Source organism: Pseudomonas sp. 7SR1 (genome assembly GCF_900156465.1).
Classification (GTDB): Bacteria; Pseudomonadota; Gammaproteobacteria; order Pseudomonadales; family Pseudomonadaceae; genus Aquipseudomonas.
In genome coordinates, this window is sequence record NZ_LT707064.1 from 5,084,005 (window position 1) to 5,141,675 (window position 57,671).

At 63.2% G+C, this 57,671-nt stretch carries 46 protein-coding genes (2 of these 46 only partly in view); 20 read left to right on the forward strand and 26 right to left on the reverse strand.

Going from position 1 to position 57,671, the window contains the following annotated elements; genetic code table 11:
- The 11 genes from BW992_RS22370 to BW992_RS22420 form a co-directional block, all read left to right on the forward strand.
- Positions 1-869 carry the 3' portion of an MFS transporter gene (locus tag BW992_RS22370; protein ID WP_076407123.1) on the forward strand. It extends 430 nt beyond the left edge of the window, so only the last 869 of its 1,299 coding nucleotides appear in the window; its start codon lies beyond the left edge, outside the window; the stop codon is at positions 867-869.
- A gap of 16 nt (positions 870-885) precedes the next feature.
- Complete coding sequence (locus tag BW992_RS22375) at positions 886-1,863, forward strand: NAD(P)-dependent oxidoreductase (protein ID WP_076407124.1); 978 nt, start codon at positions 886-888, stop codon at positions 1,861-1,863.
- A gap of 274 nt (positions 1,864-2,137) precedes the next feature.
- Positions 2,138-3,097 carry an AAA family ATPase gene (locus BW992_RS22380; RefSeq protein WP_072398924.1) on the forward strand — a complete coding sequence of 320 codons (960 nt, stop codon included), beginning with the start codon at positions 2,138-2,140 and terminating at the stop codon, positions 3,095-3,097.
- Positions 3,098-3,106: 9 nt separating this feature from the next.
- On the forward strand, positions 3,107-4,051 hold the full coding sequence (locus tag BW992_RS22385) for a DUF58 domain-containing protein (protein ID WP_072398923.1): 945 nt from the start codon (positions 3,107-3,109) through the stop codon (positions 4,049-4,051).
- Positions 4,048-4,542, forward strand: coding sequence for a DUF4381 domain-containing protein (locus BW992_RS22390; RefSeq protein WP_072398922.1), 495 nt, complete (start codon positions 4,048-4,050; stop codon positions 4,540-4,542). The genes BW992_RS22385 and BW992_RS22390 overlap by 4 nt, the downstream gene beginning before the upstream one ends.
- Positions 4,535-5,614, forward strand: coding sequence for a vWA domain-containing protein (locus tag BW992_RS22395; protein ID WP_072430541.1), 1,080 nt, complete (start codon positions 4,535-4,537; stop codon positions 5,612-5,614). Before BW992_RS22390 ends, BW992_RS22395 begins: the two co-directional genes overlap by 8 nt.
- Positions 5,611-7,341 carry a tetratricopeptide repeat protein gene (locus BW992_RS22400; RefSeq protein WP_076407125.1) on the forward strand — a complete coding sequence of 577 codons (1,731 nt, stop codon included), beginning with the start codon at positions 5,611-5,613 and terminating at the stop codon, positions 7,339-7,341. The genes BW992_RS22395 and BW992_RS22400 overlap by 4 nt, the downstream gene beginning before the upstream one ends.
- Positions 7,338-8,975 carry a BatD family protein gene (locus BW992_RS22405; RefSeq protein WP_072398919.1) on the forward strand — a complete coding sequence of 546 codons (1,638 nt, stop codon included), beginning with the start codon at positions 7,338-7,340 and terminating at the stop codon, positions 8,973-8,975. Before BW992_RS22400 ends, BW992_RS22405 begins: the two co-directional genes overlap by 4 nt.
- Before the next feature lie 203 nt (positions 8,976-9,178).
- Positions 9,179-10,420, forward strand: a complete 1,242-nt coding sequence (locus BW992_RS22410) for an exonuclease SbcCD subunit D C-terminal domain-containing protein (protein ID WP_072398918.1) — start codon at positions 9,179-9,181, stop codon at positions 10,418-10,420.
- Positions 10,417-14,058, forward strand: coding sequence for an AAA family ATPase (locus BW992_RS22415; protein ID WP_072459545.1), 3,642 nt, complete (start codon positions 10,417-10,419; stop codon positions 14,056-14,058). The genes BW992_RS22410 and BW992_RS22415 overlap by 4 nt, the downstream gene beginning before the upstream one ends.
- Entirely contained in the window at positions 14,055-14,657 is a 603-nt protein-coding gene (locus tag BW992_RS22420) for a glutathione S-transferase (protein WP_072398916.1), read from the forward strand. The genes BW992_RS22415 and BW992_RS22420 overlap by 4 nt, the downstream gene beginning before the upstream one ends.
- 12 nt (positions 14,658-14,669) lie before the next feature.
- On the opposite strand, the gene BW992_RS27370 is transcribed toward BW992_RS22420, so the two are convergent.
- From BW992_RS27370 to BW992_RS22450, 7 genes are all read right to left on the reverse strand, one after another.
- Positions 14,670-14,795, reverse strand: coding sequence for a hypothetical protein (locus BW992_RS27370; RefSeq protein ID WP_256327602.1), 126 nt, complete (start codon positions 14,793-14,795; stop codon positions 14,670-14,672).
- Between the two features lie 161 nt (positions 14,796-14,956).
- Complete coding sequence (locus tag BW992_RS22425; RefSeq protein ID WP_072459544.1) at positions 14,957-15,136, reverse strand: hypothetical protein; 180 nt, start codon at positions 15,134-15,136, stop codon at positions 14,957-14,959.
- Between the two features lie 155 nt (positions 15,137-15,291).
- Positions 15,292-16,467, reverse strand: a complete 1,176-nt coding sequence (locus BW992_RS22430) for a lactonase family protein (protein ID WP_072398914.1) — start codon at positions 16,465-16,467, stop codon at positions 15,292-15,294.
- On the reverse strand, positions 16,454-16,750 hold the full coding sequence (locus tag BW992_RS22435; protein WP_072398948.1) for a DUF5629 family protein: 297 nt from the start codon (positions 16,748-16,750) through the stop codon (positions 16,454-16,456). The genes BW992_RS22430 and BW992_RS22435 overlap by 14 nt, the downstream gene beginning before the upstream one ends.
- Before the next feature lie 237 nt (positions 16,751-16,987).
- Entirely contained in the window at positions 16,988-18,568 is a 1,581-nt protein-coding gene (locus BW992_RS22440) for an aldehyde dehydrogenase (NADP(+)) (RefSeq protein WP_076407126.1), read from the reverse strand.
- A gap of 13 nt (positions 18,569-18,581) precedes the next feature.
- Positions 18,582-19,574 (reverse strand): AraD1 family protein, encoded by a 993-nt coding sequence (gene araD1, locus BW992_RS22445; protein ID WP_076407127.1) that lies wholly within the window; start codon positions 19,572-19,574, stop codon positions 18,582-18,584.
- A gap of 88 nt (positions 19,575-19,662) precedes the next feature.
- On the reverse strand, positions 19,663-20,985 hold the full coding sequence (locus tag BW992_RS22450; protein WP_072398911.1) for an MFS transporter: 1,323 nt from the start codon (positions 20,983-20,985) through the stop codon (positions 19,663-19,665).
- Positions 20,986-21,177: 192 nt separating this feature from the next.
- Between BW992_RS22450 and BW992_RS22455 the strand changes: the two genes are divergently transcribed.
- From BW992_RS22455 to BW992_RS22465, 3 genes are all read left to right on the forward strand, one after another.
- Entirely contained in the window at positions 21,178-22,914 is a 1,737-nt protein-coding gene (locus BW992_RS22455; RefSeq protein WP_072398910.1) for an IlvD/Edd family dehydratase, read from the forward strand.
- Between the two features lie 139 nt (positions 22,915-23,053).
- Complete coding sequence (locus BW992_RS22460) at positions 23,054-23,773, forward strand: FadR/GntR family transcriptional regulator (protein WP_072398909.1); 720 nt, start codon at positions 23,054-23,056, stop codon at positions 23,771-23,773.
- A gap of 135 nt (positions 23,774-23,908) precedes the next feature.
- Positions 23,909-28,621, forward strand: a complete 4,713-nt coding sequence (locus BW992_RS22465) for a dermonecrotic toxin domain-containing protein (RefSeq protein WP_076407128.1) — start codon at positions 23,909-23,911, stop codon at positions 28,619-28,621.
- Between the two features lie 109 nt (positions 28,622-28,730).
- Here BW992_RS22465 and BW992_RS22470 read toward each other — a convergent pair whose 3' ends face one another.
- The 8 genes from BW992_RS22470 to BW992_RS22505 form a co-directional block, all read right to left on the reverse strand.
- A complete protein-coding gene (locus tag BW992_RS22470) occupies positions 28,731-31,106 on the reverse strand; it encodes an efflux RND transporter permease subunit (RefSeq protein ID WP_072398907.1) in 2,376 nt (791 codons plus the stop codon).
- Between the two features lie 43 nt (positions 31,107-31,149).
- Complete coding sequence (locus tag BW992_RS22475) at positions 31,150-32,202, reverse strand: WD40/YVTN/BNR-like repeat-containing protein (RefSeq protein ID WP_072398906.1); 1,053 nt, start codon at positions 32,200-32,202, stop codon at positions 31,150-31,152.
- Positions 32,203-32,601: 399 nt separating this feature from the next.
- On the reverse strand, positions 32,602-35,259 hold the full coding sequence (pepN, locus tag BW992_RS22480) for an aminopeptidase N (RefSeq protein ID WP_076407129.1): 2,658 nt from the start codon (positions 35,257-35,259) through the stop codon (positions 32,602-32,604).
- Positions 35,260-35,272: 13 nt separating this feature from the next.
- Positions 35,273-36,103 carry a DUF2797 domain-containing protein gene (locus BW992_RS22485; protein ID WP_072398904.1) on the reverse strand — a complete coding sequence of 277 codons (831 nt, stop codon included), beginning with the start codon at positions 36,101-36,103 and terminating at the stop codon, positions 35,273-35,275.
- On the reverse strand, positions 36,100-36,360 hold the full coding sequence (locus BW992_RS22490) for a YeaC family protein (protein WP_053153794.1): 261 nt from the start codon (positions 36,358-36,360) through the stop codon (positions 36,100-36,102). Before BW992_RS22490 ends, BW992_RS22485 begins: the two co-directional genes overlap by 4 nt.
- A gap of 45 nt (positions 36,361-36,405) precedes the next feature.
- On the reverse strand, positions 36,406-37,278 hold the full coding sequence (locus BW992_RS22495) for a rhomboid family intramembrane serine protease (protein WP_076407130.1): 873 nt from the start codon (positions 37,276-37,278) through the stop codon (positions 36,406-36,408).
- Positions 37,275-38,249 (reverse strand): metallophosphoesterase, encoded by a 975-nt coding sequence (locus BW992_RS22500; protein ID WP_172834665.1) that lies wholly within the window; start codon positions 38,247-38,249, stop codon positions 37,275-37,277. Before BW992_RS22500 ends, BW992_RS22495 begins: the two co-directional genes overlap by 4 nt.
- Positions 38,246-39,136 (reverse strand): NAD(+) kinase, encoded by an 891-nt coding sequence (locus BW992_RS22505; protein WP_024776985.1) that lies wholly within the window; start codon positions 39,134-39,136, stop codon positions 38,246-38,248. The genes BW992_RS22500 and BW992_RS22505 overlap by 4 nt, the downstream gene beginning before the upstream one ends.
- Positions 39,137-39,318: 182 nt before the next feature.
- Here BW992_RS22505 and BW992_RS22510 point away from each other — a divergent pair, with 182 nt between their 5' ends.
- Entirely contained in the window at positions 39,319-40,284 is a 966-nt protein-coding gene (locus BW992_RS22510; protein ID WP_076407131.1) for a DUF1853 family protein, read from the forward strand.
- Positions 40,285-40,414: 130 nt separating this feature from the next.
- On the opposite strand, the gene BW992_RS22515 is transcribed toward BW992_RS22510, so the two are convergent.
- From BW992_RS22515 to BW992_RS22545, 7 genes are all read right to left on the reverse strand, one after another.
- Entirely contained in the window at positions 40,415-41,698 is a 1,284-nt protein-coding gene (locus BW992_RS22515; protein ID WP_072430530.1) for an arsenic transporter, read from the reverse strand.
- A gap of 34 nt (positions 41,699-41,732) precedes the next feature.
- Complete coding sequence (locus BW992_RS22520) at positions 41,733-42,080, reverse strand: metalloregulator ArsR/SmtB family transcription factor (RefSeq protein WP_072430529.1); 348 nt, start codon at positions 42,078-42,080, stop codon at positions 41,733-41,735.
- A gap of 209 nt (positions 42,081-42,289) precedes the next feature.
- On the reverse strand, positions 42,290-42,619 hold the full coding sequence (locus BW992_RS22525) for a DUF6124 family protein (RefSeq protein WP_076407132.1): 330 nt from the start codon (positions 42,617-42,619) through the stop codon (positions 42,290-42,292).
- A gap of 431 nt (positions 42,620-43,050) precedes the next feature.
- The gene (locus BW992_RS22530; RefSeq protein ID WP_076407133.1) at positions 43,051-45,978 is read right to left on the reverse strand and encodes a hypothetical protein; all 2,928 of its coding nucleotides are present in this window, start codon (positions 45,976-45,978) and stop codon (positions 43,051-43,053) included.
- A gap of 170 nt (positions 45,979-46,148) precedes the next feature.
- A complete protein-coding gene (locus tag BW992_RS22535; RefSeq protein WP_072459535.1) occupies positions 46,149-46,478 on the reverse strand; it encodes a DUF6124 family protein in 330 nt (109 codons plus the stop codon).
- Positions 46,479-46,917: 439 nt separating this feature from the next.
- Entirely contained in the window at positions 46,918-49,269 is a 2,352-nt protein-coding gene (locus tag BW992_RS22540; RefSeq protein WP_076407134.1) for a hypothetical protein, read from the reverse strand.
- A gap of 176 nt (positions 49,270-49,445) precedes the next feature.
- Positions 49,446-50,003, reverse strand: a complete 558-nt coding sequence (locus BW992_RS22545; RefSeq protein ID WP_072394790.1) for an NADPH-dependent FMN reductase — start codon at positions 50,001-50,003, stop codon at positions 49,446-49,448.
- 185 nt (positions 50,004-50,188) lie between these two features.
- Here BW992_RS22545 and BW992_RS22550 point away from each other — a divergent pair, with 185 nt between their 5' ends.
- Together BW992_RS22550 and BW992_RS22555 are read left to right on the forward strand one after the other, a co-directional pair.
- Positions 50,189-50,422 carry a hypothetical protein gene (locus BW992_RS22550; RefSeq protein WP_072394788.1) on the forward strand — a complete coding sequence of 78 codons (234 nt, stop codon included), beginning with the start codon at positions 50,189-50,191 and terminating at the stop codon, positions 50,420-50,422.
- A gap of 78 nt (positions 50,423-50,500) precedes the next feature.
- A complete protein-coding gene (locus tag BW992_RS22555; RefSeq protein ID WP_072394786.1) occupies positions 50,501-51,394 on the forward strand; it encodes a LysR family transcriptional regulator in 894 nt (297 codons plus the stop codon).
- Here the strand turns inward: BW992_RS22555 and BW992_RS22560 are convergent.
- From BW992_RS22560 to BW992_RS22575, 4 genes are all read right to left on the reverse strand, one after another.
- Positions 51,360-51,974: a GNAT family N-acetyltransferase gene (locus BW992_RS22560; RefSeq protein WP_072394784.1), complete on the reverse strand. Its 615-nt coding sequence runs from the start codon at positions 51,972-51,974 to the stop codon at positions 51,360-51,362. The two genes, BW992_RS22555 and BW992_RS22560, sit on opposite strands and share 35 nt — an antisense overlap.
- Before the next feature lie 257 nt (positions 51,975-52,231).
- Positions 52,232-52,993: a DNA polymerase III subunit epsilon gene (gene dnaQ, locus BW992_RS22565; protein WP_072394782.1), complete on the reverse strand. Its 762-nt coding sequence runs from the start codon at positions 52,991-52,993 to the stop codon at positions 52,232-52,234.
- A gap of 95 nt (positions 52,994-53,088) precedes the next feature.
- Entirely contained in the window at positions 53,089-53,541 is a 453-nt protein-coding gene (gene rnhA, locus BW992_RS22570) for a ribonuclease HI (RefSeq protein ID WP_047700958.1), read from the reverse strand.
- Between the two features lie 89 nt (positions 53,542-53,630).
- Complete coding sequence (locus tag BW992_RS22575; RefSeq protein ID WP_072394780.1) at positions 53,631-54,389, reverse strand: class I SAM-dependent methyltransferase; 759 nt, start codon at positions 54,387-54,389, stop codon at positions 53,631-53,633.
- A 66-nt stretch (positions 54,390-54,455) separates the two neighbouring features.
- On the opposite strand from BW992_RS22575, the gene gloB reads away from it, so the two are divergent.
- The 3 genes from gloB to BW992_RS22590 all read left to right on the forward strand — a co-directional run.
- Positions 54,456-55,223 carry a hydroxyacylglutathione hydrolase gene (gene gloB / locus BW992_RS22580; protein ID WP_072430579.1) on the forward strand — a complete coding sequence of 256 codons (768 nt, stop codon included), beginning with the start codon at positions 54,456-54,458 and terminating at the stop codon, positions 55,221-55,223.
- Between the two features lie 99 nt (positions 55,224-55,322).
- Positions 55,323-56,786 carry a transglycosylase SLT domain-containing protein gene (locus BW992_RS22585; protein WP_072394777.1) on the forward strand — a complete coding sequence of 488 codons (1,464 nt, stop codon included), beginning with the start codon at positions 55,323-55,325 and terminating at the stop codon, positions 56,784-56,786.
- Positions 56,787-57,039: 253 nt separating this feature from the next.
- On the forward strand, positions 57,040-57,671 hold the start of the coding sequence (locus tag BW992_RS22590; protein WP_072430524.1) for an extracellular solute-binding protein. The gene runs 1,201 nt beyond the window's last position; the window shows 632 of its 1,833 coding nt (coding positions 1-632); it begins with the start codon at positions 57,040-57,042; its stop codon lies off the right edge, out of view.

Here is a 57,671-nt window from a genome sequence, read left to right on the forward strand (position 1 = left end):
TCCTCGGCAACCCAGTGACGATGCTGTGGATGTCGGTGGTGTCCGGTTATCTGGTGCAGCAGTTCGACTGGCGCTGGATGTTCATCATCGAGGGCCTGCCGGCGGTGTTCTGGGCCTTTATCTGGTGGCGCCTGGCGGATGATCGTCCGTCCCAGGCCAAATGGCTCAACGCCCAGGAAAAACACGACCTGGAGAGCGCATTGGCAGCGGAACAGGTCGGCATCAAGGCGGTGAAGAACTACGCCGAGGCCTTCCGCTCGCCCAAGGTCATCATCCTGGCGCTGCAGTTCTTCTGCTGGAGCATCGGGGTCTATGGGTTCGTGCTGTGGCTGCCGTCGATCCTCAAGGCAGGCCAGCAAATGAGCATGGTGGAGGCCGGCTGGCTGTCGTCCTTGCCGTACCTGGCGGCGGTGGCCGGCATGCTCGTGGTGTCCTGGGCGTCGGACAAGGCCCAGAAACGCAAGCGTTTCGTCTGGCCGCCACTGCTGGTCGCCTCCATCGCGTTCTATGCCTCGTACCTGCTGGGGCCCGAGCATTTCTGGTGGTCCTACAGCCTGCTGGTGGTCGCCGGGGCCTGCATGTATGCGCCGTACGGGCCGTTTTTCGCCATCGTCCCGGAGATCCTTCCGGCCAATGTCGCAGGTGGCGCCATGGCGTTGATCAACAGCATGGGCGCCCTGGGCTCCTTCGGCGGCTCCTACCTGGTGGGTTACCTCAACGGTTCCACCGGTTCTCCAGGCATGTCGTTCCTGCTGATGAGCGGCGCACTGCTTCTGTCGGTGGTGCTGACCCTCGCCCTCAAGCCTGGCGCCAGCGACCGGGTCGAATCCAAGGCCGCCAAGCCACAGCCGGCGACCGCCCACTCCTGAATCGAGACCGATCCCCATGAAAAAACACGTGGTGTTATACAAGGCCCTTTCCGAACAATTGATGGCCCGCCTGCAAGCCCAGGCCCAGGTGACCCTGGTCGAACGTCTCGATGCCCAGGGCCTGGCGCAACTGCGCGACGCCTTGCCTGGCGCCCATGGCCTGCTGGGGGCCAGCCTCAAGCTGGATGCGGCGCTGCTGGACCTGGCGCCGAACCTGCAAGCCATCGCCAGCGTCTCGGTGGGGGTCGACAACTACGACATCGACTACCTGACCGAACGCCGGATCCTGCTCACCAACACGCCCGACGTGCTGACCGAAACCACCGCAGACACGGGTTTCGCGCTGATCCTGGCCACCGCTCGCCGCGTGGTGGAACTGGCCAACCTGGTCCGTGCCGGCGGCTGGCAACAGAGCATCGGCTCCAAGCATTTCGGCAGCGACGTCCATGGCAAGACCCTGGGTATCATCGGCATGGGTCGCATCGGTGAAGCCCTGGCCCAGCGCGGGCACTTCGGCTTCGGCATGCCGGTGATCTACCACAGCCACTCACCCAAGCCTGCGGTCGAGCAGCGTTTCAACGCGCGTTATTGCAGTCTCGACAGCCTGTTGCAGCAGGCGGACTTCATTTGCCTGACCTTGCCCTTGACCGCCGAGACCCACGGTCTGATCGACGCCCAGGCGTTTGCCCGGATGCGCCCCGAGAGTATTTTCATCAATATTTCCCGAGGCAAGGTGGTGGACGAAGCGGCGCTGATTGAAGCCCTGCGCAACAAACAGATCCGTGGCGCGGGGCTGGATGTCTTCGAGCGCGAGCCCTTGAATGCGGATTCGCCGCTGCTGCAGATGGACAACGTGGTGGCGACGCCACACATGGGCTCGGCCACCCACGAAACCCGGGAGGCGATGGCCCGCTGCGCGGTGGACAACCTGCTGGCGGCCCTGGCCGGTGAGCGGCCGGCCAACCTGGTCAACCCCGACGCCTGGAAAGGCTGAGTCGTCCTTCTTTTGTGGCGAGGGGATGGCGCTCCGCCAATCTTCCGTGAAAGCCAGCCTGATCGTGAGGGTGCGGCTCAGCTTGCTTCCATGCTGACGCTATGACCGTCATTGCGACCTGGTCCGACCTCACCTCTTGAATCCAAACCGATCACAAATCCGCACACCGGACAAAATCCCGTTAGTCGCCACCCCCCGCCATGCTTTAAAGTAACGCCCCCAGCCCCGACGTTATCCGAACGCCAGGGGCTTCCCTTTCCAGGAACAGTCATCGATGGAACATCGTGAAGCGCTGCTGGCGCTGCGAACCTTTCTTTCAACGCAGATTCTCGGCCAGGAAAAACTCATCGAGCGCCTGCTCATCGCCCTGCTCGCCGACGGCCACATGCTGGTGGAAGGCGCGCCGGGGTTGGCCAAGACCAAGGCCATCAAGGAGTTGGCCGAAGGTATCGAAGCGCAGTTCCATCGCATCCAGTTCACCCCCGACCTGCTGCCGGCCGACATCACCGGCACGGAAATCTACCGTCCGGAAACCGGCAGCTTCGTGTTCCAGCAGGGGCCGATCTTCCATAACCTGGTGCTGGCGGACGAAATCAACCGGGCCCCGGCCAAGGTCCAGTCGGCCCTGCTCGAAGCCATGGCCGAGCGGCAGGTCAGCGTCGGGCGCAGCACCTATGAGCTGTCGCCGCTGTTCCTGGTCATGGCCACGCAGAACCCGATCGAGCAGGAAGGCACCTACCCGCTGCCGGAGGCGCAGCTCGACCGGTTCCTGATGCACGTCAAGATCGGTTTCCCCGATGCCGCGGTAGAACGGCGCATTCTCCAGCAGGCCCGGGGCGAAGCCCTGCACGGCGAAACCACGCCCGAGCGCCGCGTGAGCCAGCAGGCGATTTTCTCCGCCCGCAAGGAAATCCTCGGGCTGTACATGGCCGATGCCGTGGAGGAATACCTGGTGCAACTGGTCATGGCCACCCGCAACCCGGCCAAGTTCGACCCGGAAATGGCCGAGTGGATCGCCTACGGCGCCAGCCCGCGGGGCTCCATCGCCCTGGACCGCTGCGCCCGAGCCCACGCCTGGCTGGCCGGACGCGATTTCGTCAGCCCCGAGGATATCCAGGCCGTGTTGTTCGACGTGCTGCGCCATCGCATCATTCTCTCGTTCGAAGCCGAAGCCGCGGGCATCGACCAGGACCGGGTCGTGCAGCGGATTCTCGACGTCGTCGCCGTCGCTTGAGCATGAGTCATGAATAGCCCACTGGCGCCCGCACCGGGCATCCGCGTCAGCCTGTCGGAGCTGATCGAGATGCGCCATCGCGTGCGCGAAGTGCAGTTGTTTTCCACGCCTGGCCAACGCAGCCCGCTGATCGGCCTGCACCACTCCAAGCTGCGTGGGCGCGGGGTGGATTTCGACCAGGTGCGGGTCTATCAGGCCGGCGACGACGTGCGCACCATCGACTGGCGCGTGACCGCTCGCACCCAGGAACCCCACACCAAGCTGTTCCACGAAGAGCGGGAGCGGCCGATCTTCATCATGATCGAGCAAAGCCATCGACTGTTCTTCGGCTCGGGGCTGACCTTCAAGTCGGTGCTCGCCGCCCAGGCCGCCAGCCTGTTCGGCTGGGCCGCGCTGGGGCACAACGACCGGGTCGGCGGCCTGGTGTTCGGCAACAATACCCATTACGAGGTCAAGCCCCGGCGCAGCAAACAGAGCCTGCTGCAACTGCTCAACCGCCTGGTGCGGGTCAACCAGTCGCTGCACACCGAGGGCGAGCCGGATCGCGACTCGTTCGGCATCGCCTTGCGTCGGGCCCGGGAAGTGCTGCGCCCCGGCAGCCTGGCGATCGTGATCTGCGACGAACGTGCGCTGTCCGACAGCGCCGAACAGCAACTGAGCCTGCTGTCGCGCCATTGCGATCTGCTGCTGCTGCCGCTGTCCGACCCATTGGATCATGCCCTGCCCGCGGCCGGTCTGTTGCGCTTTGCCCAGCGCGGCGCGCAGCTGGAGCTCGATACGCTCAACGTGGAGCTGCGCCAGGCCTATCGTGCCCAGGCCGAGGCACGCCTGGGGCGCTGGGAAATGCTGGCGCAGAAGCTGCGCATCCTGATGATGCCCCTCAGCACCCAGGGCGACATGGTCGAACAGTTGCGCGAATACCTGAATCCCGGACGACCGGGGAAAAAACGATGAGTAGCCTCGATCAATTGCAGCCACTGATAGCGCCACCGCCTATCGGTTTCTGGCCCCCCGCGCCAGGCTGGTGGCTGCTGCTGGTACTGTTGCCCCTGCTGGGCCTGGGCCTGTGGCAGTTGCGCCGCTTCATCCCGGCCAAGCGCAACACCGACCGCGCCGAGCAGCCCCTGGACCCGGTGCGCCTGGCCGCCCTGGCCGAACTCGCGCAACTGCCCAAGCCCTATGACGGCGCGCCGGCCGGTGCCTGGCTGCAACAGCTCAACGGGCTGCTCAAGCGCCTGTGCCGCAACCACTATCCCTACAGCCAGAGCCATACCCTCAACGGGCGCAAATGGCTGGCCTTCCTGGATAACCGCTGTCCGGCCGCCGGCCTGACCCGCTGGATGGTGCTGGTGGAAGGCGCCTACAAACCCGAATGCAAGCTGGACGACAAAGCCATCGCCGGCCTGACCCAGGCCGTCGAAATCTGGATTCGCAAGCATGTTTGAGTTCGCCTGGCCGTGGATCTTCGCCCTGTTGCCGCTGCCCTGGCTGATGCGCCTGGTGCTGCCGCCGGCCGACAGCGGCGAATCGGTGCTCAAGGTCAGCTTCCTGGAAGACCTCGAAGGCCTTGTCGGTCGTCGCGCCCGGGCCAGCCTGCCGAGCTGGCGCCAGCAGGCGCCCTTCATCCTGCTCTGGCTGCTCCTGCTGATCGCCGCCGCCCGCCCGCAGTGGCTGGGCGAGCCATTGCCGATTGCCGCCAGCGGTCGCGACCTGCTGGTGGCGGTGGATGTCTCCGGGTCCATGGATTTCCCCGACATGCGCTGGCAGGACGAGGAAGTCAGTCGCCTGGCACTGGTCCAGCACATGCTGGGGGACTTTCTCGAAAAACGCGAAGGCGACCGGGTCGGCCTGATCCTGTTCGCAAGCCAGGCCTATCTGCAGGCACCCTTGACCTTTGACCGCCACACCGTCCGGCGCTGGCTCGATGAGGCGCGCATCGGCATCGCCGGCAAGAACACCGCCATCGGCGACGCCATCGGCCTGGCCCTCAAGCGCCTGCGCCAGCGCCCGGCCCACAGCCGCGTGCTGATCCTGGTCACCGACGGTGCCAACAACGGTGGCGAAATCGACCCGTTGACCGCCGCCCGGCTGGCCGCCGACGAGGGCGTGAAAATCTACCCCATCGGCATCGGCGCCGACCCGGAGCAGAGCGGCACGGCGGGCTTTCTCGGCGTCAACCCGAGCCTGGACCTGGACGAACCGGCGCTCAAGGAGATCGCCCAGGCCACGGGTGGTCGGTATTTCCGGGCCCAGGACGGTGGGCAACTGCTCGAGATCAAGACCACCCTCGACCAACTCGAACCGGTGATTCAGCAGCCGACCCAGGCCCGCCCCGCCCAGGCGTTGTACCAGTGGCCCCTGGGCATAGCCTTGCTGCTGAGCATGCTGCTGGTGGTCCGTGAGCGCTGGCCGGACAACCCCTTGCAGCGTCTGTTCACCCAGCCGCTGTTCCAGCCGGCCCAACATGCCGAATGGCGTCAACGGCTCAAGCGCCTGCGCTTGCGGAGGCGCCGATGATCAGCCTGTGGCCGCACTGGTTGCGCCCCGCTTTCGTATTGGTGCTGCCCCTGCTGGGGTGGTTGCTCTGGCAGCTGTGGCATCGGCAGAAACGGGTGGGCCGCTGGCAGATGATCCTGCCGCCGGCCTTCCACGCGGTGTTGCTCAGCGGCGGCAGCGGTCGGGAAAGCCGCTTGCCCTGGATCGCCCTGGGCCTGGGCTGGCTGCTGATGGTCCTGGCGTTGCTCGGCCCCAGCTGGGCACGGGTCGAACAGACCAGCCAGAAGCCCGCCGACCCGCTGGTGGTCGTGCTGGAGCTGACCCCGGAAATGCTCGCCACCGACGTGCCGCCCACTCGCCTGGAGCAGGCCCGGCGCAAGCTGCTGGACCTGCTGCATAACCGCAGCGACGCCCAGACCGCGATAGTCGTCTACGCCGGCAGCGCCCACACCCTGGTGCCGCTGTCGGACGATCTGGCCACCAGCGCCAACCTGCTCGAAGCTCTGGCCCCTTCGATCATGCCGCAAGGGGGGCATCGAGCCGATCTGGCCATCAACAAGGCCATGGCCCTGCTGGACCAGGGCGGGCTCGGCCATGGGCGGATCCTGCTGATCGGTTCGTCCCTGAACGAGCAGGAACGCCAGGGTATCCGCCAGGTCCTGGACGGCTCCGCCACCCGCTTGCTGATGCTGGGCATCGGGACACGCGAAGGCGCGCCGGTGGCCCAGGGCGATGGCAGCTACCTCAAGGATGCACAAGGCGCGATCCTGGTGCCGCGCCTGGACAGCCCCAGCCTCAAGGCCTTCATCAACGAGTTGGACGGCCGTTACCGTCCCGCGCGCCTGGACGACAGCGACCTGCGAGGCCTTGGTTTGCTGGAAGGTCCACGGCATCTGCGCCAGGACGGCCAGACCCTGCGCCTGGACACCTGGGCCGACCAGGGTTACTGGCTGCTCCTGCCGCTGTTGCTGCTGGCCGCCTGTGCCGGACGCCGGGGCTGGCTGTTCTGCCTGCCGCTGCTGTTCGTGCTGCCGCAGACCGGGCATGCCTTCGAATTCGAGGACCTGTGGCTGCGTCCCGACCAGCAGGGCCAGCATCTGCTCAAGCAAAAGCGTCCGGCAGAGGCCGCCGCTCATTTCGAAGACAGCCAGTGGCAAGGCGTCGCCCTCTACGAGGCCGGGCAATACAGCGAAGCCGCCCGGAGCTTTGCCGAGGGCTCCGACGCCCGCGCCCATTACAATCGCGGCAATGCGCTGGCCAGGAGCGGCGAACTGGAAGCCGCGCTGGATGCTTATGAACAAGCCCTGGAACTGCAACCGGACCTGCGCCCCGCCCAGACCAACAAGGCTCTGGTGCAGAGCCTGTTGAAAGAACAGACAGTGCCCCCGGACGAACCCGAGCCTGCCGAGAGCGAGGCATCGAACCCCGCCGAACAATCGCCCGGCGCCGATACGCCGCCCCAGTCTTCACAGGCCCAATCGTCCTCCGCCGAGGCAACGACACCGCCGGAAGAAGCCCAGCCATCGCCGACGGCACCGGACGGCGCCCAGGACGTACCGGGAAGCGAGCTGCCCGACGAACATACCACCACTCCGCCACTGCGCCCCGCCGCCGGACGCAACGAAGAAGAACAGCGCCAGGCACTGGAGCAATGGCTGCGCCAGATTCCGGACAATCCGGGCGAACTGCTGCGACGCAAATTCTGGTATGAACAACAAAGCCACCAGGCCCAGGGAAAAACCCCATGATCCGCTTCACCGCCCAGTTCCTTGTCTTGCTGCTCTGGATCGGCGCGGCCCAGGCCGCGCAGTTGACCGCCAGCGTCGACCGCAGCCGCCTGAACTCCGGGGAAACGGTGGAGCTGACCCTGGAGTCCAACGACGCCACGCTGTTCGGCAAGCCTGACCTGGGGCCGCTCCAGGCGCTGTTCGACGTGCGCGGCACCCGCCAGGTCAACCAACTGACGACCTTGGACGGCGAAAACCGCGCGACCACCCGCTGGATCGTGACGCTACTGCCGCGCCAGAGTGGCACGGTGGTCATTCCTTCCCTGCAACTGGGGGAAGTGAGCAGCCAGCCGATCACCCTGCAAGTGATCGAAAGCGAAACCCGCAACGCCTCCGGCACCCTGGCACCGGTGTTCATCGAAGCCAGCCTCGACCAGAACCGCGTGTACGTGCAGGCCCAGGCGATCCTGACCTTGCGTATCTACCATTCGGTGTCGCTGTACGACGACAGCAGCCTGACGCCCCTGCACATCCCCGATGCCCGCACCGAGCAACTGGGCGAATCGCGCACCTATGAGAAAGTCATCAACGACGTGCGCCATGGCGTGATCGAGCTGCGTTACGGCATCTACCCCCAGCGCAGCGGCGAGCTGACGATACCGGCCCAGACATTCAGCGCGACCCTGGTCGAACCGGTGGCCCAGGGGGCCGCGCCATCGGGCCCCAAGCCCGGCCAGTTGATGCGGGTCAGCTCGACCCAACTGTCGTTGACCGTCGACCCCAAGCCCGCCAGCTACCCCCCCGACGTACCGTGGCTACCGGCCCGCAGCCTTTCCCTGAGCGAGAGCTGGAGTCCGGAACCGACCCACAGCCAGGTAGGCGATTCCCTGACCCGCAGCCTGACCCTCGAAGCCGAGGGCCTGGCCAGTTCCCAGTTGCCACCGCTGCCCGCCACGGAAATCAATGGCCTGCGCCGCTATCCCGACCAGCCGGTGCTCAGCAGCCGCAGCAGCGAACGGGGGCTGGTGGGCAGCCGCGAAGACCGCGAGGCGCTGGTGCCCAACCGCAGCGGCACCATCGAACTGCCGCCGGTGGAAGTGGTCTGGTGGAACACCCTGGAAAACCACCTGGATCGCACCAGCCTTCCGGCGCGGACCCTGCAGGTGGCGAACAACCCCAGCCTGATGGTGGATACGCCGGCGGGCACGCCACAGGTGGTGACCACCGTCGACAGCGAAACCCTGTGGTACTGGCAGTTGAGCACTTTGCTCCTGGCCTGCACCACCCTGCTCGGCTTCGGCCTGTGGTGGCGGGCCCGTTCGCAGCCGGCGGTGCTTCGCGCCACCCAGGCCGGGCCGAGCCCTCGCACCCTGCTGGACGACCTCAAGCGCACCTGCCTGGCCAACGACCCCCACGCCACCCGCCAGGCCCTGGACGCCTGGGCCCGGCAGCAGCCGGAAACCCTGGCCGACATGGCGGCGCGCTTCGTGCCGCTGTCCGATGCCCTCGACGGCCTCAATGGTGCGCTCTACAGCGAAACCGGCCAGCACTGGCAAGGCGAAGACCTGTGGCGCGCCATCCGCGCCATCCCGCCCACCGAAAACGCGCAAGATTCGGCTGGCGATACAGGGTTGCCGCCGTTGTACCCTAAATAGCTCACGCATCCATACAGAGCAATCAAGCCAGGCACAGCACCTGTGGCGAGGGGATAAATCCCCTCGCCACGCAATTGGCTCCCGATTCGATCGGTACATCCAACGAAGTTGAGCAGGTCCTGCTTCCCATTTCCCAGTAAACTCTGCTTCTTTTAGCCGCCCTTCTCTTCACCGCGGCCATCACCTGTTTTCTGGAGTTTGCCTTGCGTCTGTTCCACACCTCCGATTGGCACCTGGGGCAAAACCTGCACGGCCAGGAACGCGATTTCGAACACGCGTGTTTCCTTGAATGGCTGCTGCGCCAGCTGGCCTGCGACAAACCCGACGTGCTGCTGATCGCCGGCGACATCTTCGACACCGTGAATCCGCCGGTCAAAGCCCAGGAACGGCTGTACGACTTCATCGTCAGTGCCCATGAGCAAAATGCCAACCTGACCATCGTGATGATCGCCGGCAACCATGATTCCGGCTCGCGGATCGAGTTGCCCGCGCCCTTGATGCGGCGGCTGCGTACCCATGCCCTGGGCCGGGTGCTGTGGCTGGACGATGGACAGCTGGACGTCGAGCGCCTGCTGCTGCCCCTGCCCGACGCCAAGGGCAAGATCAAGGCGTGGTGCCTGGCCCTGCCCTTCCTGCGGCCTGCGGAAGTCACCGGAGCGCAGCTGGGGGACGATTACCTGCGGGGCATTGGCCAGGTCCATGAATGGCTGATCGCGGCCGCCAACGCCAAGCGCAAGAAAGGCCAGGCGCTGATTGCCGTCAGCCATGCGCACATGGCCGGCGGTTCGGTGTCCGAAGACTCGGAACGCAGCCTGATCATCGGCAACGCCGAAGCCCTGCCCGCCAGCCTGTTCGGTCCCAGCATCAGCTACGTCGCCCTCGGCCATCTGCACAAGCCCCAGAAGGTCAATGGCGAAGAGCGCATCCGCTACAGCGGCTCGCCGATCCCGCTGTCGTTTTCCGAGATCGGCTACTCGCATCAGATCCTCGACATCACCCTGGATGGCGAAACCCTGGTCAAGGTCGAGCCGAGGCTGATCCCCCGCGCCGTCAACCTGCAACGCCTGGGCCCGGCTCCCCTGGCCGAGATCCTGGTACAGCTCAAGGACCTGCCTGACATCGACCTGTTGGCCGACATCCAGCGCCAGCCCTGGCTGGAGGTGCGGGTTCGTCTCGACGAACCTCAGCCGGACCTGCGCCAGCAGGTGGAAACCGCGCTGCAAGGCAAGGCCGTGCGACTGGTGCGGATCGCCGCCGAGTACGCCGGCAGCGCAGGAGCCGGGCGTATCGACGACGCGGCGCTGATCGAGCTGGATCAACTCAGCCCCCAGGAACTGTTCAGCCGCGCCTGGCAGGACACCTACGGCAACGAAGTGGATGAACAGACCCTCGAGGATTTTGCCCTGCTGTTGCAAGACGTGCAGACGCAGGAGGAGCAAGCATGAAGATCCTCGCGATCCGCCTGAAGAACCTCGCGTCCCTGGCCGGGCCCTTCGACATCGATTTCACCACCGAGCCCCTGGCCAGCGCCGGCCTGTTCGCCATCACCGGCCCCACGGGCGCCGGCAAGAGTACCCTGCTCGACGCCCTGTGCCTGGCGCTGTTCGGTACCGTGCCGCGCCTCAGCCACACCGGCCGTGATGCCAAGGTGCCGGACGCCGACGGTGAAGTCGCCACCGGCGATCCGCGCACGCTGTTGCGTCGCGGCACCGGCGACGGCTATGCCGAAGTGGATTTCCGCGGCATCGACGGGCGTCGCTACCGCGCCCGCTGGGAAGCCAACCGCGCCCGGGAAAAAGCCGGCGGCAAACTGCAAGCCAGTCGCCAGAGCCTGCGGGACCTGGACAACGATCAACTGCTGGCGAGCCAGAAAGGCGAATACAAGACCCAGCTCGAAGCGGCCCTGGGCCTGAACTTCGAACAGTTTACCCGCGCCGTGTTGCTGGCCCAGAGCGAGTTCAGTGCGTTCCTCAAGGCCGATGACAACGAACGCAGCGAGCTGCTGGAAAAGCTCACCGACACCGCGCTCTATACCCGCCTCGGCCGTCGTGCCTTCGACAAGGCCAAGCAGGCCAAGGAATCCCACAGGCAGCTGCAGGACCAGGCCAGCGGCGTCACCCCCCTGGCGCCGCAGGCCCGGGCCGAGCTGGATGAGCGTTTCAACCTGGCCCAGCAGCAGCTCAGGCTCCAGCAGGCGCAACTCAAGCAACTGGAGCAGCAGCACACCTGGCTCAAGGACCTGCACCAGTTGCAGGACGAACACGCCAGCGCCGCCGAACAGCTGCAACAGGCCCAGGCCGAATGGACCGCCCTGGCCGACGAACGCCTGAAGCTGACCCGCCTGGAACACCTGGCGCCCCAGCGGCATCAGTTTGTCCGTCAGGCCGAACTGACTCGACAACTGGCGCCCCTGGCGACACAGATCCAGCGACTCAGCGAGCGACAGATCGAGCTGAACGAACAACGGGCGGAACTGGAAAAAGGCCTGGAGGCGGCGCAACTGGCGCTGGTCGCGGCTCGACAGCAGAGCACCGACAACACACTGTCGTTGCGCCAGGCGTTCGATGAACAGAGCACCCTTGCCCGTCTCGCCACCGAGGTCAATCAGGCTGCCGAACGCCAGCAACACGCCCAGCAGGCCTGCATCGAAGGCCAGCGCACCATCGAGACCCTGCAACAACAGCAACGGCAGGTAGCCGAACGCCTGCAGCGCATCGCCATCGAGCTGGAGCAGAGCGGCCACCTTGCGCCTCTCAGCGACGCCTGGAATGCCTATCGCGATCGCCTTCAGCAACTGATGCTTATCGGCAATCGCCTGAACCAGGGCCAGGCCGAACTCGCCACCCTGGAACACAGCGCCGCCCGTGCCGCCGAGGACCTGGCGGCACGTCGGCGGGATCTGGAAGTGCTCTACAAGGAAGCCGGCGCCGAGCCCGAAGCGGTGGCCGAACAGATCCAGTTGCTCGGCACCCTGCTGCAGGACAATCGCAAGCAACAGCGTGCCTTCGAGGAGCTGACGCGCCTGTGGGCGCTCCAGCAAGACCTGGACAAACGCGCAGCCGAACTGGAACAACGCCAGCAGCAGGCGTTGCAGGAGCGTGACCGGTTGGTGCGCGAAGGCAGCGAAGCCAAGGCCGAGCTGGGGGTGGCCGAGCAGACCCTGACTGTCACCCGCCAACTGCTGGAGCGCCAGCGCCTGGCCCGAAGCGAGAGCGTCGAGCAATTGCGCGCGCAACTCCAGGACGACCAGCCCTGTCCGGTATGTGGCAGCGTCGAGCATCCTTATCATCAGCCCGAAGCCCTGCTGCAAAGCCTCGGGCGCCACGACGAAAGCGAAGAAGCCAACGCCCGCCAGGCCGTCGAGCGGCTCAATGAGAAAGTCATCGACCTGCGGACCCGCTACAGCGGCGTCATCGCCCAGCTCAAGGAACTCAGGCAGCAGCAGGAACAGCTGGCCGACCAGCAACAGGCGCTGAACCCCACCCTGCAAGCCCATCCACTGGCCACGCAACTGTCGGCCCAGGACGCCCCCCGGCGCGACGCCTGGCTCGCCCAGCAGAACAGCCAGCTGAACCTGCGCATCACCCAGGACGAAGAACGCCAGGCCGCCCTGCTGACCCTGCAACAGGACGCCGCGCGCCTGGCTCAACACCTGCGAGCCGCCGAAACCGCCAGCCAGCAGGCCACGCAGCACCTGGAGCACCAGCGACAGGAGCTGACCCGTGATCGCCAGCGCCTGGATGAGGAACTGAGCCACTTCAGCGCGTTGTTGCCCGCCGACACCCTGCAAGCCCTGCGCACCGAGCCCGCCGCGACGTTCATGCAGCTCGACCAGCAGATCGCCCGGCGCCTGGAGCAGTTGGAACAGCAGCGCGACGAACTGGGCGAACAGCTCCAGCGCCAGCAGGCCCTGGAGAAGGAACAGGACCGTCAGCAGACCCGGGCCCAGCAGCTGGAAGCGGCACAGCAACAACTCCAGGCCCTGACCGGACAGCAGCAGGCCTGCCAGCAGGCACTCAAGCAATTGCTGGGGGAACACGCCAGCGCCGAGCAGTGGCAACAAAGGCTCGAGCAGGCCCTGGAGCAGGCTCGTAGCGCCGAGGCGGCGGCCAGTCAGCAGCTGCATGAACGGCGCAACGAACTGGTGCAACTGGCCGCCGAGCTCAAGGCCCGGCAGGAACAGACCCAGGCCCTGGACGCAGAACTTCAGTCGCTGGCCGCTGGCATCGGCCAATGGCGCGCCTCCCATCCGGAACTGGACGACGCAGCCCTGCAGGCCCTGCTCGAACTGGACGAACAACATGTCGGCCCGTTACGCCAGCGATTGCTCCATGGCGAGAAGGCCGTCGAACAGGCCCGGGTACGGCTGGCCGAACGCGAGCAGCGCCTGCACAACCATCAGGCCCAGCACAACGGCAATCCATCGCCCGAGGCCCTGAGCGACGCCCTCGCCGAGCTGCAGACGCAGTTGGCCGCCAGCGAGCAGCAATGCGCCGAGCTACGCGCCGAACAGGCGCAGGACCAGCGCCGGCAGGACGCCAACCAGGCCCTCGCCCTGCAGATCGACCAGGCCTATGCCGAATATCAGCGCTGGGCACGCCTGGATGCCCTGATCGGCTCGGCCACCGGCGACCGCTTCCGCAAACTGGCCCAGGCCTACAACCTGGACCTGCTGGTGCACCACGCCAATGTCCAACTGCGGCAACTGGCACGCCGCTACCGGCTCAAACGCGGCGGCAGCATGCTCGGGCTGCTGGTGCTGGATACGGAAATGGGCGATGAACTGCGCTCGGTGCATTCCTTGTCCGGTGGTGAAACTTTCCTGGTCTCACTGGCGTTGGCACTGGGGCTGGCCTCCATGGCCTCCAGCACGCTGAGAATCGAGTCACTGTTCATCGATGAAGGGTTTGGCAGCCTCGATCCTGAATCCCTGCAGTTGGCGATGGATGCGCTGGACGGCCTGCAAGCCCAGGGCCGCAAGGTCGCGGTGATCTCCCATGTGCAGGAAATGCATGAGCGGATCCCGGTGCAGATCCAGGTTCGCCGCCAGGGCAACGGCTTAAGCACCGTGGAGGTAAAATGAGCCGCCCCACGCTCTATTCGTTTCGACGCTGCCCTTATGCGATGCGAGCGCGCATGGCCTTGCGCTACAGCGCTGTCGAACTGGACATCGTCGAGGTCAGCCTGAAGGCCAAGCCCGCCGAGATGCTCGCCCTTTCCAGCAAAGGCACGGTGCCGGTGCTGCAGGTCGATGGCCGGGTGATCGATGAAAGCCTTGAGATCATGAACTGGGCCCTGGCCCGGCACGACCCGCAAGATTGGAGGCTACGGGACGATGCCGACGGCCAGGGGTTGACCGCGGCGTTGATCGAGGAAAACGACCAGGTGTTCAAGCTGCACTTGAATCGCTACAAATACCCCGAACGCTACCCCGAATACCCGAAGGAGTATTACCGCAGCGAAGGTGAAGACTTTCTGCGCCGCCTGGAGGCACTGCTTGCAACCCGGCCATTCCTGGCGGCGCAGCACCAGAGCCTGGCGGACGTGGCAGTGTTGCCCTTCGTGCGCCAGTTCGCCCATGTGGATCGCCAATGGTTCGCCCAGGCGCCCTACCCGAACCTGCAGCGCTGGTTGCAGCGGCTGCTCGATTCCGAGCTGTTCGTGGCCATCATGGCCAAATAGCCAACTGCCCTGTCAGTCGTGCAGGAAACTCAGTAGTCGCTCCCGAGCGGCTTCCAGCTCGCCGGGGACCGGTTGGGCCGCGGAAACAATCGGGGTGGAATAGAGGAAAAGCAGCATTACTGCCAGACGCATTGCCATGGTGTCGATCCTTGTCCGCTAAGGAGTCAATTTGTCAGCGTCAAATTTAAACACATGGCCATATGATATTACAGCGGGAATTTCGCAAACGAATGAAGCCTGCGATCTTTTCTCTTCCTCAAAGATGAAAAGATCGCAGGCTTCAGGGGTGATGCGGTATTTCAGTGTTGGCTCTTGTGGTCCAGTGCGGCGTAGAAATTGGCGCTCTGTTGCAGGTATTTCTCGGTGTAGGTCTGGGTGCGATTCGTCTTGTTGCTGATCTCGACGCTGGCGCTGGCAGGCAGTGCCACGGTGGCAGAGATGGCGGAAGCGGCGATCACGGAGAAAAGATTCAGGTTCATGGCGGTATCCTCGGATTCAGTTGGCTGACTTGCCCGGTTGGGCCGTGAAGCAAACTTACGCGCCGAGGCGTCTGGTCTTGAAATGCTTTGCAACACTAACCGATATCAATCGTCTTGATACAACGGCGCAGCCCCCGTAACACGGGGGCTGCGGTCTATTGACGCAGCATGAATTTCAAATCGCTCGGTGCATCCATCGCCACCTTCTGCACGGTTTTACCCAGCAGGCCGGTCTTTGGATCACGCTCCAGCACCACGATCTGGTTGCTCTTCTGATTGGCGACCAGCAGGAATCTACCGCTCGGGTCGAGGCTGAACTCCCGTGGATGGTCGCCTTCCACGGAGCGCCGCTGCAGCTCCTTGAGCGTGCCGGCCGCCGGGTCGATGGCGAACACCAGCAACTCGTTGGTGGTGCCGCGATTGCTGACGTACAGGAACTTGCCGTCCCTGGATGCATGCAGCGCCGCGGCGGCCTTCGCTGGCTGAGGCTTGCCGGCGGCCAGGTCCACCAGTTGACGCTGGGTCAGGCGCCCGTCCTGGTAGTCGAACACGGCCACTTGCGCGGACATTTCCATCGTCAGCCAGGCGTGCTTGCCATCACCGCTGAACAGCAGATGACGCGGCCCGCTGCCGGGCGGCAGCTGCACGAACGCCGGGTCGGCGGCAGTCAGGGGCAACTCGGGGTTGGCCTTGGGGTCGTAGCGGTAGACGAACACCTTGTCCGCCCCCAAGTCATTGGCGAACACATACTTGCCGTCAGGCGAAGACACCGCCGCGTGCACATGGGCCGACATCTGCCGCTCGGGGTTGACCCGGCTCGGCTGATGGCTGCTCAACTGCACGACGGGCGACAGCTTGCCGTCCGCCCCCACCGGCAATACCGCCAGGCTGCCGCCCGGATCTTCCACCACCGAATAATTGCTGACCAGCAGGTGCCGGCCATCGCCGCTGAGGCTGGAATGGGTCGGCTCGTTGCCCAGGGACTGCACCTGGTTGATCAGGCTCAGCGCATGGCTGTCCGGGTCGATGGCGTAGCTGCTGACCTTGCCCACCGGATCCTTCTGGCCCGGCCCGTTTTCGTTGACCACGAACAGGCGGGTCATGTCGGCCGAAAGGGTCAGCCAGGAAGGGTTGTCTGTCTTGACCACCTGCAGGGGCTTGGCATCGAGCTGGCCGGTGCGGCTGTCGAACTGCAACCGATAGATGCCCTGGCTCTGGCCCGCGGTGTAGGAACCCACCAGCAACGAGTGGCGCTCATCGGTACTCGCCTGGACGCCCATGGCGCCAACACTGCTAGCCATCAGCAATGGCCAGAGACTACGCATCTTCATATTCGTCATCCTCGTCGTCGTGGCCGCTGGTGGCTTGCACGCACTCCAGATGGTGATCGCCCGAGTCGCTGCTGATGATCCAGTGCTTCGAGGCGTGATCGAAGGTCGCGGCCCGCATTTGCGTCGCGGTGAAACGCCAATGCTCGAGCGTGCGACCGTTCATGCACTCGACGTGCAGCTGGTCCTGCTCATCGAGGAAAAAATCGAACGCGTGCAGCCCATCGATGATCAGCATGTCGCATTTATCGAGGGCTTGCAGCAGGGGGGCGGTTACGGCAGTCATGGTGATCAGTCGGTCGTTGGGAAAGCAGCCATGATAACCCAATGTGTCAGTGGACCTTGGGCCATCACTTCAAAAGCAATGTCGACCGGACAATGGCCCGCGCGAGCAAGCTCGCTCCCACACCGGATCTTTTGTGAACACAGGATGTGTATTCACTGGAATCCTGATGGTGGGAGCGAGCTAGCTCGCGATGGCAGCCGTCCATCAAACCTCAATGCAACTGCCCCACCACACTCCTCAGAGCGCCTCGCGCCCCGGCACGCCATCCACCAGCCGCAGGATCCCCAGCGGGTTGGCATTCTTCAGCGGCTCCGGCAACAGGCTGTCAGGGTAGTTCTGGAAGCACACCGGGCGCAGGAAACGATCGATCGCCAAGGTGCCCACCGAGGTACCCCGGGCATCGGACGTCGCCGGGTAAGGCCCGCCGTGGACCATCGAATCACACACCTCGACACCGGTCGGATAACCATTGAGCAAGATGCGACCGACCTTCTGTTCCAGCAACGGCGTCAATTCGCTGAACCGTTCGAAATCCGCCGGCTCGCCGATCATCGTGGCGGTCAGTTGACCGTGCAGGCCGTTCAGCGCAGCGCTGAGCTGCGCCTGGTCGGCCACTTCGACGAACACGGTGGTGGGCCCGAACACTTCTTCCTGCAACGCCTCGTCACCGTCGATCAACAGGCGGGCATCCGCCTTGAACAACTGCGGCTGGGCCTGGTTGCCCTGCTGTTCGCGCCCGGCCAGGTGTTCGATGCCCGGATGAGCCAGCAACTTCTGCAAGCCCTTGCCATAGCTCTGCAAGGTGCCGGCATTGAGCATGGTTTGCGGCGCCTGGTCGCCGATCAAGGCGGCCACCTGCTGGGTGAACGCCGTGAATTGCGGCGAGCGGATACCGATCACCAGGCCGGGATTGGTGCAGAACTGACCGCAGCCCATCACCACCGAGGCGGTCAGGTCGCGGGCGATGCTCTCGGCGCGGCTTTCAAGGGCCTGTGGCAGGACGATCACCGGGTTGATGCTCGACATCTCGGCGAACACCGGTATCGGCTGGGGCCGCGCGGCCGCCATGTCGCACAGGGCACGCCCGCCCCTGAGGGAACCGGTGAAGCCCACGGCCTGGATCGCCGGGTGCTTGACCAACCACTCACCGACACCACCACCGTAGATCATGTTGAACACACCGGCCGGCATCGCGGTTTTTTCCGCCGCGCGGATGATTGCATCGGCCACGTGCTCAGCCGTCGCCATGTGACCACTGTGGGCCTTGAACACCACCGGGCAACCGGCGGCCAGAGCCGACGCGGTATCACCACCGGCCGTGGAAAATGCCAGGGGGAAGTTGCTGGCGCCGAACACCGCCACCGGCCCCAGGCCGATGCGGTACTGACGCAGGTCCGGACGTGGCAACGGCGTGCGTTCAGGCAAGGCGCGGTCGATACGCGCACCGTAGAAATCGCCGCGGCGCAGGACCTTGGCGAACAGGCGCATCTGGCCGCTGGTGCGACCGCGCTCGCCCTGGATCCGCGCCGCCGGCAACGCGGTTTCACGGCAGACCACGGCCACGAACTCATCGCCCAGGGCATCCAGTTCATCGGCGATGGCTTCGAGGAACTCGGCCCGGCGCACCGCGCTCAGGCTGCGATAGGCCGGATAAGCCGCAGCCGCGGCCTTGGCGGCGGCGTCGACTTCTTCTGCCGTGGCCTGGATGAAGTCATGGGGCAACGCCTCGCCGGTGCTGGCGTCGACGCTTTGCAGGCGAGTCTGGCCGGCCGCGCTACGCGCACCGCCGATGTAGTTGTGGCCAAGGATCTGGTTCATCGCAAGTCTCCTTTCAAAGTGTGCCGATAGTACCCGGGTTGAACACCGCGTCCACCGGGGCGATCCCGTTGACCAGCGGCGCGCCGAACTCAGCCTGGCTGATTTCGAACACATCCCCCGGCTGGGTGCGGATGCCGTCGGCGAACGACAGGGTCGCGGTGCCGAAGAAATGTACGTGCACGTCCCCCGGGCGAAGGAACTGACTGTACTTGAAGTGATGGAACTCCAGGTTTTCGAGGCTGTGGCACATGTTGGCCTCGCCGCTGAGGAATTCGTTCTGCCACAGCACTTCGCCGTTGCGCAGGATACGACTGGTCCCGGACAGATGTTGAGGCAGTTCTCCCAGACGAAGTTCCGGGCCAAAACTGCAACCGCGCAATTTCGAGTGGGCCAGGTACAGGTAATTCTTGCGCTCCATGACGTGGTCGGAGAACTCGTTGCCCACGGCGAAGCCCAGGCGATAAGGCTTGCCGTCGTGGCCGATGACATACAGCCCGCTGATTTCCGGCTCCTCGCCAGCGTCTTCAGCGAACGGTGGCAGCGGGAACGGGTGGCCCGGACGGACCACGATGCTGCCGTCGCCCTTGTAGAACCATTCCGGTTGCACGCCGGCCTGGCCCGCGGCGGGCTTGCCCCCCTCCACGCCCCACTTGAAGATGCGCATGGTGTCGGTCATGGCTGATTCGTCGCCGGCCTGCTGATGCATCTTGTCCCGCGCCGAGGCGCTGCCCAGGTGGGTCAGGCCGGTCCCGCTGACCAGCAGGTGCGCCGGATCCGGATGATCCAGCGGCGGCAGGATGCGCAGCTCAGCGAGCAATTGCGCGTAGTCATGGCTGGCGCCCAGGCCCAGGCTGTCCACCTGCCGCTCGAGCTTCACACCCGCCTCGATGGCCGCCAAGGCCAGGTCGCGCACCGTGCTGGCGCCCTGCACTTCCCGCACCCGGTCGCCCTCGACCACACCGACACGGCGTTCGCCATTACTCAATTCGAACTGAACTAAACGCATATCTTTCTCCTTGTAAGCAAAACTTGAATTCGGTGCAGTCCCCCCTGTGGGAGCGAGCTGGCTCGCTCCCACAGTCAAGTGCAGTGGTCTAGGTACGCGTCGCCCCCCGGGCGCTGGCCGCGAACTGATCGGCCGGCAGTACATGCTTGCGCTCCAGCAACCGATACACCACGCCGGTCAACACCAGGCCGAACACCATCACGCAGGACAGGAAGTACAGCCCCGATGCCAGGTTGCCGGTGTATTGCTTCAGCGCGCCGATCACGAACGGCCCGATATAGCCTCCCAGGTTGCCCACCGAGTTGATCAGCGCGATGCCCGCTGCCGCACTGGCGCCGGCAAAGAAACGCCCCGGCAGGGTCCAGAACACCGCCGTGCAGGAGAACAGCGCGAACGCCACCAGGCACAGCGCCGCCAGTTGCAGCACCGGCACCGACAGCCAGGCACTGAGGAACAGGCCGAGGGCCCCCAGCACATAAAGCACGGCCAGATGACCGTAACGATCGTTCAGGCGATCAGAACTGCGGGGGATGATCAGCAAGCCGACGATGCCGAAGATGTATGGCACCGATGACACGAAACCGGTCACCAGGTCGCTGCCGCCAAACTGCTTGATCAGGGTCGGCAGCCACAGGCCCAGGCCGTAGATGCTCAGGGTCACCGGCAGGTAGAACAACGCCAGCAGCAGGACACGCTTATCCTTCAAGGCGTGCAGCGGGTTGCCGTGACGGGTCTGGCCATACTCCTGCAAGTCCTTCTTCAGCTCACCGGTCAGCCAGTCCTTTTCGGCCTGGTCCATCCATTTCACTTGTTGCGGGCCATCAGGCAGGTAGCGCAGCACCGGCCAGGTCAGCAGCACCGCCGGCAGGCCGATGACGATGAACAACCACTGCCAGCCGTGCAGGCCGAGGATGCCATCCATGCCCAGCAAACCACCGGATACAGGACCGGTGATCATCATCGCGATGGGCTGGGAAAGAATGAACAGGCCCAGGATCTTGCCGCGATGGCGCACCGGGAACCACTGGGTGATGTAGTACAGCACGCCGGGGAAGAAACCGGCTTCGGCCGCTCCCAGCAGGAAGCGCATCACATAGAAGCTGTAGGGGCCCTGCACGAAGGCCATGCCGATGGTGATGGCGCCCCAGGTGATCATGATCCGGGCGAACCAGCGCCGGGCACCGAAGCGTTCCAGCATCAGGTTGCTGGGGATTTCCAGCAGGAAATAGCCGATGAAGAACAACCCCGCCCCCAGACCATAGGCCGCGTCGCCGATGCCGATGTCGGCGCCCATGTGCAGCTTGGCGAAGCCCACCGCAGAGCGGTCCACGTAGGCGATCAGGTACAGCAGGATCAGGAAGGGAATCAGTTTCAGCGTGATGCGGCGGATAAGCCGCAGTTCCTGGCTCATGGGTCCGGTCTCCGATTGTTGTTGTTATGGAACCTCGGGGGATTTCTCTCGCGCATGGCGCCAGGACAATCCCTCCGTTGAATTGGACTATATAGTAATACTATTTACCCAACAACACTTCCAAACCTGACAAATTGAGCTTATGTTACGCGCAAGCTGGAACAATATAGTCATACAATAAGAGAATCGATCATGTCTGATAAGAAACCCTCCCTGCGCTCGGCCCAATGGTTTGGCACCGCCGACAAGAACGGCTTCATGTACCGCAGCTGGATGAAAAATCAGGGCATCGCCGACCATCAGTTCCACGGCAAGCCGATCATCGGCATCTGCAATACCTGGTCGGAGCTGACGCCGTGCAACGCGCACTTCCGGCAGATCGCCGACCACGTCAAGCGCGGCGTGATCGAGGCCGGGGGCTTCCCGGTGGAATTCCCGGTGTTCTCCAACGGTGAATCGAACCTGCGCCCCACCGCCATGCTGACCCGCAACCTGGCGAGCATGGACGTGGAAGAGGCGATTCGCGGCAACCCGATCGACGGCGTGGTGCTGCTCACCGGTTGCGACAAGACCACCCCGGCCTTGCTGATGGGGGCCGCCAGCTGTGACGTACCGGCCATCGTCGTCACCGGCGGGCCGATGCTCAATGGCAAGCACAAGGGCCAGGACATCGGTTCGGGCACCGTGGTCTGGCAATTGAGCGAGCAGGTCAAGGCCGGCACCATCACCCTCGACGACTTCCTTGCGGCCGAGGGCGGCATGTCCCGCTCGGCCGGCACCTGCAACACCATGGGCACCGCCTCGACCATGGCCTGCATGGCCGAGGCCCTCGGCACCTCCCTGCCCCACAACGCCGCGATTCCGGCCGTGGATGCACGGCGCTATGTGCTGGCCCATATGTCCGGCATGCGTGCCGTGGAAATGGTCCGCGAAGACCTCAGGCTCTCGAAGATCCTGACCAAGGAAGCGTTCGAGAACGCCATCCGGGTCAACGCCGCCATTGGCGGTTCCACCAACGCGGTGATCCACCTCAAGGCCATCGCCGGGCGCATCGGCGTGCAACTGGACCTGGACGACTGGACTCGCATCGGTCGCGGCATGCCCACCATCGTCGACCTGCAACCCTCCGGACGCTTCCTGATGGAAGAGTTCTACTACGCCGGCGGCCTGCCGGCGGTGCTGCGCCGTCTCGGCGAGGCCAACCTGATTCCCAACCCGGACGCCCTGACAGTCAATGGCAAGAGCATCGGCGAGAACACCAAGGACGCGCCGATCTACGGCCAGGATGAAGTCATCCGCACCCTGGACAACCCGATCCGCGCCGACGGCGGCATCTGCGTGCTGCGCGGCAACCTGGCGCCACTGGGCGCGGTGCTCAAGCCTTCCGCGGCGACCCCCGAACTGATGCAGCATCGCGGCCGCGCGGTGGTGTTCGAGAACTTCGATGAATACAAGGCCCGGATCAATGACCCGGAACTGGACGTGGATGCCGATTCGATCCTGGTGATGAAGAACTGCGGGCCCAAGGGTTATCCGGGCATGGCCGAAGTGGGCAACATGGGCTTGCCGGCCAAACTGCTGGCCCAGGGCGTGACCGACATGGTGCGCATTTCCGACGCGCGCATGAGCGGCACCGCCTACGGCACCGTGGTGCTGCACGTGGCACCGGAAGCCGCGGCCGGCGGGCCATTGGCGGCGGTGAAGGAAGGTGACTGGATCGAACTCGATTGCGCCAGCGGCCGTCTGCATCTGGACATCCCGGACGCCGAACTCGCCGCCCGCCTGGCCGACATCGCCCCACCGCAGCAATTGCTGGTAGGCGGCTACCGCCAGTTGTACATCGACCACGTGTTGCAGGCCGACCAGGGTTGTGACTTCGACTTCCTGGTGGGTTGCCGCGGCGCCGAAGTACCACGCCACTCCCACTGACCCCTGCCATACCCCTGTGGGAGCGAGCAAGCTCGCTCCCACAGTAGGCCGGCGTCAGCATTGAAGGCACTAGCGACCCGCCATCGCCGCGCCTGCTATCATGCGCAGCATCTCTTCGTACAGGAACGCATCGCGTCCCATGGATTACCGTAAACCCTCCGACCGCAAAAGCATGCACGCCCGCATCGTCCAGGAACTGGGGATGCAGATCGTCTCCGGGCGCTTCAAGCCCGACGACAAATTGCCCGCCGAAGCGCTGCTCTGCGAAGAATATGCCGTCAGCCGTCCGGTCCTGCGCGAAGCCACCCGTGTGCTGGTCGCCAAGGGCCTGGTGTATTCGCGTCCCCGTGTCGGCACGGTGGTCAAGCCGCGCCGGGAATGGCACATGCTTGACCCCGATGTGCTGCATTGGCTGATGAAGAGCAGTCCGCAGAATGAATTCTTCAACGTGCTGACCAGCGTGCGCAGCATCATCGAACCGGCCGCTGCGGCCCTGGCCGCGCAGTTCGCCACACAGGCCGATATTGCCGCGATCCGCGAGGCCTACCAGCGCATGGAAGCGGCGCCGACGCCCGAAGCCATGCTGCAACCGGACCTGGACTTTCACAGCCTGATCGCCGACGCCACCCACAACGACCTGCTGGCCAACCTGTGCAACATGTTGTCGGTGGCCATCGCCGAAGCGCTCAAGCACTCCAACCAACGGCCCAACCTGCATGAACTGGCGATGCCACGGCACAAGGCGATCCTCACCGCCATCGAGAACCGCGACGCCCTCGGCGCACGCCATGCCACCCTGGTGCAACTGGACGATGCCCGCAGCGCGCTGAACGTGGTGCTGGGCACCGATCCGGCCTGATATCTCCCGCCAGGCCCATCAGGGCCTGACATAAACGTCATCCTTCCCGGTGGTATCTATATACCGCCCGCACGGGCCCCAGAGGTCGATACTTTTCCAGGCGTCATTCCAACGACCCCATGAAAAGGACTTCCCATGACCCTGCCCTCACCGGCCACCACCCCTTCTGCGCTTGCGCAAAGCGTCAGCCTGCAATTTGCCAGTCGCCCCACCTTCGAGCAGTACGCACAACGCATGCTCGAGCAGGCCATCCAGGAAAAATACCCCACACTGGCCTTCGACCTCTCCAGGACCCGGTTGGCAACACCCGATACGGCCTCCCGCGGCTACCTGCTTGAACCCTTCATGCCCCGCGTCCTCGATTACCTGGCGCTTGGCACCCCCATTGAGTTCAAGGATCTCAAGGGGCGTCGCAGTTTCCTGTCCGACGCACCACCGCGGCTCCTTGCGCCAGACGATGGCAAGCTGGACATGAAGGTCATCGAAAAGCTGCTGCTCGAACTGCCCTGGCGTGTGCCGATCGGGCTGGAGGATGCGTTGACGCGTTACTGGAACGCCAACATCGACAGCAGCCCGCAGGTCGACAGGCAGGACGGCACCAGCCGCTGGCAGTGGCTCAGTGATGTGCTCAAGAACCTGCTGCACATCCGCAGCCTGCAGCAGCAAGACCTTGGCGGGCAAGCTCGGCAAGCCCTCGACCAGGTTGTCCGATGGCCGGACCGTGAACAACGCCTGCGGCACCATGCAAAGGCTGCCGTCCATGCCTACAGCCTGGAGACCCGGCTCACTCGGGACGGCTCCCACAGCGTATTGACCGGCAGCGAGGTCCTGCTGATCCACTGCGTGAAGAACGCGACGGTCTTGCTGCTTTGCAGTGCTGGAGGCGCTGTCCAGGCCTTCGACTCCCTGGAGGCTTTTACGCGTCATTGGGGCACCGTGATTGCCAGCCGCTACGTCGTGGACACCGTGACCTGCCAGCGCAACGAGATCGGTGGCAACGTTTTCGAAACCCAGTCGGCCATGATCCTGGAACAACAGCTGGCCGACCTGGACGCCGTGCAACTGCCCTCGCGCATTGGCCTGCCCGACCTCAAGACGCTCTATAACGAGCTGAGCGACCCCGCCCGCTACCTGCTCGACGCCCCGCGCCCGATGCCCGAAACGTCGGCATGGATCGCCCCCCTGATTCCGGACTGGCTGAAACAGGCGTCGGTCCTCGACAGGACGAAAATCCAGCAATACAGCCTGGCATTGGCCAGTGCCAAGAAACGCAACCAGGGGCGCACCTTTCTCAGCGACATCCAGGACATCAAGGCCTTCGCCGCCGATGCCCTGCTCGGCGCCTTGCAAAAGGCCAACGACCGCAGCCCGGCCAAGGCCCAGGCCAGCCAATACCAGCCCGACGATGTGCGACTGACTTTCAGCGCAGCGGCGGGTTACCCGGGAACCATCGGCATCGTCGAAAAACGAACCATCAGCCTGACCGAACTGGCGATCGCCAATCTCGTCGCCCGGCCCGGCGTGGACCCGGTCCTCAGCCATCGTAAGGGCCTGGCATTGCCGGTATGGCTGACAGCCGATTTCATCACCCGCAAGGGCGGGCTGATCGAACAGGTGGACATCGGCACGACCTACCCGCGCTACTTGCAGCAAAAGCTGCTGGACGATGTGTCACAAGCCCACGAGCGTCAGCGGATATTCGCCGAACAGATCCCCGCCCAACTGCCCCTGGATGCCCTCAAGCAGATCCTCAACCACGAAAACGGCATGACCCGCCAAGGCCTGGCCCTGCTCGAAGCCCTGCTCAACCCCGAGGCCGATGAGCAACGAGTCAGCGGCGCTCCCGTGGTCATCCGCCACCTGGCCTTCCTGCGCAAGCCTGAAGCCCATCCCGATACCGTGGCGAACATGTTCATCATCGAGCCGGAAGACATCGCCACTGGCCCGCATGTGCTGTATCGCCCCCTTTATACGCCGTCGCTGCTGCAATACCCGACGCGACAGGCATTGCTGCAGGCCATCGTCGAGCCCGGTGACCTGCACCAGAGCGTACTGACCTGGATGTCCGACGCCGCTCGCGTGATCTATGCCAACGGCGGTTTCCAGGAACCCCATATCGTGCGTTTCTACCAGGGCGATGAGTTCAGCCTTCCCCAGAAGCCGGCGCCGGCGACCCTGGCGGTCGACAGCGTCAACGACGAGCTGCGGCAGTTCCTGCGCAACGGCGAACTGATGCAGTATCTCTACGGCAGCAATGCGCGGGCCCTGGTCACCCAGGCGGACCGGGACTCGGTTTCCAACAGCGAAAGCCGCTGGGCCGTTCTGCTGCACGGTGGCAGCCTGCTGTTCAACACCTTGCTGTTGCCCCTGTTGCGCGGCCCGGCCATGGCCACCGCCTGGCTATGGAACCTGATGGCCAGCGCCAACCAGGACATCCCGGCCCTGGCCAGCGAAGACTCGGTGACGCGGGAGCTCGCCGCCGTCGACCTGCTGCTCAACCTCGGCATGCTGCTCGTCCAGTTCCCCTCCATCAGTGCGCCCCCTCGCCCCCCCTTGCCCGAGGCGCTCAAGGAACAGGCGATGCGTCCTCCGGCGCCGCGCATCGTCCCGGAGCAATGGCCCGCCCCCGCACCGCCGAGCATCCATGAGGGCCCCGTGGCCTTGCCAGGGGAACGCTTGGGAAACAGCGGCGCGAACCTTGACCTGAGTTTCGCCAGCGCAAGCCGTCGCCTGACGACCGGGCAGCTCGCCCGCCTGCAACGTTTTCAGGTAAGCCAACCGGCGTCCATGCCAGAGCCGACAAAATATGGCCCCTACACGGGCCTGTACGTCATCCGCAACACCTGGCACGCCCTGGTGGATGGAAAAATGTATCAGGTGACCCCTGAATCGGACGGCAGCGCGATCATCGTCAACCCCCTGGCCCCACGGGATCCGGCCCAGAATGGCCCAGTGTTGCAATCCGATACCCGCGGCAACTGGTCCATCGACCTGCGCCTGCGCCTGCGTGGGGGCATGCCGCCCAAGCGCCTGGCCAAACTGCGGGACATCAAGGCCCAACGCGCGGCCGAGCTGAGTGAGCTGCTGAAGAGTTACTACAAGGACGAGGCTGATCGGCAACGCGCCCTGGACACCGCCCAGGAAGTCATGACGAGGGCCCAGGAAGGCAACTTTACCGAGGCGCAACGCGCGGACAAGCGGGCGCGGTTCTACAAGCTCCTTGAGGAGCAGACTGACACCTATCTGAAGCTGCTGGACAACGTCACCGAATATGCCAGCCACGATATGCAATTGCCCTCCGGCATCATTCGGGCGTTGATGGAGAACGTGGTCAACAACGCCCGCAAGGGCTTCCTGATCAACGAGTTCGAGCTGACGGCGCTGGAGGCCGCCTATGGCCAATTCACGCACGATTATTCGACCCTGCAAGCGAATGTCGCTGGCAACCTTCTCGACTATTTCAACTACCTTGACGCCTTGAGTGACATTAACGATCGCTCGATCTATTGGCTGGAACTCAGGGATCGCTATCTGGAAGCGCTGTTGAACCAGGGTGCCGCCGGCGCGCAAGTGTTCGAACGCTTGACCCGGGACCGTCCATTGGGTGAACGAACGGCATTGGCCACCAAGGCCCTGCAACTGCCTACGCTGGCGGCACTGATATTCAAGGATCCCGACTCCAATCTTCCCGAGAACCTGCACAGCGTCACCCAGCTGTTGATGGAACAGGCGCGCTCCCAGTCCGACCTGAGCACCTACGAGCTGATCCCATCGGAACAGATCGAGGTCCTGGAAAGCCTGGTCGAACACTATGGCGCGGCACTCGATGCCATGCAGGGTATGAAAGCCCTCAATGTCGCTGACATGGACACGTCCTATTTCGGCAGGCTGTTCAGGCTGGTCGAGGGCCTTTATGAAGAGGCGTCCACGAAGCTGGCCGCCGAAATCAAGCCCGAGCCGCAGCCCCGCAGGCGCCCGCCGAAACGCAGCAGGACAGCTGCCGGACGTCCGCAGAAAAAGGTGATCAAGACGCGCAAGAGCGGCGTGTTGATCGGTGACTTGAAGCCGGCCGGCACATCACTGCCGATCGAGGTCGTCGAGCTGCGCTCTGAAGTCGACGACAGGTTGCTCGCCACCTACTCGCGACACGACGACATCTGGGACATCGTCGAAGTCCAACGACCGACCCCGGCACCCCGCACACGCTCGGTCAAAGCGATCAAGGCCGATGCACGAAAACTGCTCGGGCAACTGGACAACAGTCTGGCGAACGCCGAGCGCTATAAAACCCAGTGCCGCTTCCCTCAGGAAATCGAAGAAATCCTGAGCAATGAGGCAAGTCGCTACCGCAAGCTGGCCGAAGAACTCGAACGAGCCTTCACCGCCTCGAAAACCCCGCGCACCGCAGCCGATCAGACACTGACCGGGCAACTGTCAGACGCCGTTTCGCGCCTGACCACCCGGGGCAGCGATCTGCGCACCGAATTGAGCCTGAAACTGCCGCCCACCGACAGCAACCTTCGCTACCTGTTCGAGAAAGACCTGGTGCAAGTCGCAAGGCTCGGCGAACGCAAAGCCTTGAAAGGCGAGCGCAAGGATTTTCTCCAGGAATACGCCATCAATGACCGGGACGGCTGGCCCCTCTGGTATGCGCACTTTCATTACGAAACGGCGGAAACGCCAAAAGCTGACTTCAGCGTGGCGCATCTGAAAACCAAGGAGCAGCGCAAGGAGCATTACCATTCAATGCTGGCCAAGGCGAAAAGCCCTTACGCGGTGGTGAATGTGCATCGAGGACAGATCGGCAGGCCGCTGGCGCAGAGCAGGTTCTTGCCGTTGGCGCCTTGATTACCTGAGACGGCGGTGACCGCGGCGAGGGGATTTATCCCCTCGCCACGGATTCACTCCAGGGCCTTTGAGTGGATCAAGGTTGCACCTTTGCCGTTTCAACTTTCGGTCAGTGGGCAAACAGCGAGTTGCCCTTCTGCCCCGCCAGCTTCTCCGGCTTGATCAGGAAACGCGCCAGCGCCGGCAGCAGCCACAGCGCACCGAACATGTTCCACAGCAGCATGAACGTCAGCATCAACCCCATGTCGGCCTGGAACTTGATGGCCGAGAAGATCCAGGTGCAGACACCGATGGCCAGGCACAGGCCGGTGAACAGCACCGCCTTGCCTGTGGATTTCAGCGTCTGGTAGTAGGCCTCCTGCAGCGGCAGACCGGCCCGCAAGAAACTCTCCAGGCGGCTGTAGATGTAGATGCCGTAGTCGACGCCGATCCCCACGCCCAACGCCACCACCGGCAGGGTCGCGACTTTCACGCCGATGCCCATGAACGCCATCAGGGCGTTGCCCAGCACCGACGTCAGCACCAGCGGCAGCACGATGCACAGCGTCGCCGCCCAGGAGCGGAAGGTGATCATGCACATGGTCGCCACGCAGATGTACACCAGGATCAGGATGGTCAGTTCCGATTCCTTGATCACTTCGTTGGTGGCCGCCTCGATGCCGGCGTTACCGGCGGCCAGGATGAATTCCAGGCCCTCGCGGTTGTTTTCTTTGGCAAAGTCCTGCACCGCCTTCACCGCACGGTCCAGGGTCTCGGCCTTGTGGTCATTGAGGAATACCAGCACCGGCGCCAGGGAACAGCTGTTGTTGTACAAGCCATCGGCCCGGGCGATGGAGTTGTTCAGCACGTCAGGGTTGCGCGACAGGGTTTCCCATTTCAGGTTGCCCTCGTTCATGCCCTTGATCATCTGCTTGGACACGGTCACCAAAGAAATGGCCGACTGCACGCCCTCGGTGTTCTGCATCTTCCACATCAGTTCATCGATGGGGGCCATGGCCTCGTAGCGCGAGCAGCCTTCGGTCTTGGTCTTGACCATCACCACCAGCACATCGGAGCTGGTGGAATAGTTGCTGATGATGAAGTTGTTGTCCTGGTTGTAACGCGAGTCCGGGCGCAATTCCGGCGCCCCCTGGTCCAGGTCGCCGATCTTCAGGTTCTGGCTGTACCAGAGGCCACCGCCGAAGGCGAGCACGGCCAGGGCAATGGACACCGGCGCGACCTTGGCGCTGGCGAAGCTCGACAGCAACCGCCAGAACGGATGTTCGCGAGTCGCATCTTTCTTGCTGCGCTCGATGGCACGCTTGCTGATTCCCACGTAGGAAATCGCCACCGGCAACAGGATCAGGTTGGTGAACACGATCACCGCCACACCGATGGACGCACCGATGGCCAGTTCGCGGATCACACCGATGTCGATGATCAACAGGGTGATGAAGCCCACGGCGTCCGCCAGGATCGCGATCATTCCCGGCAGGAACAATTGCCGGAAGGTCCGCCGCGCCGCGGTCAGGGCGTTGTCCGCCTCACTGGACTGCAAGGCGATGCCGTTGATTTTCTGCACGCCATGGGAAATACCGATGGCGAAGATCAGGAACGGCACCAGCATCGAGTAGGGGTCCAGACCGAAACCGGCCGCATGCATCAGGCCCAGCTGCCAGACCACCGCCACCAGGGTCGTGCTCAGTACAGCGATGGTGCTGCGCATGCAATGGGTGAACCAGTACAGCAGGACCAGCGTGATGACGAACGCCACGCCGAAGAACATCACCACCATGATCAGGCCATCGATCAGGTCGCCGACTTTCTTGGCGAAGCCCACGATATGGATCTGTACGTTGGGATTCTGGGCTTCGAACTTGTTGCGGATCTTGTCTTCAAGCTCGTGGGAAAACTTCTGGTAGTCCAGGGACAGCAGCTTGCCCTGGTCCTGAGGGTCCGGGTAGGACTCCAGCAGCGGGATATCGATGATGCTCGACTTGAAGTCGTTGGCCACCAGGCGCCCTACCTGGCCGGACTTGAGCACGTTGTTGCGCAGCAGCTCCAGGCTGTCGGCCGAGCCGTCGTAGCTCTGGGGAATCACCTCGCCACCGGCAAAGCCCTCCTCCGTCACTTCGGTCCAGCGCACGCTCGGGCTCCACAACGACTTGAGCCCGGAACGGTCGACGCCGGAAATGTAGAAGACTTCGTCGTGGATCTGGCGCAGGGTCTCCATGTATTCCTTGGAGAAGATGTCGCCATTGGTGGCTTCCACGGAAATCCGTACCGTGTTGCCCAGGTTCGCCAGGTCGTTGCGATGTTCGAGCATCTTCTCGATGAAGGGATGCTCCAGGGGAATCATCTTCTCGAAGCTGGTGGACGGCCGGATCAGCGTGGCCTGCCAGAACAGGAAGAGGCTGACCAGCAGGCAAATGACGATCACTGCCGGGCGGTTGTTGAAAATCAGGCGCTCGAGGAAGGTCGCCTTGTCTTGGTGATGACTGCTCATGGGGTCCGCCTTGTTGTTATTGTGCCCGACTCATGCCCGCGGTTCATTTGCCCGGTTCGGCGCCGGTGGGGGTGGTGGCGCGTACGCCCCCTTGCCCTGCCAGGATCAGGTTGCCATTGCCCGCCGCCGCTACGGCCGCCACGGAAATCCGATCGGGCCGATTGAAGACGCTGAAGGTCACGCCGTCATCGGTGCTGCGTATCACGCTGCCGCCGTTGCCGACGATCACGATGGAGCCGTCCGGCAGCAAGGTCGCCCCTGACAGGCCGAACTCCAGCTCGCCGCGAGCGGCCTTGAGCTCCACCTGCTCCCAGCTGCCGCCGAAATCGGTGGAACGATAGAGGTTGCCGCGCAGGCCGTAGGCCAGCAATGTCGAAGGCTGGGCAGTGCCGATGACACCGAACAACGAACCTTCGTACGGGCCTTCGAGCTTCTCCCAGGTCTGGCCCCAGTCGGCGGAGCGGAACATGGCGCCGGCCTCGCCGACGATGAACAGGCCGGCGTCTTTCACGGCGGCGATGGCATTGAGGTGAAACTGGTCTTCGTTGTCGAGGCGGTCGCTGGCATCTTCCCAGTGCTTGCCGCCGTCGGTGGTCTCCAACAGCGCGCCGTAGGCCCCTACGGCAAAGCCGTTGGTGGCGTCCTTGAACCAGACATCCAGCAGTGGCGCCTCGCGGTTGAGGTCCTCGAATTGCTTGGTCCAGGTGGTGCCGCCGTCTTCGCTGGCAAGGATCTGCGCGTCGTGCCCCACGGCCCAGCCGCGCTTGTCGTCGACGAAAAACACGGCAGTGAGCAATTGGCGGGTCGGAACCTTGGCCTGGGTCCAGGATTTGCCCTGGTCGTCGGAGTAGACGATGTGCCCACGGTCACCGACCGCCACCAGGCGCTGGCCGGCGTGGACCACATCGAGCATCAGGGTTTTGCTGGCCTTGGCCGATTCGACGGAATAGATGACATCGGTTGTCGAGGCCGCAACGGCCAACGCCGGTGCCGACAACACCGCAGAGCCCAGCAGCGAGAGCGCCGAGGCCAGCAACGCAACGCTGCGCAGCACCGTCGGACGTGCACGGCTCACTGCCATGACAGGCTCACTCATAGACCTTTCCCCCATTATTATTGTTAGGTCATTCAACCTTTCAGGGCGCCGTAAGCGGGCTCTGTGCTGTTGCAGTCCTGGAGCATAGTCCTGAAACCTGCAATCTAGAGCCACTTCGGAAGCTGACCTATCCTATCGGGCTTTCGAAAGGTCTGACAATCGACGCCGCGTTATCTTTTGTTAACCAGAAGGCTGGGCGTGGGGACTGAATGGTGGGGTATTCGGTGGGGTGATAGCGAGGGGGCCTGGTGGTGACGGCTGACGTTATCGCGAGCAAGCTCGCTCCCACAGAGGATCCATACTGACCACGGAATAAGTGTCCGCTGGAGCGCTACTGTGGGAGCGGGCCTGCTCGCGATGGGAACACCGCGGTCCGCCAGGCAGACCGCGGCATCAACGTCACGCCAGGCTCTTGCTCACCACTTCGAAGACATCGGCCGACAGCCCGCCGGACGCCAGAATGCGCTCAAGTTCGCCCTTCATCAGTGCCTGGCGGGCACTGTCGTATTTGCGCCAGCGGGTCAACGGTGCCAGTTGCCGCGAGGCGATCTGCGGGTTGAAGCCGTTGAGCTGGATCACCAGGTCCGCCAGGAAGCGGTAGCCCGAGCCATCGGCGGCGTGGAAGTTGATCAGGTTCTGCCCGGCGAACGCACCGACCAGGGCCCGCACCTTGTTCGGGTTCTTGATGTTGAACGCCGGATGCGCCATCAACGCCTTGACCCGCGCCAGGCCGCCCGGCAAGGGGCTGCCGGCCTGGACGCTGAACCACTGGTCCATCACCAGCGGGTTGCCCTTGAAGTTTTCCGCGAACACTTCAAGGGCCTTGGCCTTCTCGGTCTCGTACGGCGAGTTGACCAGCACCGCCAGCGCCGTGAGGCGTTCGGTCATGTTGTCGGCCGTGTCGAACTGGTCCAGGGTGGCGCTGAGCACTTCGGGCTTGTCGGTGAGCATCAGGTACGACAGCGCGATGTTCTGCAACGCGCGGCGGGCGAAATGCTCGGCCTCGGCCACGTACGGCGTGCGCTTCGACAGGTCACGGTTGGCCTCATAGCGCAGCCACAGGGCTTCGAACAGGCTCTCGGCCAGTTGCTGGCGGGCGAATTCGCGCGCGGCATGGATGGCTTCCACGTCGGCCACTTCGCTGATTTCCGTCAGATAGGCCTCGCTTGGCAGCGAGAGCATTTCCGCGACCATGGCCTGGTCCAGGGATTCGTCCGACAGCACCGTGCGCAGGGCACTGACCAGACGTGGGTCCAGCGCCAGGCGCTCGCCCTTCTGGTGTTGGGCGATCAGCTCCTGCAATACCTGCACCGACAGTTGCTGGCCGGCATCCCAGCGATTGAAGCCGTCGCTGTCGTGCTGCATCAGGAACATCAACTGGTCGCGATCGTACGGGAAGCTCAGCTTCACCGGCGCCGAGAAGCCCCGCAGCAGCGATGGCAGGGGTTTTTCCGCGATGTCGACGAAGGTGAAAGTCTGTTCGGCCTCGGTCACCGAGATCACCCGGGACGTACCGCTCGCGGCGGCCTCCCCGGCCAGGCGCAGAGGCATTTCGGCGCCCTTGCTGTCCAGCAGGCCGAGCTCCACGGGAATCACGAATGGCCGTTTTTCCTGCTTGTCCGGGGTGGGTGGGCAGCTCTGGCTGAAGGTCAGGCTGTAGGTCCTGGCCGTGGCGTCGTAGGACTCACTCACCGCCAGGCGTGGGGTACCGGCCTGGCTGTACCAGCGCTTGAACTGGGTCAGGTCGACGCCGTTGGCATCTTCCATGGCCTTGATGAAGTCATCGCAGGTCACGGCCTGGCCGTCGTGGCGTTCGAAGTACAGGTCGCTGCCCTTGCGAAAGCCCTCCGGCCCCAGCAGGGTGTGGATCATGCCGACCACTTCCGAGCCCTTTTCATACACGGTCAGGGTGTAGAAGTTGGAAATCTCGATGAAGCTGTCCGGGCGCACCGGGTGGGCCATGGGGCCGGCGTCTTCGGCGAACTGGTGGGTACGCAGGTAAGCCACGTCCTGGATACGCTTGACGGTGGCCGAGTTCATGTCGGCGGAGAACCCGGCATCGCGGAACACCGTGAAACCTTCCTTGAGCGACAGCTGGAACCAGTCGCGGCAGGTCACGCGGTTGCCCGACCAGTTGTGGAAGTATTCGTGGGCCACGATGGCTTCCACCCGCTGGTGCGCAGCGTCGGTGGCGGTTTCGGCGCGGGCCAGCACGGCGCTGGAGTTGAAGATGTTGAGGCCCTTGTTCTCCATGGCGCCCATGTTGAAGTCGTTGACCGCGACAATCATGAAGATGTCCAGGTCGTATTCACGCCCGTACACCTCTTCGTCCCAGCGCATGGATTTCTTCAGACTGGTCATGGCGTGCTGGCATTTGTCGATGTTTTCCGGCTCGACATAGATGCGCAAGGCCACCGTGCGCTCGGTCATGGTGGTGAAGGTGTCTTCGACGCACCATAGGTCCCCGGCCACCAGGGCGAACAGGTAGGCGGGTTTCTTGAACGGATCTTCCCAGGTCGCCCAGTGCCGGCCGTCCTCCCCCGGACCGCTGGCAATCGGGTTGCCGTTGGACAACAGCACCGGATAGCTGTGCTGCTCGGCCACCACGGTGGTGGTGAACTTGCTCATCACGTCGGGGCGGTCGAGGTAATAGGTGATCTTGCGGAAACCCTCGGCCTCGCACTGGGTGCAGAACATGCTGCCGGACTTGTACAGGCCTTCCAGGGCGGTGTTGGTTTCCGGATGGATGCGCACGCTGGTGTCCACCGTGAACGCCTGGGCCTTGGGCTGCAGGGTCAGGTGGCTGTCGTCCAGGTGATAGTCGCCCGGGCCCAGGTCGCTGTCGTCGAGCTTGACCGACAGCAGTTCGAGCTGTTGGCCGTCCAGCACCAGCGGCGGCAAGCCGGCGCCCCGCTCGGGGTTGCGGCGCATGACCAGTTGCGCATGGACCAGGCTGTGGTCCTCGAACAACTCGAAGGTCAGGTGTGTCTCGTCGATCAGGTACTCGGGCGCCTGATAGTCCTTGAGGTAGATCATCTTCGGTTGTTCGGTGCGCATGGGTCGAATCCTTCTACTGATGCACGGCGAGCTGATAGGCCGTGTATTTACGAATATTGATCACGCCGGTATCGAAAATCAGATACTGGCCCTTGATTCCCAGCAACGTGCCTTCGGCAATCGGGTCCTTGTCCAGGTTGAAACTGACGATCTTGGCCGGGTATCGCTCCACCGGATAGCGAATCTCCACAGGTTCGACGTCCGCTATGGTCTGGATCGCTTGCAGGCCGAAACGTTCCTGCAGCCCCTGAAGCCCCTGGGCGCAGCTTTCGAACAGCGAATCGCGGATCCGGGGCAGGTCCACCGCCACCGCGTCGCCCTTGAGCAAGGCGCGCCAGTTGGTCTTGTCCGCCACCTGGCTGCGGAACAGGTCTTCGACGAACCCCGACTGCTGGCGGGTGGCGACCCGCAGGATCGGCAGCGCCTGGCTGGCGCCCTGGTCGAGCCAGCGGGTCGGCAGTTGCGTGGCCCGGGTGATCCCGACCTTCACGCCCGAGGAGTTCGCCAGGTACACCACATGATCGGTCATGCAGAACTGTTCGCCCCATGCCGGCTCGCGGCACGTCCCTGCCTCGAAATGGCAGCGCTCGGGGCTCATGATGCAGATATCGCATTGCGCCAGCCTGGTCATGCAGGGGTAGCAGTAGCCCTGGCTGAAGCTGGTCTTGGTCCTGCGCCCGCAGTGGGTGCAATGGATCGCACCGAGAAACTCCAGGCGCACCGTGCTGCCGATCAGCGGGTTGACCGGCACCTCGACATCGCCCAGGCGAAAGGCATATTGAACGGTCGGCCCGTCCAGGCGCGCCGACATCTTGCTGATTGCACCGCGGCCAATCTCGATCAATGGATGGCATCCGACTTGAACAGGATGTTCGGCACTTCGTGCGCCTTCGACTGGCACTCCTGCGGGCCCATGTAGCCGGTGCGCTCTTCCTCGGGCAGGTTCTGGATTTCCCAGGCGATCATGGCCTGCAACGACAGCTCGCGCTGTTCGGCGGTGAGCTTGTTGCCATCGGCCCATTTACCGATCTCCACCGCCAGTTTCAGGCTGCGATAGATGTCGGGGGTGATGTTTTTGATCATTTCGTTGAACGAAGACATAGGTTCTCCGCGCTATCGCGCATATTCAAGAGGCACAGGCGCCGGTCAGGGGGCCATTTTACGGCGAGCGAACAGCCCACCCAACAGCCCTGTGAAGCAACCGACGAGCAGCCCGCCGACGTGGGCCGCGTTGGCGATGTCGCCGAAGCCGATCAGCGAAACCAGCCCGGACAGGCACAGCAGCAGCCACACCAGCATCATCACCAGCACCCCACGGGGCAAGTGATAGGCGGGGTTTGGCGCCAGCAGTTGATAGATCCAGCAATGCCCCAGCAAGCCGTACAGCACCCCGGACAACCCACCGAACAGGGTCGGCCCGCTGAAGAAATACTGGGCGAAATTGGATACGAGGCTGAACAGCAGCGTCAGCCCCAGCAGGTTGATGCCGCCCTGGCGCGCTTCGATCCGGCGGCCCAGTTCCCAGTACCACATGCCATTCATGGCAATGTGCAGGAAACCGAAGTGGATCAGCATCGGCGTCACCAGGCGCCACCACTGCCCCGCCGCCAGGCTGTCGGCCAGGGGGGTGAAATGGATGTAGTCGCCGACGACGCGAAACTCCAGGAAGGTCAGCCAGCGCAGCGTCTCGAGATTTTCCCCCAGCAGGGTCACCGCCGCGACGATCAGGCTCAGCAGCAACACCAGGGCCGTGATCGGACTGCGGGTCAATTGCTCGACGAAACCCGCCCGCCGTGGGGGGGTGCCGTTGGTAGGCAGCTCCAGCTGGTGCTCGGGGTCGCCCGCCGGAAAGCGTTCGTACAGGGAGCGCACGTCTTCGCTGATTTCGTCCGGCACCCAGAGCACCTGCTCGCCCGCCTCTTCGCTGACGCGGTGAGGCACCTGCATGCGTTGCAGCAACTTGACGAAACCGCTCAGGTCCTGGGCCAGGGGTAAACGCAACACAGCGACAGCGGTCACTTCACCACCTCCGGTCGTTCCACATCGACCCAGACGAATTTGTGCGGGTCCAGTCGGGTTTCCTGGTCCAGGCGATAGGCGGCCAGCTTGCCATAGAGCACGGCGCTGTAGTCCAGGCACGCCAGGTTCGGGCGGATCGGCGCGGGTTTGCCGCTGCGCCAGTAATGGCCGACGAACAGCAGCGGTTCATCGATGCCGTAACGCAGCAGGTTGTTCTTTTCATCGGGAGACAGGGGCCTGCGCGCCACCGGTTCGGGCAAGGCGTCGGGCTGGAAGACGATATCGCCGTAGGTCTGCGGGTCGTCCTCCCAGAACTTGGTACGAAAGAACGAACGGGTCAGGCCATCGCCACCGGTCAGGGTCATGCCATGGGGCAGGCGCATGTCGGTGCCCCGCAGCAGGCGGTCGAACACCGTGCAGGCGAAACTGCCGGACTGCGCCGAGGCCTGTAGGAAATGCTCGTCGATGCAACCGTCCGGGAACAGGCCCCGCAGCGGCTCGATCAGGCTGGCGTCCCAACAGGCATGCACCACCCGGAAACGACCGGCATCGACAAACAACGGCAGCTCATAGAACCAGGCCAGGAAATCGTGCCAGTCGCCGGGGTGATGTTCGAACTGGGTCAGGGTCTCGTTGAGCAGCCGGGCATGGCGCGGCGTGTGTTCGCGAACATAGCGCTGGCCACTGCCGGGCAATGCCGGAGTGCTCCAGCCCAGGGCATTGAACTCGTGGTTGCCCATGATGCACAGCGCCTGGCCGGCCTCCACCATGTCGTGGACGATGTGCAGCGCCTCGCGGATCCGCGGGCCACGGTCGATGATGTCGCCCAGGAACACGGCCATGCGCGACGGATGCCGCCAGACCCCGCCCTGCTTGTGGTAACCGAGCCGGTCAAGCAGGTGTTCCAGGGTCAGGGCGCATCCGTGCACGTCACCGATCAGGTCGTAACTTCGCGCAGGATCGAGCATCAGTCGCCCCTTCCTCCCAGCCGGCTGCCCCAGCCGAGCTTGGTCCGGCAGACTTCGTAGTAATTGTGATCCAGCGGATGGATCAGGCGCAGCTTCTGCGCTTTCTTGCTGACGGTGATGGTGTCACCCGGCGCGCAGGTGAAGTGGTTCTGACCGTCACAGGACACTTGTGGGTAGATCTGCATATCCTTGGACACGACGATTTTCAGTTCACTGTTGCCATCGACCACGATGGGTCGCCCAGACAAGGTATGGGGGTACATGGGCACAATCACAATAGCGTCGAGCTTGGGATGCATGATCGGGCCACCGGCGGACAGCGCGTAGGCCGTGGAGCCCGTGGGCGTGGCGACGATCAGGCCGTCGGCCTTCTGGCTGCAGACGAACTGGCCGTCGATGTACAGCTCGAACTCGATCATGCGCGTGGATTTGCCCGGGTGCAGCACCACGTCGTTGAGGGCGTCGCCCTGGCCGATGGCCTCGGCGTGACGGCGCACCTCGGCCTGCAGCAGGAAGCGGTTTTCCACCAGATAGTGGCCGTCCAGTACTTCGGCGACCTTGGTTTCCAGCTCGTCCGGGCGGATGTCGGTGAGAAACCCCAGGCTGCCCCGGTTGATCCCCAGCACCGGGATATTGTGCCGCGCCAGGGCCCGCGCGGCCCCCAGCAGGCTGCCGTCGCCGCCCACCACGATCACCATGTCGCAGACTTCGCCCAGCATCTTGCGCGACGACGTCTGCAGGCCATGGCCCGGCAGGACTTCGGCGATGGTATCTTCGAGAATCACATGCAGGTGCCGCTCCAGGAGGAAACGCTTGAGGCGGCGGACGGTGTCCAGCACCTGCGAACTGCCCAGGCGACCGATGATGCCGATATTGCGAAATTGCTCCATGGGGCTCCTGCGAGGGTCTGCGACGGGCGAAAAACCCGATTATGGGCGAAAGCGGCCCATAGACAAAATTCTTTAAGCCTTCACCATCGCGCAAGGCCCTTCATTCGAGGCTTGCACTCGCCATGGGCCCTGGGTTTTCCCGAAACGAACAGTCTTGGCCATATAGCGGCTATGCTCGCAAAATGATCCTGTTTCCCGAACTGCTGGACCTGCCCCGCCGCTTGCGCCATCCCGAAGTGCGGGACCTGGCGTGGGCGATACTCGCCCCGCCGATGCTCATCGACACCCCCTGGCCCCAGCGCCATCCCCTGTTGGGCAGCGACTGGGTGCAGCAGCCCCACCGGCTGGAACACTGGTTGCAGCAACTGGACCGCGACAGCTATCCCCTGCTGCATTGCCTGTCCCAGGGCCGGACCCGGCGCCTGGGCCTGTACTACGAAAGGCTGTGGCAGTTTGCCGTGCAACACGCGCCGGGCATCGAGCTGGTCGCCGCGAACCTGCCGATCCGCCACCAGGGCCATACCCTGGGCGAGCTGGACCTGCTGCTGCGCGACGGCGAAGGCATCCATCACCTGGAACTGGCGATCAAGCTCTACCTCGGCCCCCAGGACGGCAACGGGCAAGACACCGCTCGGTGGCTGGGCCCGGGCAGCCATGACCGGCTCGACCGCAAACTGGCCCACCTGCGCGAACACCAGTTACCCATCTCGGCGCGCCCGGAAAGCCGCGAAGCCCTGGCGACACTGGGCATCGACGCCGCGGGCATCGAGTCGTTCCGCTCCGAACTCTGGCTGGGGGGCTACCTGCTTTATCCCTGGCCCGGCCACGCCGAACCGCCCGCCGGAGCGCACCCCAGGCATTTGCGCGGCAGTTGGTTGCATCAGCGCGACTGGCCGGCGTTCGTCGCCCAGCGCCCACCGGGCCGCTGGCAACCCCTGCCCCGGGCCGCCTGGCTGGCCCCGGCCCATTACCCGGCGGACCAGACCTGGACCACCGGGCAGCTTGAAGCCTGGCGACTGGCCCTGGACCCCATGGCGCCGGCGCAACTGATGGTGCGCCTGACGGAAAATGCCAAGGGTGAGTGGGAAGAAGCCGAACGGCTGTTCCTGGTGGCGGATCGCTGGCCGGATGTGCCGGGCAATGGCTGAGCCTTGTGCTGCCTGTCAGGACCTCATCGCGAGCAAGCTCGCTCCCACATGGTGTCTCTGTTCTCCCTTGAAATGGCAGGCGCGGCGGTCAGTGTGGGAGCGAGCTTGCTCGCGATAAAGCCACCTCGGTCTAAATGGACAACCGCACCGCCAGCGCCGCCAACGTCACCAGCAACACCGGCACGGTCAGCACGATCCCGACCTTGAAGTAATAGCCCCAGCCGATGCGGATGTCCTTGCGCGCCAGCACATGCAACCAGAGCAAAGTGGCCAGGCTGCCGATCGGCGTGATTTTCGGCCCCAGGTCGCTGCCGATGACGTTGGCATAGACCATCGCCTCCTTCACCACTCCGCTGGCCTGGCTGGCGTCGATGGACAAGGCGCCAACCAGTACCGTCGGCAGGTTGTTCATCACCGACGAGAGCAAGGCCGTCAGCAACCCGGTGCCCATGGCCGCGCCCCACACCCCATAGCCGGCGAAAACGTCGAGCCAGCGAGCCAGGTAATCGGTCAGGCCGGCATTGCGCAGCCCATAGACCACCAGGTACATGCCCAGGGAAAAGATCACGATCTGCCAGGGCGCTTCTTTCATGGCCTTGCGGGTGGAAATCTTGTGACCCCGGGCCGCCACGGCCAGCAGCAACGCGGCGCAGACGGCCGAAATCGCGCTGATGGGAATGCCCAGCGGCTCCAGGGCGAAGCAGCCCAGCAACAGGATCGCCAGCACCACCCAGCCGGCGTAGAAGGTGGCCGTGTCGTGGATGGCGCTGGCCGGATCCGCCAGTTGCTGCGGATCGTAGTCGCGAGGAATATCGCGACGGAAAAACCACAGCAGGATCGCCAGACTGGCCGCCACGGCCACCAGGTTCACCGGCACCATCACCGACGCGTAGCGATTGAAGCCAATGCCGAAGAAGTCCGCCGACACGATGTTCACCAGGTTCGACACCACCAGCGGCAGGCTCGCCGTGTCGGCAATGAAACCCGCGCCCATCACGAAGGCCAGGGTCGCCGCCGGGGAAAAGCGCAAGGCCAGCAGCATGGAAATCACGATCGGCGTGAGGATCAGCGCCGCGCCGTCATTGGCGAACAACGCCGACACCAGTGCCCCCAGCAGCACCATGAAGGCAAACAGCTTGCGTCCGCTGCCCCGCCCCCAGCGGGCCACGTGCAGCGCCGCCCAAGCGAAGAAACCCGCTTCGTCCAGCAACAGGCTGATGATGATCAGCGCGACGAACGTGCCGGTGGCATTCCAGATGATCTGCCACACCAGGGCAATGTCACCGACCTGCACCACCCCGCTCAACAGGGCCAGAACGGCACCGAGGGTGGCACTCCAACCGACGCCCAGCCCCTTGGGTTGCCAGATCACCAGCGTAATGGTCAGCAGGAAAATCAACGACGCAACGAGCATGCACAATCGCCTTGAGAAAAAAATGGAGGAATGATCAGCAGCAGCGCACGGGACGGTCGACCATCGCGGTCAAGCGTTGCACATCCGCCGCCAGCCACTGGGCGTTGGCCGCCAATGCCTGTTCCAGCAGCGTACCCACCCAGGATGGCAATTGCGGGTGCAGCCGATAATAGACCCACTGCCCTTGCCGCCGGTCGCTGAGCAGGCCGGCGTGACGCAACTGAGCCAGGTGTCGAGAGATCTTCGGCTGGCTCTGGTCCAGGGCGGCGGTGAGTTCACAGACACACAACTCGCCTTCACGGGCCACCAACAGCGCGATGCGAGTGCGGGTGTCGTCGGCCAATGCCTTGAAGACATCGACGGGATTATGGGAATCGGGCATGGCAAGAAGAAATCTGGATGAGCGAAGGGGGAATATATGGAAAGACGAATATCTGGTAAAGCCCGGCACCACGATGCAGGCACCGTGGTGCCGGGTTCGGGGCTGCTTCACAGCCCAGCGGGGATGAATCCCCTCGCCACAGAAACACAACTCTCCCCAGCAAGGGAATGCACACTAAAGGATCGAACCGCACTTGTGGCGAAGACCGTTCAGCGCGGATCGCCGTTGTCCAGGGCCCGATTCGCCAGCAATCCACCCAGCTCGATCAACTGCTGGATGCCCAACGCCACATGCCGGCGCGAACCTTCCAGTTCGAAGGCCAGGTCGCTGATCATGGCATCGGCCGAGGCCAGGGTTTCGCTGAGGTTGGCCAGCAGGCATTCGGTGTCGATACCGTTTACCACGGTGAAGAGTTGGCCTGGGGGTGGGTCGGTTTCGGGGTCGGGCTTGAGGTAGAAATCGAGGACGCGTTTGGCGGCTTTGTCGAAAGGAGATGGGGTTGGTTCGGTGTCTGGTGGGTTGGGGGTTACTTTGAACATGGTGAAGCTCCGATGCATTATGAAAAGGAGCCATCACCCTCTCGCTACCAAACGAATTGGGCGGTGGCCATACGAAGGTTGGTAGACCGGGCATCGGAGCCGGCGCCTCCGAAAAGGCCCTGCGCATGGCCACCAAAAAGCGAAGCGCATGTTTGCGCTTGCAAAAGATGACGCTATGCACCGAAAGCCCGGGCTACCAAACCCGATCACTGATAAATCAGCGACCCGCAAACGATAGAGCCCGCCCCCTAGGCGCACAAGCCGGCGGATTCTGGCGCAGTTGTAGGCAATGGCGCAAGGCGATGTAGCCGGAGGCTGAAGGATGGCGTGGGGCGCAGGTTCGATAAGCTCGGGCCTGTGAAAGCGAGTTTCCTCGCTTTCACAGGGTGTATTTCTGGTAAGTAAATGGGCAGATAAATACGTCTCTTTTTTTACTGCCCGGCTGTAGTGGTCAACTTACGAATATGGATGTCATCGACATCAATAGAGCCATTTCTCCGAGCGAGTATCTGAATTAAGAGGAAAGTCGACTGCCAAGCGAATTCACCCGTGTAGGTTTGCCACTGGGAGGTGAGAGCAGCGGAGATGGCGTCTTCTGAGCCAGGGTCCTTGTTTACTCTGACAAATAAATAGCTACCACGCGCCCGTAGACTGACTTCATAACGTCCTTCCGGGAAACCGCCCAAAACTATCGATTCCACCCCCCCTCCCGCAGCTGGGGATACAACGTTGCAGTAGTAATTGCCGTTGGACTCTTGCTTGATCGATCCACCCAAATCGTCATAGAAGCTCCAGCCGTTCATATTGCCATTCGTGAAGGGAGTGTAGTGGTCGAAAGAAGCTTGATTGGCCAAGGAATAGGTCCGCAACGGGAAGGGAACAGCCTCACTTTGGTTGCTGGTGCGATTGAAAGTAACCAGCAGCACAATCTTCAAATCAGAACCGTCACGCAGCACTTCGAGTTCGGCCCGTGGAAACGGGATGGAAAGCCCACTGGCCACTTGGTCCGGGTTGACCTCTGAGCCAGTGAGCAACGAAATTATATAATTCGGGTTATCGCTCGTGACCCCTCCACAGATCAGCCAAACCTTTTGACCGACCGCAATGAGCGGCCACGGCGCTACGGTAATCCGGGCATCCCCGATAAATGTACTCAGATCCAACTCAGTACCCAGCCCTCCCTGCGCCGCCTCCGGAATCAACGGTATCGTCAGGCTCGCCGCAGGTATCGCCTGCACATTCAGCGTAAACGGATCCGACGGCGGCGACTCCACGCCGTTCTGGATCACGGTGTAGGTCACCGTCACCGACTTGCCCAGGTTGAACGCCACCACACTGTTGGGAATCGGTACTTCCCACCCATCCCTGACCGGCCATTCCCCCGAGGTGTGTGAACCACCTGCCGGCGTGCCCGCTGCGCCGGTCCAGGTGACTTTGAGTTTGTCGTCGGGCAGCAGCGCGGCATTGGCTGGCACGACGACGGTCAGCTTGTCCTTGGCATTGACCGGGTTCAGGATGGCGCCGTTGGCTTCTTCCACCGAAGGTGCCTTCAGGTCCAGGAGCGAACCCACCGTCAGGTGCCTGACAATGGAATTGCCCAGCAAGCTCGTGCCACGGGTGATGGAGTAGCTCACGTCTACCGTGCCATTGAGGTTTTCGGTCACGTACCGGAACGGCACGGTAAACGGCACCAGCTTGCCCGCTGTGTTGCCGGTCAAGGTTCTGGACTGGTCCGGGGCATTGCTCGACGAACCGCGCCAGCGCAGCACGACGACATCTTCGGGAATCGTCGCGGTATGGGTCGCGTGAACGTTCACGCCAATCAGCGGATTGACGTCGTCCGGGTTCAACACGTCGTTGGGCGCTTCCACCACCGTCGGGATAGGCAGCGACGGCGCGGCGACCCCCACGCTCAACACCAGATGCTCCGATTCGGGTTGGCCGTTCACGCTGTAGTACACGGTGAGCGAGCCGCCATCGAGCCGCTTGACCTGCTCTTTGGCGAGGTTCGCCAGCACCGGCGCACCGACCGGCTCTCCACCGACGATGGCGGTCACTTCATGGTAGGTCGGCAGCGTGGTGGAGGTGCGACCGTCACAGATGATAATGATCTCGTCGCCGGCGGTTCGGCCTGGGTAGTAAGGAACGGACAGGGTGTAGAAGCTGAGGTCCGGATCCAGCGTTCCGCCCACCGCTTCCACGATCTCCGGGGCCAGGTATTGACGGGCATCGCCGATCACGGTCACGGAGGTGCTTTTCGATGGGAGATCCTTCTCGCCACTGCGGATCCTTAGGTAACTTACCGAGGCCCGCCCCCTGGCGATCGCCGCGACATCATCATGGGGGATGGTGAAGTCGTAGTAGTAGGGAATGGTTTGAACCGTGTGCTCCAGCGGGCCGACGATCACCGGGGAGCTATCAGCAGCCGTGCCACGCCAGGTCAGGCGCAAAAGGTCACCCACGGCGTGTTCGTAGCGGTTGGCGGTGACACGCACGGTGACCGGATTGCCGGCCAGTTCGGCGAGGTCGATCTCCTCCACCGGAAAGCCATCGACCAGCACCAGCGGCGGATCGAGGCGGTTGTTGTTCACATCCACCAGCACATGGGTCACCGCGGACCAGCGCCAATACCCCCCCGGGTAATTGCCGCACTCATCCACCACCTGATAGGCCACGGCCAGGGCATCGCTGTCCTCGGCTCGCTCGATCACCTCCAGGGGGATGGTGATAGTGATCTCTTGGTTTTCCTCATCCTCGGCCACCGTGTGATAGACATTCTCGGTGCCCCAGGCCACGTTGATCTCGTCTCTGCGACGCATGTTCTTGTAAGGCTTGATGGTGATCGGCACACCGGCTGCGGCCTCGTCGGGGCCAACCCCGTTGTCGAGAATGTCCTGGGGAATCGAATACTTCAGGCCCGAATGGCCTGGGGTGCCTTGGTCCGGATCGAAGCCACCGGGTGGGTCGAGCTTGACCAGCAACTTCCACTGCGGCTGCGACACGACCGGTTGCGTCGAGCTTGACCGCAGCACACTGTAGAACACCGGAAAAGCGTCGCCCTCGACGATATGCCCTTCATCGATCCGGAAAGCCAGTCGTTGGTTTTTCTGGTTCTGGTCGACGACGGTGCTCCAGACAGGGGCGGAGCCATCGCTCCAGTAGAGTTTGAAGTCGTCACCGACCTCCATGTTGGTCCAGGGTTCGACGATACAGAGCAGCCCCCCTTCCACCAGCCTGGCCGGAATACCGGCATCGTAGTCCTGCACCAAAAGCGTCCAGCCTGGAAACCAGGGCGGGTCGAGTGTGTCGGCCGAAGGCGTGCTGCTGGGCGAATAACGCCGGGGGAATCGCTTTTCCATGGGAAACACCTCGATCTTTGAGGGGCTGCCAATAAAACAGTAGAGGCGAAGGGAAGGAGCGATCATTAAGACGCGCCGGGGTGGGAGCGTCTACTGTCAGGATTGACAGGTGGAGGGATGACCTTCGTGGCGAGGGAGCGGGTTTCCTCGCCACGGATAAGATGGACCGATTAACGCAGGTCGCCGTTATCCAGGGCCCGATTCGCCAGCAATCCACCCAGCTCGATCAACTGCTGGATGCCCAACGCCACATGCCGGCGCGAACCTTCCAGTTCGAAGGCCAGGTCGCTGATCATGGCATCGGCCGAGGCCAGGGTTTCGCTGAGGTTGGCGAGCAGGCATTCGGTGTCGATGCCGTTTACCACGGTGAAGAGTTGGCCTGGGGGTGGGTCGGTTTCGGGGTCGGGCTTGAGGTAGAAATCGAGGGCGCGTTTGGCGGCTTTGTCGAAGGCGGTTGGGTCGGGATCGGTGTCTGGTGGATTCGGGGTTGGTTTGAACATGATGAGGCTCCTATGGAATGGAGCCACCGAAATCTGTCGCTAAACAGAGATGGGTGGCGGCTGCACGCGGGTTAGCGAACCGGTCATAGGCACCCGGCAGACCCGAAGGTCTCCCACATAACAGCCGCCATAACGAAATTGCAGTCAGATCTGCAACAAAACATGGAGGGCTTGTTGTGCCTAGAATGATCCGAGTCGCTAAACCCGATCGCTGATTCGTCAGCGACCCGCAAACGATAGAACCCGCCCCCTAGGCGCACAAGCCGGCGGATTCTGGCGCAGTTGTAGGCAATGGCGCAAGGCGATGTAGCCGGAGGCTGAAGGATGGCGTGGGGCGCAGGTTCGATAAGCTCGGGCCTGTGAAAGCGAGTTTCCTCGCTTTCACAGGGCGTACTTCTAGTAAATAAATGCGCCCCCTTTATCCAAGGGCTTAACAGCGTCAGGAGCTCCACGAGACGGTATGAACGATGAGGGAAAGGTGACCGCCAGTTTCTAAGTTGGCAGCGTTCGATGTCAGCCTATACCCGGTTGCGACTCGTCCAGAGGGAACAGTAAAATCCCACACATCTCCAGCTGGGTATATAAATACTCTAGAGTCGAGTGCGATGTCCCCTTCCACAACTTCAATCAACACACGCTGCTGTGCAACGACACTACCGTAATTTATCGTGCGGTATTCAATGCTGCATGACTTGGTAGCGCCGTCACCAGGAAATTTGACATCGACATGTGCAGTGCCGCAACGATCAGATGTCTCGTTAAGTTCAAGTACCCCTCTCCACACTGGTGCCCTCGGGTTGACGATTACAAGTGGTGGCCGATCCACGATAAAACACTCCAGGGTTAACCCATGTGCAGTAACCCGTTTTTCCCCTGGCGTTATCCGGTAGACGGATGGTTCATCTTCGAACGTCTCAGTACCGGTTGTGTACATGCCAACTTTGACGGTATAGGTGCGCAGCGGGAAGGAAACGCTTTCATTCTGGTTGGTACTGCGATTGAACGCCACCAACAACATAACCTTCAGCTCAGAACCATCGCGCAGCTTCTCCAGCTCGCTCCGTAACAACGGCGTAGAAAGCCCAGTAGTCACTTGGCCCGAGCTGACTTCTGAGTCGGTATACAAGGGAATCGTGTAATTCGAACCATCACTGGCAACCCCCTCGCAACTCATCCAGACCCGCTGACCCGCCGCAATCAACGGCCATGGTGCGACAGTGACGCGTGCATTCCCGGTAAATTTACTCAAATCCAACTCAGTTCCCAGCCCTCCCTGCGCCGCCTCCGGAATCAACGGTATCGTCAGGCTCGCCGCAGGCATCGCCTGCACATTCAGCACAAACGGATCCGACGGCGGCGACTCCACGCCGTTCTGGATCACCGTGTAGGTCACCGTCACCGCCTTGCCCAGGTTGAACGCCACCACACTGTTGGGAATCGGAACCTCCCACCCATCCCTGACCGGCCATTCGCCCGAGGTGTGAGAACCCCCGGCCGGTGTGCCCGGTGCGCCGGTCCAGGTGACTTTCAGTTTGTCGTCGGGCAGCAGCGCGGCGTTGGCCGGCACGACGACGTGGAGCGAGTCCTTGGCCTGGACCGGGTTCAGGATGGGGCCATTGGCCTCTTTCACCGAAGGAGGCAACAGGTTCTGCGCCGCTCCGATCACGGTCGCATGGGCCGTTTTTGAGGTACCTATCAGTGTCGTGCCCCTGAACAGTTTGTAAGACGCCTGCACCGTGCTGCCCGAAGTAACCTTGTCGTTGGGAATCTCCAGCACACAGGCCTGTTTCTGCCCAAAACCATCGGTTTCGACCGTTCCTGTCTCGCTGTGGGTGACCTCCGGCTGGCCCACCACCTTCGCAACGTAGGTCGCCTCGATCGTATCTCCCGGCAGGAAACGAGGGTCGCTGGTCAGAACGATCAACAGCAGCGGGTTCGTACCCAGTTTTTCGAGATCGATGATGCCGGGGTCGTCAGCCGTCTCGCTGGCGATTTCCCGCGGGATCGGCACCGGCAGTCGAAGACCGGCCTGATCTACGTCAACCGTCTGCACAGCGGACCAGGGCGAGTTGAGATCCGGCGAATTGCCCAACTGGTCGGTGACCGTGAAGGAGAACATGAACTGGGCATGGTCATCGCCCAGGTCGGCGCTGGTGACATCGAAGCAGATCGTGGTGGGTGTCGGCGAGCCGGGGTCCGGCGGCAATGGGGCCTCGGTATCAGGCACCGTATGGTATTTGGGCTTGCCGTTGCAGTTGAGCCAGATACGGTCATGTGCCCGGCAATAGGGGTAACTCACGCACACCGTCGCCCGGGTGAAGCCCGGCCCTACTCCGTTCTTGATTTCATCCGGCAGGATCAACTCCAGCTCGGAATGCGCACCATCGCCAGGCGTGCGATCGAAAAGGCCTGGCCGGAACTCGTTGTAGAGGATCTCTGCAGGAGGATCGGAGGTTTCAACGACACCGCTGAGACGCCTTATGGTGTAGGTCAGTCGATTGACTGCGTTGGCCAATAGTTTTCCATGGGGAATGTACAGCTCCACCGTGTCGTCGGTGCCCAGCGTGTTCCGGTTGTCGATGTTCGTCTCGCCATTGAGGTTGATCGAGACATTCTCCCCGCCTGTCTGGTTTGTATAAGGCAACACCGCGACCTTGCAGCCCGCGGGCTCCTGGTCATAGATATGCTTGGGCACCCCGAAATCGCCCCCCACCACAGGGCGAGTGGCGCGCGGCAGGTCGGGTTTCTCCAGAAGGACGGTCTGGTCGGCGGGTGTCGATGAAGGGGGCATGATCGGGGTCCTCATAAGTGACGCGTCAGGGCGTGGTGATATGAGAGCGCCGATGCATGAGGGCTGGCTACTGTCAAAGTTGACAGTTCGGGAGCGATCAGGGGTGTCGAGCGGGGTAGCTCACTGAACAGGGAGTGCTACCCCGCTCCCAGAGCAAAGGGATGCGTAGGGCGGGATCAGCGCTTTTTATGCTGCTCCACCCACTTGCCATAGGCATCGATGAACTTCTGCAGGAACGGCCTTACAGACTCCGACAGGTTGCCCGCCTCGTCGAACGCCGTGCCGGCGCCGCTCAGGTAGGCTTCCGGCTGCTGCATGCACGGCACGTCGAGGAACACCAGTGACTGGCGCAGGTGGTGGTTGGCGCCAAAGCCTCCGATGGCCCCCGGCGATGCGCTGATGACCGCACCCGGCTTGCCGCTCAGGCAGCTCTGGCCGTAGGGGCGGGAGCCGACGTCGATGGCGTTCTTCAGCGGTGCCGGCACCGAGCGGTTGTATTCCGGGGTGACGAACAGCAAGGCGTCGGCCGCGCCCACCTGCTGGCGGAAAGTGCGGTAAGCCTCGGGCGGCGTGACGTCCAGGTCTTCGTTATAGAGCGCCAGCTCGCCGATCTCGACGATCTGCAATTTCAGGTTGGCCGGCGCCAGGTCCGCCAGGGCCAACGCCACCTTGCGGTTGATCGACGCCTTGCGCAGGCTTCCTACCAGAACGGCCACGCTATACACATTACTCATAAGGGAGCTTCTCGATTTCGGATCAAGGGAGCCTGTAGTTATAGATGATCGGGCTGACAATTGGACCAGTGGAGCGACGAAAACCGGCGGCCTGGACTATTTTTTCCTTGTAGGAAAACTTACCGCGCGTGGGCAAGGTCTACAGAACCGCAAATCGAGTCATCTATTTCCAGAGGTTCTAAGCAATGGCAGCAGTACAAGTCGGACATTTTCATGCGCGGGACGCCGAAGGTCGCGTCTATTCGGTGTATGAATTCCAGGAGTCGACCCCGTCGCCGGAAGGTAATGGCAAGGAGCCTGTCACTACTTACAAGTTGGCCATCGGGGACCGGGTCAACAAAGTGGACAATGACCGGTTTGTACTGGTGCAGTCAGGGATCGAACTGACACGCGAACCCGAAACCTCCATCGCCTCGTAAGTTGAGCAGAAGTCGTACCTGGACTTGGGTTAGGATTCAGCCACTCAATGGCTTTCCCGCCCAACATGGACTTGCTGCATGCGTTTACGCCACATCGAAGTGATCCAGGCGCTGTTGCAGACCGGCCACCTCGGCACGGCGGCCGAATGGCTGCAGCTGCCGGCGGCTGACGTCGAAGCGATCCTGCGCGACGCCGAGGCCCAGTTGGGTTTCATGCTGTTCGCCAGCGTGCGCGGTCGCCTGCAAGCCACCCGGGAAGCATTGGCGCTGCGCGAAGGCATCACGGGCGTGTATGACGCTCTCGACCCGGTGCAGCGCCTGGCCAGTAGCCTCAAGCATCACCAGGCCCCCGCGCTGCGGATCATCTGCACGCCGCCACTGGCCCAACAGCTATTGCCCCGAAGCCTGGCAGCCCTGCGTCGCCGTTACCCGGACGCCCCCTGCACCCTGCTCAGCCAGCCCACCCGCGAGATCGTCCGTAGCCTGCTGCTGCGCGACAGCGATCTGGGCCTGAGCCTGCACGATCCCGAGCACCCCGATATCCATTGCCAGATGATCGCCCAGGGCAAACTGCAATTACTGGCCCCCCACGGCTGGCTGCAACCCCGGCAAAAGTACGTTTCGCTCCAGGACCTGGCGGGCCAGCCGCTGGTGGGACTGGATGGGCACGACCCGCTGAGCCCGGCATTCGAGAATAAACTGGGAGGGCTGCGTCCGGCGCCGCTGGTCCAGATCCGCGTGCAGACTCACCAGATGATGCGCGCCATGGTCGAGGCCGGCGAAGGCCTTGCCATCGTCGACCCGTTTACGGCCTCAGGCGCCAAGGGCAGCGGGCTGGATGTGTGCCCGGTGTCGCCGGCGGTGCCCATCTGCCTCTACGCGCTGCACCTGAACGGCACGGCCCCCTCGCCCACGCTCCTGTCACTGCTGGAGCTGGTCAGGGAACAAGCCGAGGCGTTGCTGAGCCATTGACCGACATGCCCACCGGATCATCGAACAACCGGTACCAGAACAACGCCACTTCGGCGGTATGCCGGTCGATGCCGCGATAACGCAGTTGGTCGATGCCGCCCAGCACATAGCCGCAACGCTCATAGAGCCGGCAGGCGCCGAGGTTGTTGTTCTGGGTTTCCAGCATGATGCCCGGCAGTTTTTTCTTGCGGCTCCAGAACTGGGCGACATCGAGCAAGGCCTTGGCCACGCCATGGCGACGGGCCGGGGCATGCACCGCCAGTTCGTCGATATGGGCAAAGCCGTTCCAGTTGGTGCTGATCACCAGGTGACCCACCGGCTGGTCGTCCAGGTACGCCATGAAGATTTCGCTGTCGGGGGCATCGTGGAAGCCGCTGAACTCTTCGGGGTCGATGCCATAGCACTTGCGGTAGGGAACGATGGGGGTCACAGGCCACTGGCTCACGGGACAGCCGATCTGCGCCGCCCCGTAGGCACTGACTTCGAAGCTGAAATCGCTGCCCCAGATATAGGTCGCGAAGCCGTCATCGACGACCCGCACTGACAAGCCGGGGTGTTTCGGATTCATCACCGGTTGCATACTGGGGAAGCCCTCATTCCTTGAGACAATCAACGGCCCATTGCCATCCATTGCCCTTGCCTTTGGAATCTTCATACATCAAGCGGGTATCCATGGCCTGCTCGTCACCTCAGGTTAGAAGGTCGTTGCGATTGTGGCGAATGAATGATGCCCGATCCTGTGGCAGCGAACCGGCTCGCCGAGGGTGACACCCCGGGCATCGGTGCGATGCCCGGGCACTGCTGTCGCGAACGAGCTCGCGCCCATGGGTCGAACGATCAGTTTGCCGAGGCTTGTGATTGCACCAGTTGCGTCCACAGTGCCGGAGCGCCAGCGGATTTGGCGATGGCTTCCAGACGCGCGGCATGTTCGGCCAGGTCGCTTTCGCTGGCGCGGATGATCCGGCTCGGCGTGCGATCGGCCGGCAAGCGGCGGATTTCCGAAGCCTTGTTGCCCGAGCCTTCGCCGGTACCGTTGCCGTCCGAGGCGTTGCCGGCCAGGGACAGGCTGGTCTGGCCGCCGGTCATGGTCAGGTAGACGTCGGCCAGGATCTCGGAGTCGAGCAATGCGCCGTGCAGTTCACGCCCGGAGTTGTCGACGCCATAGCGCTTGCACAAGGCATCGAGGCTGTTGCGCTGCCCCGGGTGCCGTTCTCGGGCCATGACCAGGGTGTCGAGGATGGTGCAGTGCTGGCTGATGTCGGCCCGGTCGTGCTGGCCCATCAAGGCGAATTCGTTGTTGATGAAGCCAACGTCGAACGCCGCGTTGTGGATGATCAGCTGTGCGCCCTGGATGAACTCGAAGAACTCGTCGGCCACTTCGGCGAAACGCGGCTTACCCACGAGGAATTCGTTGGTGATGCCGTGGACGCCGATGGCCCCCTCGTCACTTTCCCGGTCCGGTTGCAGATAGACGTGAAAATGACGACCGGTCAGGCGCCGGCCGATCAACTCGACACAACCGATTTCGATAATCCGGTGACCATCGGTCACCGGCATGCCGGTGGTTTCGGTATCCAGTACAACAGATCTGTTGGCCATCAGTGTTCAGCTCTCAACGGGCAGTCTTGCAAAAGCGCGGATGTTAACACGCTCCGAGGGAGTTGCTGGCCGCAGCTTTTGTGGGCAGGGTTGCATCAGGCCTGCTTGTAGCCACGCACCTCGTCCACCCCGCGATTGGCCAACTGGTCGGCCCGTTCGTTACCGTGGTGGCCGATGTGGCCGCGCACCCACTTCCAGGTGACGTTGTGGCGGTTGACCTGTTCGTCCAGCAGTTTCCACAGGTCGGCGTTCTTGACCGGCTCCTTCGCAGCGGTCTTCCAGCCGCGCTTCTTCCAGTTCGCCATCCACTCGTTGATGCCTTTCATCACGTATTGCGAGTCGGTCACCAACAATACGTCGCAGGGCCGCTTGAGTTCCTCCAGGCCACGAATGGCGCCCATCAGCTCCATGCGATTGTTGGTGGTGTTGGCTTCGCCGCCCCAGAGCTCTTTTTCCACGCCCTTGAACACCAGCAACGCGCCCCAGCCGCCCGGGCCGGGATTGCCCTTGCAGGCGCCGTCAGTGAAGAGTTCTACGCTATCGCTCATGCCAATCTATCCAGAAAAATGCAAAGGCCTGCCGGCCGGGACCGGCAGCGCCCCAGGCCGGAAGCCGGCCCGACGGTATCAGAAAAGGGTCAGGGCTCGATGTGGCGGCGATTGACCTTGGCCATCGGCAAGGGAATCAGCTTGCCCATCGGCTCGCGACGCACCTGGCGCACCGGGCGCAGCCCGACCGCGATCTTGCGCGCCACCAGTAGATAGAAGCCGCCACCGGACAGTTGCCAGTCACCGGCCCTGCGCTCCCAGCCAGCCAGGCGAGCCTGCCACTTGGGTGACGCAAGCGGCGGACGATAGCACCCGAAGCGGCGTTTCTCCAGCGCGAAACCCAGCAGGTTGAGCCAGTCGCCCACCCTCGACGCCGAGATGCAACGGGCCTGGCGCAAGGCGTCGTGGGCGAACACATGCCGCAAGCCCCAAGTGCTCCAGGGGTTGATGCCGATGATCACCAGGTGCCCGCCGGGCCGCACGCTGCTGGCGGCTTCACGCAGCAGGCCGTGGGGCGACAGGCAGAAATCCAGGCCGTGCTGCATCACCACCACGTCGGCGGCGTGCTCGCTCAACGGCCACGCCTGTTCCTCGCAGACGATCTCGACCCCCGGCAAGGGCGCTCCCAGGCGCACGTTGCGCTGGACCTGCGGCGCCGACGGCGGCGTCTGCGCCGACGGACCGTAATGCACCAGGTAGCCGCCGAAGAAACGCCCTAGCTCGTCTTCGAGCATGCGCCGTTCTTCTTCCAACAGGAATTGCCCGACAGGGCCGGACAGCCATTCACGGGCCGCGCTGATCAGCGCCAGCCATTCAGGATCAGCCTGAGCGAACGCTTCATCGGTCATTTGCATTCTCCAACGCGCCAGGAAGTTCTAAGATGCGCCTTTGTTTTCCGCTTGGCGAATTCCGCGATGATACAGATCAGTGCCCTGCCCGCGTTCACCGATAACTACATCTGGTTGTTACAGGATCACGCCAGCCGCCGCTGCGCGGTGGTAGACCCGGGTGACGCCACGCCGGTGCAGGCCTGGCTCGAAGCACATCCGGGCTGGGTCCTGAGCGAGATCATGGTCACCCACCATCACCATGACCATGTCGGCGGCGTCCAGGCGCTGAAAAGCGCCACCGGCGCCAGAGTCTATGGCCCGGCCAGCGAAAACATCCCGGCGCGGGACGTGCCCCTCGAAGACAACGACCGCATCAGCGTGCTCGACCTGGACTTCGATGTCTACGCCGTGCCTGGCCATACCCTGGGCCATATCGCCTACTACCACCGTGGCCTGCTGTTCTGTGGCGACACCTTGTTCGCCGCCGGTTGCGGGCGCCTGTTCGAGGGCACGCCGCAGCAGATGCATCGCTCCCTCGGCCGGCTCGCCGCCTTGCCTGAGGATACGCTGGTCTATTGCACCCATGAATACACCTTGAGCAACCTGAAGTTCGCCGCCGCGGTGGAGCCCGACAACCCGGACATTGCCGCCCGTCTGGAAAAAGTCACCCGCCAGCGCCACGATGGCGTGATCACCCTGCCCTCGACCCTGGCCCTGGAAAAACTCACCAATCCATTCCTTCGCACGACTGAAACATCCGTTAAACAAAAAGCAGACGAACGGAACGGCCAGCGAAACGGGACGCCGAGCGAGGTTTTTGCGGCCTTGAGGGCCTGGAAAGATAAGTTCTAAGCCCCCCGTATGTTGATACAAAAATTCTGAACGGTTGACCTGTTGGGGTGCGCTTCCTAGAATCGGCCGACATTTTTGCCCGGAACTTACTTCCAGCCAATGTCGTCATCCATACGTAAGTCCGTTCAGTCCGACACATTGACCCGCTTGGCTCAAGCCATCGCGGTGGCCGTGTCCGCCACCCTGGCGGGCTGCCAGAGTTCGGGCCAGCTACCCCAGGCCGATACGGCCCAGGCGCCGAAGAACATGGCCGCCCGGGCCAAGCAGAAACCCGTCTGGCTCAGCGAGAAGCCCAGCCCCCAGGTTCCCCAGGATATCTGGGAGCGCATGCGCCAGGGCTTCCAGCTGCAGGAAACCGCCGGCGTGAACCCGCGCATCGAGCAACAGCGCCTGTGGTTCGCCAGCAACCCGTCCTTCCTCGAAGGCGCCGGCGAACGCGGCAGCCTGTACATGCACTACATCGTCGAACGTCTCGAAGAGCGCAACATGCCGCTGGAGCTGGCCCTGCTGCCGGTGATCGAAAGCGCCTACAACCCCATGGCCTATTCCCGGGCCAACGCCGTAGGGCTGTGGCAGTTCATCCCGTCCACCGGGCGCTACTTCAACCTGCGCCAGACCCGCTTCTATGATGGGCGTCGCGACATCACCGCCTCGACCACGGCCGCCATGGACTACCTGACGCGCCTGCACGACATGTTCAACGGCGACTGGTTGCTGGCCCTCGCCGCCTACAACGCCGGCGAAGGTACCGTCAGCCGCGCCATCGAACGCAACGAAAAACTCGGCCTGCCCACCGACTACTGGAACCTGCCGCTGCCGGCGGAAACCCAGGCCTACGTGCCCAAGCTGCTGGCACTGTCGCAGGTGGTGCTGTCCCCCGATGCCTACGGCGTGAACCTCAACCCGATCGCCAACGAACCTTATTTCCAGGTCGTCGAGATCAACCAGCGCATGGACCTGTCCAAGGTCGCGGCGGTGGCGAACATCGACGAAGACGAGCTGTTCCAGCTCAACCCGGCCTTCAAGCAGCGCACCACCATCGACGGTCCGCAGCACCTGCTGGTTCCTACATCCAAGGCACAGCTGCTGACCGCCAGCCTGTCGACCATGCGTCCGGAAGAACTGATCAGCCAGCGCTCGCTCAAGCCGGTCTTCGAAAACGTCGACGACAGCGAATTGGAAGGTGCCAGGCGCACCTACCGCGTCAAGCGCGGCGACAACCTGGCCCAGATCGCCAAGGCCAACAATGTCCAGACCAAGGACCTGCAACGCTGGAACAAGCTCAGCGGCAACAAGCTCAAGGTCGGCCAGACCCTGGTAATGCAGGACACCAGGGCCACGAAGGGCACCGGCAAGCGCATCAACACCGTGGTGGCCGCCAACAGTGGCAAGAACAGCAAGGAAAAGACCAAGCAGACCCAGTACAAGGTTAAGCAGGGTGATTCGCTGTATGTGGTTGCCAAGCGGTTCAACGTCGAAATGCAGCATCTCAAGCGATGGAATCCGCGAATGGGCAAGGCCCTCAAGCCTGGGCAGATGCTGACGGTCTACTCCCCTCACTGACCGAGGGGCTCCCTGTGGCGAGGGGATTTATCCCCGCTGGGCTGCGCAGCAGCCCCAATGGACGGCGTCTCAGACAAGACGCGGGGTCGGTTCGCGCCCCAGCGGGGATAAATCCCCTCGCCACAGGTTCGGCGTTCGCCGGCCAATGGCGTAGCAGACTGGGCCCACCCGCTGCCCCCGCCTTTTTCCTGCCGATACAAGCTGTTACTGTACAGGCCATAAAAGCCCAAGCCGCCTGGATCGGATCTCAGACTTGATACGTCCCCTCCTCCTGTTCCTGATCAGCCTGGCCTTGAGCTCCCCTGCCGGTGCGGCCATCAGCGAAAGCCATGGCTATGCGCAATTCGGCACGCTCAAGTACCCGGCCAGATTCACCCATTTCGACTGGGTCAATCCGCAAGCCCCCAAGGGCGGCACCTTGCGGGTCATGGCGTTTGGCACCTTCGATACGCTCAATCCCTACACCTTCAAGGGCAGCAGCCCGGTGTCCACGCCGAATTTCCTGCAATACGGCATCAACGAGCTGAACGAGCCCCTGATGGTCGGCACCGGCCAGTACGCGCCTTCCGGCGATGAGCCGACCTCCAGCTACGGCCTGATCGCTCAATCGGTGGAGTACAGCGATGACCGAAGCTGGGTGGTCTTCAACCTGCGACCCGAAGCACGTTTCCACGACGGGGTGCCCATCACCGCCTACGACGTAGCGTTTTCCTACCGAACGCTGCTCAAGGAAGGCCATCCGCTGTACCGCACCAATCTGCAGGAAGTGCTGCGGGTGGATATTCTCAACCCGTTGAAAATCCGCTTTGTCTTCAAGCGCGCGGGCAACCCGCTGTTGATCCTGCGCCTGGGAGAACTGCCGGTACTGCCCCAGCATTACTGGAA

What these genes read in the sequence shown, in the direction of transcription:
- BW992_RS22435 (WP_072398948.1), bottom strand. Translation starts at nt 16,750, where the DNA reads ATGACTGCCGTAACCGCCCCCCTGCTGCAAGCCCTCGATAAATGCGAC.
- BW992_RS22470 (WP_072398907.1), bottom strand. Translation starts at nt 31,106, where the DNA reads ATGAGCAGTCATCACCAAGACAAGGCGACCTTCCTCGAGCGCCTGATT.
- BW992_RS22510 (WP_076407131.1), top strand. Translation starts at nt 39,319, where the DNA reads ATGATCCTGTTTCCCGAACTGCTGGACCTGCCCCGCCGCTTGCGCCAT.
- BW992_RS22520 (WP_072430529.1), bottom strand. Translation starts at nt 42,080, where the DNA reads ATGCCCGATTCCCATAATCCCGTCGATGTCTTCAAGGCATTGGCCGAC.
- BW992_RS22545 (WP_072394790.1), bottom strand. Translation starts at nt 50,003, where the DNA reads ATGAGTAATGTGTATAGCGTGGCCGTTCTGGTAGGAAGCCTGCGCAAG.
- BW992_RS22585 (WP_072394777.1), top strand. Translation starts at nt 55,323, where the DNA reads ATGTCGTCATCCATACGTAAGTCCGTTCAGTCCGACACATTGACCCGC.
- rnhA (WP_047700958.1), bottom strand. Translation starts at nt 53,541, where the DNA reads ATGAGCGATAGCGTAGAACTCTTCACTGACGGCGCCTGCAAGGGCAAT.
- BW992_RS22425 (WP_072459544.1), bottom strand. Translation starts at nt 15,136, where the DNA reads ATGAACCTGAATCTTTTCTCCGTGATCGCCGCTTCCGCCATCTCTGCC.
- BW992_RS22515 (WP_072430530.1), bottom strand. Translation starts at nt 41,698, where the DNA reads ATGCTCGTTGCGTCGTTGATTTTCCTGCTGACCATTACGCTGGTGATC.
- BW992_RS22405 (WP_072398919.1), top strand. Translation starts at nt 7,338, where the DNA reads ATGATCCGCTTCACCGCCCAGTTCCTTGTCTTGCTGCTCTGGATCGGC.
- BW992_RS22505 (WP_024776985.1), bottom strand. Translation starts at nt 39,136, where the DNA reads ATGGAGCAATTTCGCAATATCGGCATCATCGGTCGCCTGGGCAGTTCG.
- pepN (WP_076407129.1), bottom strand. Translation starts at nt 35,259, where the DNA reads ATGCGCACCGAACAACCGAAGATGATCTACCTCAAGGACTATCAGGCG.
- BW992_RS22550 (WP_072394788.1), top strand. Translation starts at nt 50,189, where the DNA reads ATGGCAGCAGTACAAGTCGGACATTTTCATGCGCGGGACGCCGAAGGT.
- BW992_RS22385 (WP_072398923.1), top strand. Translation starts at nt 3,107, where the DNA reads ATGAATAGCCCACTGGCGCCCGCACCGGGCATCCGCGTCAGCCTGTCG.
- BW992_RS22415 (WP_072459545.1), top strand. Translation starts at nt 10,417, where the DNA reads ATGAAGATCCTCGCGATCCGCCTGAAGAACCTCGCGTCCCTGGCCGGG.
- BW992_RS22460 (WP_072398909.1), top strand. Translation starts at nt 23,054, where the DNA reads ATGGATTACCGTAAACCCTCCGACCGCAAAAGCATGCACGCCCGCATC.
- BW992_RS22390 (WP_072398922.1), top strand. Translation starts at nt 4,048, where the DNA reads ATGAGTAGCCTCGATCAATTGCAGCCACTGATAGCGCCACCGCCTATC.
- gloB (WP_072430579.1), top strand. Translation starts at nt 54,456, where the DNA reads ATGATACAGATCAGTGCCCTGCCCGCGTTCACCGATAACTACATCTGG.
- dnaQ (WP_072394782.1), bottom strand. Translation starts at nt 52,993, where the DNA reads ATGGCCAACAGATCTGTTGTACTGGATACCGAAACCACCGGCATGCCG.
- BW992_RS22395 (WP_072430541.1), top strand. Translation starts at nt 4,535, where the DNA reads ATGTTTGAGTTCGCCTGGCCGTGGATCTTCGCCCTGTTGCCGCTGCCC.
- BW992_RS22440 (WP_076407126.1), bottom strand. Translation starts at nt 18,568, where the DNA reads ATGAACCAGATCCTTGGCCACAACTACATCGGCGGTGCGCGTAGCGCG.
- BW992_RS22455 (WP_072398910.1), top strand. Translation starts at nt 21,178, where the DNA reads ATGTCTGATAAGAAACCCTCCCTGCGCTCGGCCCAATGGTTTGGCACC.
- BW992_RS22430 (WP_072398914.1), bottom strand. Translation starts at nt 16,467, where the DNA reads ATGAAGATGCGTAGTCTCTGGCCATTGCTGATGGCTAGCAGTGTTGGC.
- BW992_RS22400 (WP_076407125.1), top strand. Translation starts at nt 5,611, where the DNA reads ATGATCAGCCTGTGGCCGCACTGGTTGCGCCCCGCTTTCGTATTGGTG.
- BW992_RS22465 (WP_076407128.1), top strand. Translation starts at nt 23,909, where the DNA reads ATGACCCTGCCCTCACCGGCCACCACCCCTTCTGCGCTTGCGCAAAGC.
- BW992_RS22535 (WP_072459535.1), bottom strand. Translation starts at nt 46,478, where the DNA reads ATGTTCAAACCAACCCCGAATCCACCAGACACCGATCCCGACCCAACC.
- BW992_RS22525 (WP_076407132.1), bottom strand. Translation starts at nt 42,619, where the DNA reads ATGTTCAAAGTAACCCCCAACCCACCAGACACCGAACCAACCCCATCT.
- BW992_RS22490 (WP_053153794.1), bottom strand. Translation starts at nt 36,360, where the DNA reads ATGTCTTCGTTCAACGAAATGATCAAAAACATCACCCCCGACATCTAT.
- BW992_RS22380 (WP_072398924.1), top strand. Translation starts at nt 2,138, where the DNA reads ATGGAACATCGTGAAGCGCTGCTGGCGCTGCGAACCTTTCTTTCAACG.
- BW992_RS22420 (WP_072398916.1), top strand. Translation starts at nt 14,055, where the DNA reads ATGAGCCGCCCCACGCTCTATTCGTTTCGACGCTGCCCTTATGCGATG.
- BW992_RS22555 (WP_072394786.1), top strand. Translation starts at nt 50,501, where the DNA reads ATGCGTTTACGCCACATCGAAGTGATCCAGGCGCTGTTGCAGACCGGC.
- BW992_RS22530 (WP_076407133.1), bottom strand. Translation starts at nt 45,978, where the DNA reads ATGGAAAAGCGATTCCCCCGGCGTTATTCGCCCAGCAGCACGCCTTCG.
- BW992_RS22475 (WP_072398906.1), bottom strand. Translation starts at nt 32,202, where the DNA reads ATGAGTGAGCCTGTCATGGCAGTGAGCCGTGCACGTCCGACGGTGCTG.
- BW992_RS22540 (WP_076407134.1), bottom strand. Translation starts at nt 49,269, where the DNA reads ATGCCCCCTTCATCGACACCCGCCGACCAGACCGTCCTTCTGGAGAAA.
- araD1 (WP_076407127.1), bottom strand. Translation starts at nt 19,574, where the DNA reads ATGCGTTTAGTTCAGTTCGAATTGAGTAATGGCGAACGCCGTGTCGGT.
- BW992_RS22575 (WP_072394780.1), bottom strand. Translation starts at nt 54,389, where the DNA reads ATGACCGATGAAGCGTTCGCTCAGGCTGATCCTGAATGGCTGGCGCTG.
- BW992_RS22450 (WP_072398911.1), bottom strand. Translation starts at nt 20,985, where the DNA reads ATGAGCCAGGAACTGCGGCTTATCCGCCGCATCACGCTGAAACTGATT.
- BW992_RS22560 (WP_072394784.1), bottom strand. Translation starts at nt 51,974, where the DNA reads ATGCAACCGGTGATGAATCCGAAACACCCCGGCTTGTCAGTGCGGGTC.
- BW992_RS27370 (WP_256327602.1), bottom strand. Translation starts at nt 14,795, where the DNA reads ATGGCAATGCGTCTGGCAGTAATGCTGCTTTTCCTCTATTCCACCCCG.
- BW992_RS22375 (WP_076407124.1), top strand. Translation starts at nt 886, where the DNA reads ATGAAAAAACACGTGGTGTTATACAAGGCCCTTTCCGAACAATTGATG.